We start from the raw sequence: 57,671 nt of genomic DNA, 5'->3' as shown, positions 1-57,671 counted from the left end.
CGCTGACCGGCCACAAATGGTTCAACTCGGCTCCCATGTGCGACGTCTTCCTCGTCCTGGCCCAGGCCCCCCGCGGCCTGTCCTGCTTCCTGCTCCCCCGCGTCCTCCCCGACGGCACCCGCAACGCCATGCGCCTCATGCGCCTGAAGGACAAACTCGGCAACCGCTCCAACGCCTCCGCCGAGGTCGAGTACGAAGGCGCCGTGGCCCACCTGGTCGGCGAGGAAGGCCGCGGCGTCCGCACCATCATCGAGATGGTCAACATGACCCGCCTCGACTGCGTCATCGGCTCCGCCGCCGGCATGCGCCTCGGCGTCACCCGCGCCGTCCACCACGCCACCCACCGGACCGCCTTCGGCCACCCCTTGATCGACCAACCCCTGATGCGCAACGTCCTGGCCGACCTGACCCTTGAATCCGAGGCGGCGACCGCTTTGATGATCCGCCTCGCCGGCGCCACCGACAAAGCCATCCGCGGCGACTCCACAGAAAGCGCACTGCGCCGTATAGCGCTGGCGACCGCCAAATACTGGATCTGCAAACGCGCTCCCGGCCACGCCGCCGAATCCCTCGAATGCCTCGGTGGAAACGGCTACGTCGAGGACTCCCAAATGCCACGGCTTTTCCGCGAGTCCCCCCTGAACGGCATCTGGGAGGGCTCCGGCAACGTCGCCGCCCTGGACCTTCTCCGATCCATCGCCAAGGAACCCGCCAACCTGGACGCGTACTTCACCGAGGTCGAGCAGGCCAAGGGAGCCGACCTCCACCTCGACACCGCCGTCCGCCAGGTCAAGGACTCCTTCACCGACCCCTCGACCCTGGAGTACCGCGCACGCCAGGTGGCCGAACGCCTGGCCCTCGTGCTGCAGGCGTCCCTTCTGGTCAGGTTCAGCCCGCCGGCCGTCGCGGACGCCTTCTGCGCCGCCCGCCTCGGACCGGAACGGAACATGGCCTACGGCGGCCTGCCGTCCGGCGTCGACATCGAATCGATCATCGAGCGCGTTCTCACAGTGAAGTCGACCACCGGTTGATCGGGGAGAAATCGCATCCATGACGTCGGCGGTCACCAGTAGTCCACGCTCACGGCAAGAAGGTGTGCGACAGCGCCGCGATAGGACGTCCGGAAAATACGTGAATGGAGCGCCACGCCGGACGAGGTGATTCCGGTATTCGCGTCACGTTCTCATCCGGCGTGCGGCGACGGTCCGGGACGTGGCGACCGGCTGGCGTGCGCACCGTTCGACGCGCCTCGGTTCGGAGACGTGACCGGGGTACGGCCGTGGCATCGTCGGTCGCGCTACGGGGTTGTTGCATAGAGCGCAACGCCACAAACATGATGTGCAATCGGGTCTTGACATCGTTGCAGATGTTTCTACGATCGTTGCAACTCCAGAAACGACTGGGCCGACTCTCCAGCCGTTTCCCGTCCCCCGGAGGGAAAGCACCATGCCCGTCGTCCACCCCCATCCCACGACCAGATCCCGGAAGAGCAGACGGCTGAGGTCGATCCTGGCCGGCCTCACCGTCGCGGCCGGGCTCACGACCGGAGCTCTGGCCGTTCCGGCGGCGGCGGCTCCCACTCCGCCGTCGACCCTCGGGCCGACCGTGGTCAAGACCGACGCTCCGCCGAGCGGTTACGCGGTGAAGTTCCGTTACGAGGCCCCCGCCGGGGTCAACGCCGTGCACGTCTACGGTGACTGGTTCTTCTCGCGGCCTGAGAACGTGAACTGCAACGACTGTGGTGACGCTCGTCCGCCGTCGCAGTGGCAGCCCGGTGACATCCACGCCACTCCGTGGCACACGATCGCGATGACCAAGGGTGAGGACGGGGTGTGGGAGACCACGGTCCCCCTGCCCGCCGGCACCTACCGCTACGCCTACACCCACGATTGCGCGAGTCCGCTGGCCACGGGCTGCACCCTGTACGACGACCCGGTCAACCGCTGGGAAGTGCCGCCCCCCTACCCCGGCGCGCCGGGTGCGGTGCGCAGCCGCATCTTCGTGCCCGAGAGCAAGAAGTTCCCCACCTACGACACCGACTACCAGTCGCCGGAGGGCAAGCGCGGCACGATCGAGCCGCGCCGGTACACCTCGCCGCTGTCGACCAACCCGGCCGGCGTGCACGACCTGGTCGTCTACACCCCCCACGGCTACGACCCCAACCGGGCCACGCCGTACCCGACCCTGTACCTGAGCCACGGCGGCGGTGACCACTCGACCGCGTGGACGATGCAGGGAGTGGCGCACCACATCCTGGAGAACGCCATCCGGGACGGCGAGGCCCAGCAGATGGTCATCGTGTCGACCGACTTCAACGGCCTGCCCGGCGGCAACCAGGGCTTCGCCAACGAACTGCGCAACAACGTCATCCCGTTCGTCGAGCAGAACTACAACGTCTCCACCCGCTCGCAGGACCGCGCGTTCGCCGGGTTCTCCGCCGGCGGCAGCCGCGCCTTCACCATCATGTACGACAACACCGACCTGTTCGGCTACCACGCCGCCTGGAGCATCGGCGGACCGGCCGCCAACCAGGCCCAGCTCGACCGGTTGAAGACGGTGCCCGGCGGCATCTTCCTCGGCACCGGTCTCCAGGACCGCCTCGGCAACATCGCGCAGAACTCACTCCTGCGGGCCGCGGCCCTCAGGAACGCCGGCGTGAACATCACCGAGTACAACGTCCCGGGTGTCCACACCTGGCACGTCTGGCGTCCGCTGCTCAACTTCTACATCCGCAGCCTGGCCTTCCACACCACCACGACGAGCCTCGCGGTCGAGTCCGAGCCCGCAGGGAACTCCCACAACGTCAAGGTCACCGCGACCGCGACGGTGACCCCCGTGTCCAACAACACCGCCACGCCGAAGGGCAAGGTGGAGTTCTACTCCGGCGACACCCTGCTCGGGTCCGCGCCGCTCAAGAAGGACGGTGTCGCGACCTTCAAGAAGGCCGTGGACGGCGCGCTTCTCGACGGCCCCGTGGTGGCCCACTACAAGGGCGACAAGCTGTACAACGCCTCACAGAGCACACCGGTGAACGCCGGCTGACCCCGTCCCCAGCCGACAAGACCCTTGCCGTGGCGCCTCTCCCCGGAGGGAGGCGCCACGGCAAGGCCGTGCAGGGAGACTCATCATCACCAGCGGTGGTGGTGTCTGTTCAGCCGACGCGTACGCGATGCCTGCTCGATCCATGCCCCGTAGCAGCGACGTCAGCGCCGCACGACAGGGGTTGCTCGCGGTCGCACGGGTCGCCGTCCCGGCTCCTTCTTGCGAATATGTCGCAGGTACGATCATCATGCAACTGAGCCTGCGACGAAGGAGATCTCTATGGGTCAGTACTCATTGCCGGACATGCCCTACGACTACGCGGCCCTGGAGCCTGCGATCACCGGGGAAATCCTGGAGTTGCATCACGCCAAGCACCACGCCGCGTACGTAAAGGGGGCCAACGACAGCTTGGAGCGGCTGGCGGAGGCACGGGACAAGGGGGAGTTCGGGGGGCTGGTGGGGCTGGAGAAGACATTCGCGTTCAATCTGTCGGGGCATGTGCTGCACTCGATCTTCTGGCAGAACCTGTCTCCCGACGGCGGGGACCGGCCTGACGGGGTCCTCGGGGACGCGATCGTCGAGCACTTCGGGTCGTTCGAGGCGTTCCAGAAGCAGCTCACCACGGCGACGGCCACCGTGCAGGGGTCGGGGTGGGGCATCCTGGCCTGGGAGCCGCTGGCGCGGCGGCTGGTGGTGGAGCAGGTGTACGACCATCACGGGAACGTCGGGATGAACACCACGCCACTGCTGGTGTTCGACGCCTGGGAGCACGCCTACTACCTGCAGTACCGCAACGTGCGGCCGGACTACGTCGAGAAGCTGTGGTCGCTGGTCAACTGGACCGACGTGGCCACGCGGTTCGACGCGGCGCGCGGCGCCTGACGACGATGGGCACGATGCCCGGCCGGCCGCCGTGCGGCGGCGCCGCCGAAGGCGCGCTCTTCAGGGACGACACCGCGCGACCCGACCGGGCCGTTGTCCACCTCGTCGAGCGGAGGTCGGTACGGCGACATCTGCTCGACGTGGCGGACGTCGCGCAGGAGGTCTTCACCCAGCCCCCGTGGGGTGAGTCCGTCGCCGCGGCGCGGCAGGTGGCGGCGCGCCTGCTCGCGGACAGCACCCGGCCGGGCTTCGTGCTCGCCGTCGCGGTACGCGGGGATGAGCCGTGCGGATTCGCCTACGGCCTGCGCTGCTCCCGGCTCGCCGCTCTCGCTCGCCGGGCACCGGCGCACGACTTCACGCTGCGCGACCTCGGTGTGCTTCCCGAGGCCCGTGGCCAGGGACTCGGCGCCGCGCTCCACGACGCGGTCCTGTCCGCCGCGGCCCCGGGAACCCGCTGGCTGAGCACCCATCCGGCCGCCGTCGAGGCCCTCGGCCTGTACCGCGCCAAGGGCTGGCGCTGCGCCGCACTGTCCGGCGTGCGTGTGATCATGACACGTCCGGACGGCCGTTGATCCTCTGACGGCCGCCGCGTTATCGTCCTCATTGCGAATAATTCGCAGGTGGTGCGCGGCGCCGGCGCTGCGGGAGACGGCCTCGTAGCGGGCCTCCGGGGTGGTGAAAGCGGCTACGCTCCGCACCTGTCGGACGCCGTCACCGGCGTCACGTTCACCGTCGAACCCGGTGAGACCGTCGCCTTGGCCCAGCCATTCCGGCGCCGGCAAGTCCACCTGCGCGGCCCTGCTCACCCGCATGTGGGACGTCACCGGCGGCGCAATCCGGGTCGGCGGCCACGACATCCGCGACTTCCCCCAGCACTCGACGGGGGTCACGTCGCGGAAGCCGGCACCCACACTGCCCTCCTGACCGTTGGCGGCCCCTACTCCGGCTCCTGGCAGACCGGCCCACCACCCCCTGAACGCGTCCACGCCTTCTCCGGTCGGCACCGATTCCCTTCTCCGCCGGCGAGATCTCCGGGGAACACCGGTGCTTGTCCGGCGACCGTCTCCATGGAAGCGGCCACCGGATGCTTCCATGCCGGATGTTTTTCCGTATCGACGTGATCCACGGATTCCATGGAGCGGATCTGCTCAATAGCCACTGTTCCTCCACCTTCGCGCCACGGACCGAGTGCAGCTCTTTATGCTTCATAGATCACCGATGTACGAGTATCGGTGCGTACACAATGCGTCGGCGGAGCGAGGGTGAAATGGACGATGACATCCCTGACGAAGAGCAAAACGACCGGTCGGTCGCCGATTTGGCTGAGCTGCTGTGGGGGATTCGACCCGAACTGGCGAGCGAAAGATTCGATGAGCCAGGCTGGTCCTACTATAAGCAGGTTGTTAGGGAATGTCCGCAATGTCTGAACATTCTTCATACAATGCGCAAACCTCACGACAATCGGGCAATCGATTATCATGTGGCGGTCATTTGTCCTGGATGTCGGGAAACGTTCACTTTTGCTGACCTGGATGTCGAGACCTTCGAGGATCTCCTCGTCAGAGCGGTGCCGTGGACGTCGGCCACCACCGAGGATGACGACGTGTCCGGCGACACGAGCGTGTCCGGTGTGGCGCAGGCGATGTGGCGCAGGCGTCCCAGGTTGGCGGCGGTGCGGTTCGCGCTGCAGGGGTGGCGGTATGTCAGGCAGACCGATCTGGCCTGTCCGCGCTGCGAGAAGTGGCTGCACGGACTGGCCCGGGTTTGCCGTGTCCAAGGCCGGCGGCGGGTGCAGTGCGCCGCAGTGTGTCCCAATTGCCGGTCCACCTTCACCATGCGGCAGCTCAGGGTATCGCGCCGGCGTCTCATAGGTGATCACGGCACCGACGTGGGTCATGACGAGACAGATGTGGCCGGCGCTCCGGCGCGTGAGGTGAAATTGGGGCAACTGCTGGGGCTGATGTCGTATGTGTCCCCAGATCGGGATCCGGTCGCCGGACGCGACGCCGCGAGCGGGCCCGGTGAGGGGCCGCAGGTGGAGTCCCGGCCGTTGTACTGGTGCAAGACCACGAACCCCTTCTGGACCATACCCGAGGTTCCTTACGGGACGGATGTGCGTGTCCTGATGCCTGAGGCACCGGACTTCGACCGGCTGTGGACCCTGCTGACCGGGTCGGGGATCTCGTGCCGGCGGGTGGGGTACTGGGTGGAGGACGAGATCATCTCCACGGTGGGCCCGGACGGACGGACGGGACCGTTGTGGGCCACCACGACGCTGACCGTCCCCGGCGCGCGGAGAGCCACATGGCGCGCACGGACGCCGGGACACACCGCCCGCGACGCTCGTGACGCGTTCCAGATGGTCTGGGACGCTCACGGCGAGGCCGTCCAGGAACATCGGCCCGTGCACGTCCCCGCCGCCGGACTCGTGCCGGAACTCTGGCTGGACTACCTTCCGTTCGACACGCTCAACCCGGCTCAGGTGCAAGCCGTGCCGGCAGTGCTGAACTCGGACGGCCACCTCGTCATCACCGCCCCGACCGGCGCGGGTAAGACGGTCGTCGGGATGCTCGCCGTACTGCGCACCATCTTGGGAGAGGGGCGCAAGGCGGCGTGGCTGGTCCCGCAGCGTTCTCTCACCGACGAGCTCGACCGCGAACTGGAGAGCTGGCGAGGGAAGGGGCTGCGCGTCGAACGATTATCGGGTGAGCACATCATCGACCTCGAGAAGATCCGCGCCGCGGACCTGTGGGTGGCCACCACAGAGAAGTTCGAATCCATCTGCCGTACCAGCTCGCTCCAGGCCGCCCTCGGCGAGGTCGGCTGCCTCGTCGTCGACGAGGTACATCTGCTCGGCTCCCCCGGCCGGGGGCCGCTGCTGGAAGCGCTGCTGGCCCGGGTCCGCGGCGCGGACTCCCGGGTCCGCATCGTCGGACTGTCGGCCACGGTGTCCAACGCCGAGGAGATCGCCGGGTGGCTGGCCGGTCGGCTCATCACCACGACCTGGCGGCCCACGCGGCTGACGTGGCAGCTCCCCTGTGTCCCCGCCTATCGCGATCACCTCAACCGCCGCGACCGGCGCAAGGACGACGAGGTGCGCACCCGCGCCGCCGTCGCGCTGACCCTGCGCGTCACCGACGCCGGTGGGAGCGTGCTGGTGTTCTGCGGATCCAAGCACAACGTGCGCACCACGGCCCTCGCGCTCGCCGCCGCCCGCGGCGTCCACACCAGAGACATCAAGGCCGACAGCGACGACATCGACAGCATCCACAAGGTCTGCGCCAAGGCCAGCATCGGCCTGCACTACAAGGGCTGGGAGTTCAGGCGCGAGGCCGAGACCCGCTTCCGTGCGCATGACTTCGACATCCTGGTGGCCACCACCACCGTTGCCGCGGGTGTCAACCTTCCCGCGCGCGCCGTCGTCGTCCGCGACACCCAGGTCGGCCTGGACAAGCTCGACGTCGCCACCGCGTTGCAGATGTTCGGCAGGGCCGGCCGGGTTGGCGCCGGCGAACTCGAAGGCTGGGCCTACCTGATCGCCGACGAGACCGAACACGCGGGCTGGCAGCGTGCCCTGGTCGACGGATACACGGTCGGCTCCCGCATCCACGCGACCCTCCCCGACCACGTGCTCGCCGAGGTCGTGCAGGGAAACATCACCAGCGTCGAGCAGGCCGAACACTGGTGGCGGCGCACCCTGTGCCAGTACCAGGGGGACGACGACACCGAACCGGTCGTCGAGGCCGTCGACTTCCTGACCGATCACGGGTACCTCACCCAGACCGCGCGTCCGGACGGCAGCGTTCAGGTGACGGTCACCGATCTCGGTCTGGTGACAGCACGGCTGATGGTCGGCACCGAAGTAGGCGCCGACATCCGTGACGTGCTGAACGAACTCGCCGTGCCGTCCGATCCCGGAACCGCCGAGGACATCCTGATACGGGTGGTCGCCACCCTCGTCCCCGAGCTCGCCTTCGCCCCGGTCGCCGACAATCTGCGTTCCGCCGTGTCCACCGTCGTCGAGGCCGGCGGCCGGCGGGACCGCATGCCCCGCACCATCACCCCCAGGCTCGGCATCGCCGACTCAGTGCGGCCGGGGGATCTCGCGCAAGCGGCGCTTATGCTGGCGGCGCACTCACCACACTCGTTCACCCACGGCCACCGCATGGTCGGAGGCCTGCCGTCCAGCACGATCTTCCCCATCCTGGACCAGGCGCCACGTTACTTCGCCTGGCTCGCCGCGCAGGGACACCTCGCGGCCATCCACCCGTGGATCGCGATCGTCGCGGCCGACATCGAACGCCGAGTGCGCTGGCGACGGCTCGGACCCCGGCGCGGCGCCGGCCGTCTGCTGTGGATGTGCGAGGAGATGGCCACACCGGCGGAAACCGAGGAATACGTACCGGTGCTCTGGCGGTCGGCCACCGGAGCCGGCGTCACCGATCCCGACTGGCCGGGGTCGCGGCCACCGCGGTACTGCCGCCTCGGCCCCGAAGAGTACGCCGGCCTGCTCCGCGCGCGGACGACCGGGTGCGAACTAACGCGAAAGGCCGGTGAGGTGCGCGCCGATGCCGTCGCCGGCGTGCTGGTGACCTGGACCGGACGTGCCACGGCGAGCACCGTAGTGAACGGCGGGGCGTCGGTACCCTTCCCGTCGCTCTCCCCCGGCGAGCCGGACGACCCCGGCGCGGGTGCGGCGATCTTCACCAAACGCGGCGACTACAAGGCCCTCGGCTGGCTGGATCGGTATCACGGCATGGCTCACTGGTCCTCAGAGGACTCGTGAACACCGGGCCGCGCCGCCCCTCTCTGTCCGGCGTCAACTCGAGCCAGGGTGCCGAGGGCCAGCAGTTCGGTCTCGGTGTCCTGGGCTCGGCGCGCGGCGGTGACGACCTCGGCGAGGCGGGTTGCGGCCCCCGGCATGCCGTCGTCGGCGTCGAGTGCGGCGAGGACGTAGTCGGCGAAGGTGACGGCGTCGCCGCCGCCGGCGCCGGCGTACCAGTGGCGCGCCGATCGCACGATCGACCGTGCTCGTGACCGGTCACCCGCGAGGCGCAGGAAGTGGCCGAGACGTACGCCTGCCGCGGCGGCGGTGCGGAGGTCGCCGGTGTCGCGTGCGGTGTCGACGGCTCGTTCGAGGGTGGCGATCGCGGCGGGGCGGTCGCCGCTCTGGTGCTGTGCGCGGGCCAGGTTGGTGAGGTGGTGGGCCTCGGCGGCGGCGAAGCCGAGTGCGTGTGTCGCTTCGGCGGCGCGGCGCAGGTGGCCGGTTGCGTCGGCGAAGCGATGCTCGGCCTGCGCGAGCGCACCGAGCATGGCTTCGATGTGGTTGAGTGCCCACTGGTCGCCGAGGGGGGCGAGCAGGCTGAGCGCCTCGTCACAGGCGGCCTTGCCCCGGTCCGTCGCGCCGAGTGCGATCTCGGCCCAGGCGGTCAGCAGCCGGCACGTCCCCTCCTCCCATGCCAGGCCGAGGCGGCGGAACCGTGGCCGGCATTCGGCGAGCAGCGTCAGCGCGTCCCGCGCGCGGCCCTGCTGGCTGCGGACGAACGACAGGTACAGCAGGTCCACGCCGCGCAGGTCGTCGCCGGCGAGGCGTGTCGCCTCCTCGATGTCGGCGGTGGCCTGGTCGAGGTCGCCACCGGAGGCTTCGAGGAAACCCGCGAGCAGCAGCGCGCCGGCGCGGTCGCGTGCCGGCACCGCGGTACCGGCCGAGACGGGTACGGCGCCTGCCGGGGTCGCGGTACCGGCTGGAAGGGGTGCGGTGGGGGCCGTGGCCGCGGTGAGTGCGGCGCGTACGCGGAGCGCGGCGTCGGGGCCGGCGCCGAGGATGGCCCAGGTCCAGGCGAAGCCGGTGGCGATGCGGAGGCCGAGCAGTGGGTCGTGCGTGGCGGCCCAGGTCAGTGCGGCGTCGATGTCGGCCCGCTCGGTGCGGGCCAGTTCAAGGTGCTCGGCCTGGCCGGCGCCGCGTGCTCCTTGTGCGGCGCGGTCGGCAGCGGCGGCGTACCACGCGGCGTGCGCGCCGAGAGCGGTGGCCGCTTCCCCCGCCTCCGTCAGTTTCTCCTGGCAGAAGGCGCGGACACTGTCGAGCAGGCGGTACCGGACCGTGCCGGCGGTGCCGACGTCCACGCCGACGAGGGAACGTTCGGCGAGACGTGCGACGACGTCCACCGCCGACGCGGCGGGGACGCCGAGCGCGGCGAGCACGTGTTCCGCGGCGGCGAGCGGCGCGCCGCCGGAGAAACACGCGAGGGCCCACAGGCCTTTCTGGTCGTCGGGGAACAGCAGGTCGTAGCTCCATGCGATGGCGGCACGCAGGGTGCGCCTGCGCGGCGGCCGGTGGCCGGCCGGGTCGTTGAGCAGGGTGAAGCGGTCGTCCAGGCGCCGCGCGATCTCCTGTACGGAGAGCACCTTGACGCGTGCCGCGGCCAGTTCGATGGCCAGTGGCAGGCCGTCGAGGGAACGGCACACCGCCTCGACGACCGGGCCGGTGGCGGCGTCCAGGCGGAACGACGCGCGGCGCCGCGCCGCGCGGCGGGTGAACAGCGCCACGGAGTCCTCGACGGTCAGGGGTTCCAGGGGGTACACCGCTTCGCCGTCCATGCCGAGCGGGACCTGGCTGGTCGCGAGCACCCGCACGCCGGGATCGGCGTTCACCATGCGCTCGACCGTGTCAGGCAGGGTCTCGACGAGGTGCTCGCAGTTGTCGAGCACCACGAGCACGCCTGACCCGCGGTGCCGGTCGAGGACCATCGCCTCGGTGGCGGCGCTCAACCCGAACGCCTCCCCGATGCCGGGCCACAACGACGCACCCACAGGGGTGTTCTCCAGGCGGACCAGCCACGCGCCACCGTCGGTCCGGGCTTCGCGCGCGACCTCGATCGCCAGCCGGGTCTTCCCGACCCCGGCGGGACCGGTGACGGTCACCAGCCGCCGTTCCTCCACCAGCCGGCGCACCGCCACGAGATCGGCTTCCCGTCCCACCAGCGACGCAGACAACGCGGGGAGGTTTCCCCGTACGGTCATCGCCTGTCCTGCCGGGACGGCCGGCGTCTCGCGCGCGGGGGTGTCGAGACCGCGGTCGTGCCGCAGGATCCGCTGTTCCAGGTCGCGCAGCTCGGTGCCGGGGTCGAGCCCAAGCTCGTCCGCCAGCCGCCTCCGTACCCTGCGGCACGCCTCCAGCGCGTCGGCCTGCCTGCCGGCCCGGTACAGAGCGGTGACGAGCAGCGTCCACAGCCCTTCGCGCAGCGGATGGACCGCGACCAGGCCCTCCAGGTCGCCGATCAGCTCGGCGGCGGCGCCGAGGCCGAGACGAGCGGCCAGGCGTTCCTCGGTCAGGCGCAACCGGGTCTCTTCGAGGCGCGTCCGGTACGGGACGAGCCATGCGCCGTCGCCGGCGTCGGCCAGCAGGTCGCCGCGGAACATCGCCAGAGCCGTGCCGCAGGCGCGTTCGGCGGCGGCGGCGTCCCCGGCGCGGCGCAGCGACGTGGCGGTCTCGGCGAGCCGGAGCACTTCGAGCGCGTCCACGCAGCGCGGCTCGACGGCGAGGGTGTACCCGGCGCCGCCTCCGACGACCAGCCCGGGATCGCCGAGGACCCGCCGCAACCTCGACACCTTGGACTGCAACGTGTTCCGGGAGACACCGCCGGCCTGCTCCGGCCACAGATCCTCGATCAGCCGCTCACCGCGCACGAGGACCCCGGCGTCGAGGGCCAGCCGCACCAGCACCTCGGTCGTCTTCCCTGCCGGCACGACCAGACGGGTGCCGTCCCGGCGCACGTCGATCGCACCGAGCACGGCCACAGTCAACACCTCTAGAGCATAGGGCCGCGGTATGCCCCCGGCCGAGGGCCAGGTGCCGGCCGCTTTCCAGGCACGCACCTGACGAGGGACCGGTGTCAGCCGGTCTCGCGGCACGCCTCAGCCGAGGCCAAGTGTCAGCCGGTTTTCTCGGCACACGCCGGCCGAGGCCAGGTGTCAGGCGATCTCGCGGCACGTGTCAGCCGAGGGACAGCGGCGCGTCAGCGGGGTTCTCCAGGCTGCGGTCATGACCAAGGACGACAGCGACACACTGATCCGCCGGCTCATCGCCGGTGACCCGGCCGGTGTCCTCGACCGGGCCCGGTCCAGCGACGAGCCGGATCTTCTCGTCGCCGCGGCGCTCGCCGATCCGGCGGCGCGGGACATGCTGACCCGCGCGGCGCGGCTGGCGGCCGGTACGCGTGAGCGTCAGCTCGTCGCCATCGCCGCCGCGCGCCTCGCCGGGGACCGCGACCGTGTGGAGGTCCTCTGCCGCGAGCACCTCGCCGACCACCCCGGCGACCTCCTCGTCGCCTGGATCGCCGCCACCCCCCACCCCGGCATCACGCCACAGCCCCCAGGAGCGACCATGACCCGCAAGACGACCGCGATTCTGCTCATCTGCGCCGCGATCCTCACCAACGTGGCGTTCACCGCGCTCGGCACCGTGTTCACCTACCCGGACGTCCTCAAGGACCCGCCGGGTGACGTGCTCGCCGCGTTCCGCGCCTCGCAGACCGCCGTCACCGCGTGGTTCACGGTCCTCGCGCTGTCGGCTGCCCTCTTCGCCCCCATCGCCATCGGGGTGGGCCGTCTCTCCAGGAGTGTCCCGATGCGCCTGGCCGTGCCGGCGGGGGTCGCCGCCGCGGTGGTCCAGGTGGCGGGCCTGCTCCGCTGGCCGCTGCTGGTCCCCGGGTACGCGGCGGCCGCGGCCGACCCGTCGACCGCCGCCGCGGCGCGCGCCTCGTTCACCACCGCGCACTTCATCCTCGGCACCGTGGTCGGCGAGACCTTCGGCTACCTGCTCACATCCGCCTGGACCCTTCTCATCCTGGTCGCCCTGTACCGGACGTTCGCCGGCCGGTGGTTCACCGTCCTCGGGTCGGTGTCGGCGCTGCTGATCCTCACCGGTGTCCTCTCCCCCGTGGGTCTCCCCGTCGTCGATCTGGCCAACTTCATCGGCTATGTCCTGTGGAGCCTGTGGCTCATCGCCTTCGCGGTCCTGCTCCTGCGCCGCGCGGTGGCCGTACCTCGATGAACCGTTCACCGCGGCCCCGGCCGGGGGCCGCGGTGAACCGCTTTCCGCCGCAGATGGGACGTCCTCGTGCCGGAGCGGGGTCCGGGGCCGGGACTGCGTACTTGACGGGTGTCGCGCGGGTCGTATTTGCTTCGCCGCGTCACCGACCCGGACCGTCCCGATGGGGAGGAACTCCTCGCGAAGAAGGCACTGTTAGCGCTAACAAGACGGTCGGCCGGAACGTGGGTCTCCTCCATGAAAGGACACGGCATGAAACGAAGGCTGAAGGCGCTGGTGGCGGCGGCCGTCATACCGCTGCTCGCCGCGACCGTCCTCGCCACGGGGCCGGCCACGGCCGCGGCGCTGACCAGGGTGACCGGGTTCGGCAACAACCCCACGAACCTGAACATGTACATCTACGTGCCCGACCGGGTCGCGGCCCGGCCCGCGTTGCTGGTGCTGGTGCACTACTGCAGCGGCTCGGCGAGCGCGATCTTCAACGGCAACGGCCGGGACTTCGTCACCGCGGCCGACCGGTACGGCTACATCATCGTGCTGCCGGAGGCCACCCGCAGCGAGAAGTGCTTCGACGTGTCCACCCCGGCCGCGCTGCGCCGTGACGGCGGCAGCGACTCCACCGGCATCATGTCGATGGTCTCCTACGCGCGGCAGCGCTACAACGTCGACCCCGGCCGCATCGTGGTCAGCGGGTTCTCCTCCGGCGCGATGATGACCAACGTGCTGGCCGCGCAGTACCCCGACGTGTTCTCCGCGGCGTCGGCCTACTCCGGCGTCCCGGCCGGCTGCTTCGCCACCACCAACGGATCACTGTGGAACAGCCAGTGCTCCGGCGGCCAGCTCATCAAGACCGCGCAGCAGTGGGGCGACCAGGCCCGCGCCATGTACCCCGGCTACACCGGCCGCTACCCCCGCATCCAGCTGTGGCACGGCACCACCGACACCACACTCCACTACAACAACTACGGCGAAGAGATCAAGCAGTGGACCAACCTCCACGGCCTGAGCCAGACCCCCGCCTTCACCGACCGGCCCCAGTCCAACTGGACCCGCACCCGCTACGGCGCCACCAGCACCCAGGCCACCATCGAAGGCATCAGCATCAGCGGCGTCGGCCACCAACTCCCCATGACCGGCCAACTCGCCTACGCCATCGCCTTCCTCGGCCTCGACGGCACGACATCGCCGAGCCCCACTCCGACGCCGACCCCCACCCCGACCCCCACTCCCACACCGACGCCGACCCCCACACCGACGCCGACTCCCACTCCGACGCCGACTCCCACGCCTACCGTCACCCCGACTCCGGTGCCCGGCGGCTGCTCGGCGACCGTCGAGACGACGAACTCCTGGCCCGGCGGTTTCCAGTCGACCGTCACCGTCCGCGCGGGTAGCGCCGCGATCAGCGGCTGGACCGTCACCTGGACCTGGCCCGGTTCCCAGTCGATCTCGTCGCTGTGGAACGGTGTGCGCTCCGGCTCCGGCGCCGCCGTCACCGTGCGGAACGAGGCGTACAACGGCAGCCTCGCCGCCGGCGGCACCACGACGTTCGGCTTCACCGCCAACGGCACCGCCGCCACACCGGTGGCGGCCTGCACCGCCTCCTGACGCGAAGGACCGCGCGCTCGGCGCGCCGATGAGCGGCACCCTCGTCACACGGCGAGGGTGCCGCTTTCGTCGTACGAGATGCCGAGTGTGGCGGCTCCTCCTCTGCGAACCGGTCCCTTGCGGCCGTACTGACGCTGTCTTACCCGTCTTGAGCAGCCCGGGGGCCGGCGGCCGAGTGTGGCGGCTCCTCCTGCGCGACCCGGTCCCTTGAGGCCGCACTGTGGACATCGACCCCGAACCCAAGGAACATACGTTCAGGAAGAGAACGGTTGTTCGCCAGGCGCACAGACGCCGGCCCCTTGCCACGGGAGGTGACCTCATGGACCCGGCGTTCCTCTATGCGGCGGCGCGCACGCCGTTCGGCAGGTACGGCGGCGCGCTGGCCGGTGTCCGTCCCGACGACCTGGCGGTCACGGCGTTGCGCGGTGTCCTCGCCAAGGTGCCGGCCCTGGATCCGGCGCGGATCGACGAGGTGGTCTGGGGTGACGCCAACGGCGCGGGTGAGGACAACCGCAACGTCGGACGCATGGCGGTGCTGCTCGCGGGCCTGCCGGTGACCGTGCCGGCCACCACCGTGAACCGGCTGTGCGGGTCCGGCCTGGACGCCGCCATGATCGGGTCGCGGGCCGTGGAGAGCGGCGACGCCGGCGTCGTGGTGGCCGGGGGTGTGGAGTCGATGAGCCGAGCGCCGTGGGTGCTGCCGAAACCCGGACGGGCCTTCCCTGCAGGCGACATGACGGCGGTGTCCAGCACGCTCGGCTGGCGACTGGTGAACCCGAGGATGCCGCAGGAGTGGACGGTCTCGCTCGGCGAGGCCAACGAGCAGCTCGCCGAGAGGTTCTCGGTACCGAGAGAACGGCAGGACGTCTTCGCCGCGCGGTCGCACGGCCTGGCCGCCGCCGCGTGGGACGCCGGGTTCTACGACGACCTGGTCGTGCCGGTCGAGGACGTGGACCTGCCGCGTGACGAGGGGATCCGTCCAGCCACGACGCCGCAGGTGCTCGCCGGTCTGAAACCGGCGTTCCGGCCGGACGGCACCATAACCGCTGGGAACGCCTCACCGTTGAGCGACGGCGCGTCGGCCGTCGTGCTCGGCTCGGCGGCAGCGGCGGACGAGCTCGGCGCCACTCCCCTGGCGCGGATCGCCGGCCGCGGCGCCTCGGCACTGGAGCCGCAGATGTTCGGGTACGCGCCGGTCGAGGCCGCCGAGAAAGCGTTGCGCAGGGCCGGGATCGGCTGGGACGACGTCGGCGCGGTGGAGCTCAACGAGGCTTTCGCCGCGCAGTCCCTGGTGTGCCTGGACGCCTGGAAGATCGACCCGGAGATCGTCAACACCAGAGGTGGCGCCATCGCCGTCGGCCATCCGCTCGGCGCCTCCGGCGGCCGGATCCTCGGCACCCTCGCGCACGTGCTGCGTGAGCGGCGGCAACGGTGGGGGGTGGCGGCCATCTGCATCGGGGTCGGCCAGGGCCTCGCGGTCGTACTGGAGAACGTGAACGCATGACAGCCGTGCACACCGACCCGTCGCAGGCCGTCACGGGACCAGCGCATGACCACCGTGCACACCGACCCGTCACAGTCCCTCACGGGGCCGGCACATGACCACCGTTCACACCGACCCGTCGGAGGCCGTGGCCGGCATCACGGACGGCTCCACCGTGCTGATCGGCGGCTTCGGCATGGCCGGCATGCCGGTGCGCCTGGTGGAGGCGCTGATCGATCAGGGGGCCACGGACCTGACGGTGGTCAGCAACAACGCGGGGAACGGCGACACCGGGCTCGCGGCGCTGCTCGCGGCCGGCCGGGTCCGCAAGATGATCTGTTCGTTCCCGAGGCAGAGCGACTCGTGGGTGTTCGACGGCCTGTACCGCGCGGGGAGGATCGAGCTGGAGGTCGTGCCGCAGGGCACCCTCGCCGAGCGCATGCGCGCGGCCGGCGCCGGCATCGGCGCGTTCTACAGCCCCACCGGCGCGGGGACCCTGCTGGCGGAAGGCAAGGAGACCCGCGTCATCGACGGCCGCGAGTACGTGCTGGAGTACCCCATCAACGGCGACGTGGCCCTCGTCGGCGCGCACATCGCGGACCGCATGGGGAACCTCGTCTACCGGAGGACGGCGCGCAACTTCGGCCCCGTCATGTCCACCGCGGCCACCTTGACGATCGCGCAGGTCAACCGGGTCGTCGAACCCGGAGGGCTGGACCCGGAAGCTGTGGTCACCCCGTGCGTCTACGTGGACAGGATCCTGGACCTCACCGCCGGGGAGGCCGCATCATGACCGTGAAGCACCTCGTCGAGAAGGCCGCCTCATGACCCTGGAGCACCTCGGCCGTGGACCGCTTCGCCGCGACGAGCTGGCCGCCGTCGTGGCCGGGGACATCGCGCCGGGTTCTGTCGTCAACCTCGGCATCGGCCTGCCGACGGCGGTCGCCGATCACCTGCCGCCGGAGTCGGGGGTCGTCCTGCACACCGAGAACGGCATGCTCGGCATGGGGCCGGCCGCCGAGGGTGACGACATCGACCCCGACCTGGTGAACGCCGGCAAGATCCCGGTCACCGAGCTGCCGGGTGCGTCGTACTTCCACCAGGCCGACTCGTTCGCGATGATCCGCGGCGGCCACATCGACGTGTGCGTGCTCGGCGCCTTCCAGGTCTCCGGCGGCGGCGACCTCGCCAACTGGCACACCGGCGCCGCGGACGCGATCCCCGCCGTCGGCGGCGCGATGGACCTGGCGACCGGCGCGCGGAACGTGTTCGTCATGATGACGCTGTTCACCAAGGACGGCGCGCCGAAGCTGGTCCCCGAGTGCACCTACCCGCTCACCGGCCGCGCCTGCGCCGGTCGCGTCTACACCGACCACGCGGTGTTCCACATCACCCCCGGCGGCGTCACGGTGACCGAGACGTTCGGCACGCCGGTCCGTGAGCTGGCCGCGCGGCTGGAGGTCCCGCTGCTCACCGGCGGCGGCTAGGCGTCACCCGAAAGCGAGGAAGACCGTCTCCTCGTGCACGCCGTCGTCCTGCAGCCGCACGTCGAACCGGTGCACGCGCTCACGTTCCGGCACCGTGAGCAGCGTGGCCCTGCGCGCCTCAGGCAGCGAGCTCAGCAGGGGTTCGGTGGCCGGGTCGGTCAGGTGCGGCAGGTACGCGCGGGTGTACAGGTGGTGGAGCAGGCCGCGCGCGTGGACGCACACCGAGATGTACGGCACGCCGCCCGGCGGGAGGGTGCGCAGCACATAGTGGCCGGCCGCGTCGGTGGCGACCCGGCCGAACCCGGTGAAGTCCAGCCCGGTGCGGCCGGCGACGGCCCCGGTCACCTGGTCGCGGCGCAGCGAGCCGGGGGCCCCAGCGCGGGAGCCGTCCGGCGCGGGCTGCCAGAACTCCAGCAGCGCGTCGGGGACCGGGGCCCCGGCGCCGTCGAAGACCCGGCCGTGCAGGGTGATCGTCTCCGCGTCCCCGGCAGGCGCGACGTCGCCGCCGCCGGTGAACGGCAGCGCGTACCCGAAGAACGGGCCGATGGTCTGCGCGGGGGTCGGAGCGGAGGCCGGCTCGTGAATCGGCACGGAGGCCGGCTCGTGAATCGGCACGGAGGCCGGCTCGTGAATCGGCGCGGGGGCCGGCTCGTGAATCGGCGCGGGGGCCGGCTCAGAGTTCTGCGCGGGGGCCGGACCGGGAATCGGCGCGCCGGTCGGCGGGGTCATCGGCCCTCCTCCGTCCAGGTGGCGGCGGGGCCGTCGAGGACGATGTCCCACCGGTAGCCGAGGGCCCACTCCGGGACCGACAGTGTGTGGTCGTAGGCGGCGACCAGCCGGGTCCGTGCCGCGTCGTCGGTGACCGACTGCAGGATGGGGTCGTACTCGAACAGCGGGTCACCGGGGAAGTACATCTGGGTGACGAGCCGCTGGGTGAAGGCCGTGCCGAACAGGGAGAAGTGGATGTGCGCGGGCCGCCAGGCGTTGTCGTGGTTGCGCCAGGGGTAGGCACCCGGCTTGATCGTGGTGAACGCGTACCGGCCCTGGTCGTCGGTGAGGCAGCGGCCGGCGCCGGTGAAGTTCGGGTCGAGCGGCGCGGGGTGCTGGTCCCTCTGGTGCGCGTACCGGCCGGCGGAGTCGGCCTGCCAGATCTCGACGAGCTGGCCGCGCACCGGCCGGCCGTCGCGGCCGGTGACCCGGCCGGTCACCCGGATCCGCTCACCGAGCGGCTCCCCCACGTGCTGCCGGGTCAGGTCGGCGTCGAGCTCGGTGACGTCGGTGACGCCGAAGACGGGGCCGGTCAGCTCGGCCGCGTCGGGGTCGGCCACGACGACCAGCGGGTGCCTGGGGTGGCGGGTGACGCTGCTGCGGTACGGCGGGTAGTCCCGCTCGGGGTGGTGACGCGGCGCGGCCCCCGCGCCGAGGTGCTCGGCGTAGGCCCGGCGCGCCTGCGCGATCTCGGCGCTGACGGCGTCCTGCGTGAGGACGGGAGGCTCGGCGGCCATGTCGTGCGTCCCCTTTCCAAGCGGCGCACCACTTGAGGCGCGGCCTGTTCGCCAGGTGAACTCATGTTCATATCGCGACCAGCAGTGTTGTGCGCCGCGCGGCCCGGTGTCAACGACGGGATGCCGCTCAGCGGGACGGCGGCCGGGTGGACGCACCTCGGTGACCGGCGGAACAGCGGCGTACGGCTCAGCGCGACGGCCCGTGGACACACCTCGGGTGACCGGCGGCGGTGGCGGCGCACGGCTCAGCGCGGCGGCCGGGTGGAGACGCCTCGGGTGGCCAGCAGCAGCGCGGCGGTGGCGGCGAGCATGCCGGCGGTGATGACCACGGGGAGGACCTGGTAGCCGTACCCCACGGCCACCAGGCCGAAGAACGGCGGACCGACGAGCGCTCCGAGACTGCCGGTCTGCGCGACCAGGCCCGTGCCGACGTCGGCGTCCGACAGGCGGCGCAGCACCAGCGGCAGAGCGGCGAAGACGAGCGCGCCGAGGAAGCCGTTGAACAGCGAGATGACGGCCGCGCCGGTCACCGCGGCCGGCAGTGCGGCGCCTGCCGCGTACATGAGCCACCCGCCGGGGATCACCAGCAGGCCCGAGAGCGCCATCACCTTCAAGGAGACACCCTTGCGGAGCAGCAGGCCGACGGCGAGCCCGCCGGGGACGCCGATCAGGGAGACGGCGGAGGTGAGCGCGCCTGCCGTGGTCGCGGTGCGGCCGTACGACTCGATGAGGAGGGTCGGCAGCAGCACGACGACGGGGAGGGTGGCGAGGACGGCCAGCGCGAAGGACGCGGCGAGGACCGCGGGCCTGACCAGCGCTCCGGCGCGAGGCACGGGACCGGCGGCCGTCTCGTGGCGGGCCGCGCCGCGCGGCAGGCGTACCCAGACGGCCGAGGCCATGACCAGGGTCAGGGCCGCGATGAGGCCGGTCCAGCCGCGCCAGCCGAGCGCGGACCCCGCGGCGCCGCCGGCCAGGGTGCTCACGCCGAGGCCCACCGGGACGAAGGTCGCCCAGATCGACAGAGCGACGCCGCGGTCGCGGTCGGCGGCCATGCGGAGGATCAGAGCGGGAGCGGCGACGGTCACCATCAGGTAGCCGGCGCTCTCCACGAACCGCGCGGCGAGCAGCCAGGCGTACCCGCCGGCCGTCACCGCGGCCCCACCCGCCACCGCCATCAGGACCAGGCCGCCGATGAGGGACCTCTCGGTGCCGAGGCGGCGTACCAGGTAGCCGGCCGGCACCCCCGCCACGGCCCCGAGGCCGACGACGGCCGAGATCACCCAGCCGAGCTGCGCCAGCGTCAGCCCGAGCTGTGCCTGCACCTCGGGACCTACGGGTGCGAACTTGCCGAGGCTCATCGCCGAGACGACCCCGGCGACGTAGACGACGGCGATCGTGGCCCACGGCGAACGACGCGGCTCGTCCCGCACGTGCGGCGGGCCCGACGGGGACCGGGGTTCCATGGGCTCTCCTTCGTGCGGTGTCCGCTTCCGAAGGCGGCACGTGCGCAGGGAAACTAGCATCCCGGGCCGACACTCCGAGCGCCGGGACGACCCGGCGGCAGGTGCGACCGGGAGGCGCGGGAGGTTTCGCATCCTGTTGTGAGCGGTCACATTTTGCTGAAACGTTCACCGGCGCGGCGACGGACGGATAGAGATTCTCCGTGCGATGTCCGGGCCCGCGGGTCGGGGTTTCGACTGGTGGCGCGCCGTCATTCCGCCGGACGGACGATGGCACCATATGCACAGCTCACGAAGCACGCCACCTAAGTAGAGATATGCGATTTCCGCGAACTTGACGCGTTTACCACCCCTTCTCAGACTGATCTCCGGATGGGGGGCTGACATTTCCCCTGACTGCGACCGACAACGCTCACATCAGGAGGGCCTGTGATACGGATCGCCTTGGCGACCGCACTTCTCGGCACGTCGCTGGTGGCCGCGGCACCGGCCTCCGCCGCCGCCGCGCCGGTCATCACCGTGTCGGACGGCGTGCGGTACCAGGAGATGGACGGCTTCGGCATCTCCACGGCCTTCCGCCGCGGCGAACTGCTGCGTTCCCTCTCCACGGCCCAGCAGAACGACATCTTCCGCCTGTGGTTCGACCGCGACAGCGGCGCGGGACTCAGCATCCTGCGTCTCGGCATCGGCGCCGCGCCGGCCGGCAGCCCGTACGACAAGATGATCTCCATCCAGCCGCAGAACCCCGGCGGCCCGGACGCGCCGCCGCGTTATGTGTGGGACGGCGACGACGGGGCCCAGGTGTGGGTCTCCAAGGTCGCGCAGTCGTACGGCGTGAAGCGGTTCTACGCGGACGCCTGGAGCGCACCGGGGTACATGAAGGACAACAACAGCGCGGACAACGGCGGCACGCTCAGGAACGAGTGGCGCGCGGCCTACGCCAGGTACCTGATGCAGTACACGAAGTTCTACGAGCAAGAGGGCATCAAGATCACCGACCTCGGGTTCACCAACGAACCCGACTACACCTCGACCTACGAGTCCATGCGCTTCACCCCCGCGCAGGCCGCCGCGTTCGTCAAGGTCCTCGGCCCGATCGCCGGCGACGTCAAGCTCGCCTGTTGCGACTCCTTCGGCTGGGACCAGGCCAAGTCGTACAGCAGCGCGATCGAGGCCGACGCCGATGCCCGGCGCTACGTGACGACCTACACCGGTCACACCTACGCCAGCCAGATCACCAGCCCGCAACCCGGGAACAAGCGCGCCTGGATGTCGGAGTGGTCGCCGGACGGCACCACCTGGAACGCCAACTGGGACGACACGACCTACGGCGGCTTCGCCGTGGCGCAGGCGATCCACACGGCGCTCACCGCGGGGAACGTCAGCGGCTACATCTACTGGCTCGGGGGCTCGGCGGGAACGACCCGTGCGCTGATCCAGATCGACACGGCGGCGCGGACGTACAGCGTGTCCAAGCGGCTGTGGGCCGTGGCCGGGTACAGCAGGTTCATCCGGCCCGGAGCGGTGCGGCTCGGCGCGTCGTCGAGCAACTCGGCGCTGAAGGCGTCGGCGTTCCTCAACGCCGACGGCTCCAAGGTCGTCGCGGTGCTCAACACCGGCACCTCGGCCGTCACCTGGGACGGCATCCAGGGGAACGCCACCGCCTACGTCACCGACAACACCAACTCGATGACCCGCTCCACGGTGTCGAACGGAACCGTCAGCCTCCGGCCTCGCTCCCTCACGACCGTAGTGATCGGCGGCCCGACCCCCACTCCGACCCCCACCCCGACTCCGACGCCGACTCCGACTCCGACACCGACCCCCACCCCGACGCCGACCCCCACGCCGACCCCCACGCCGACCCCCACGCCGACCCCCACGCCGACCCCCACGCCGACGCCGACCCCCACGCCGACGCCGACCCCGACGCCGACTCCGGTCCCCGGTGGCTGCACGGCGACGATCGAGACGGTCAACTCCTGGGGTGGCGGCTTCCAGTCCAACGTCACGGTGCGCGCCGGCGCCGCCGCGGTCAACGGCTGGACCGTCGACTGGACGTGGCCCGGCTCCCAGTCCGTCACCCAGATCTGGGGAGGCGTGCGCTCCGGCAGCGGATCCGCCGTCACCGTGCGCAACGAGACCTGGAACGGCGCTCTCGCCGCCGGCGGCACCACCACGTTCGGCTTCATCGCCAACGGCACCCCGGCCACACCGGCGCTCACCTGCCGCGCCGCCTGACCCACGGGAACCTCACGGACGAGACGATGCCGGTACCGGGACGTCCCCTCGGTACCGGCACGTCCCCCGGAAGCCTGTGCCAGGCACCCCCGGGGTCAGTGGATACGCCGGCCGTGCGCGTCCGGCACGCCGGACTTGCGGTAGAAGTACGTGTTGATCTGGTCGCGCCACTCCCGCGCACAGCGCAGTTGCTCGTCGAAGAGCGTGCTCACCCGCGCGTGCAGATCCGGATCCACCGCGCCGGCCAGCCCCTCCCACCGTGACCGCGCCGCCACGACCTCCTCGACACCGGCGAAGTGCGTGTCGTAGATGTGCTGGATCACGGTGGTCCCGTCGCGCAGCACGTGGCCGTACGGGACGTGGTGGAAGAACAGCAGCAGCTCGTCGGGACACCGTTCCAGGGACTCGTACACCTCCGACCAGGGTCTCGGGTACTGGCCGGTGAAGCCGGTGCCGGTGGCCCGGGTGCGGTCCACGCCGACGCCGTCGCGGTCGGCGTGGTGGTAGGTGCCCCAGGGGGTGTACTCGTATCCGTCCACGTCGGGGCCGTAGTGGTCGCCGGGACGGACCATGAAACCCACGCCGAGCGGCGAGGTGTACCGCTCGTAGGTGCGCCACGAGCCGTCCATGATCGCGTGCAGCTCGCGGCGCAGCGCCGCGAGGTCGCGGGACGCGGCGAAGGTCAGGCCGATCCACTCGTCGAGGATCGCCGCCGAATCCGTGCGCGGCGTCCAGGCCAGCCGGCCGAACGCGTACAGGTTGGCCTGCGCGAGCGGGTGCCCCGTCCAGTAGTGGTCGTCCCCCACATTGGACACCCCCGCCAGGCCGCCGCTCTCCCCGCTGCTCGCCGGGTCCCCGGTGACGAGCGTGGCCACGTCCGGCCCGCCGGGACCCTCGGGTTCGAAGCGCAGCACCTCACTCCACATGGGAGCGAGATGGCAGACGTGCCGCTGCTGGCCGGTGTACTCCTGCGTCACCTGGAGCTCCAGCGCGAGGCGGGTCTCCGGCATCGCGGCGAACAGCGGCGACACCGGTTCACGCGGCTGGAAGTCGATGGGGCCGTGCTTCACCTGGAGGATCACGTTACGGCTGAAGCGGCCGTCCAGCGGGACGAAGTGGTCGTAGGCGGCGCGGGCCCGGTCGGTCGAGCGGTCGCGCCAGTCCTGCCGGTGGTCGTACACGAAGGCACGCCACCGGACGACCCCGCCGTGCGGCTCAAGCGCGGCGGCGAGCATGTTGGCGCCGTCGGCGTGGCCGCGGCCGTAGGTGAACGGTCCCGGCTGCCCCTCGGAGTCGGCCTTCACCAGGTAGCCGCCGAAGTCGGGGATCGCGGCGTACACCTGCGCGGTGACCCCGGCCCACCACGCGCGCACGTCATTATCGAGCGGGTCGGCGGTGGGGAGCCCGCCGGGGTCGACCGGTGCGGAGAACGCGACGGCCAGGTGCACCCTGACGCCGTACGGCCGCAGCGCGGCGGCGATCGCGGCCACGTCGTCCAGCCGCTCGGTCGGCAGGCGTGCCTCGGTGGCGTGCACGTTCACGTTGTTCACGGTGATCGCGTTGACGCCGCACGCGGCGAGCAGCCTCCCGTAGGCCCGGACGCGTGCGAGGTCCCCACGCGCCGCGCCGTCGCGCCAGAAGATCGAGCCACCCGCGTAGCCACGCTCGACCTGGCCCATCACCGGGTGCACGTCGACATTGTCCCAGTGGTCGAGCACCCGCAGGCGCGCCGCCGGCCGGTGCGCCTGCGGCCCGAAGGCACCGGTGAAAGCCCGCTCCCCGAGCCGTACGACGTGGAAGAAGCCGTACAGCAGACCGGCCGGGTCATCGGCGAGCACCACCGTGACCCCGTCGCGGCGGCCGGCCACGAAACCCTCGGCACCGATCGGCCCGCACTCGGCCACGACCGCCTCGGCGGTGTCCGGCAGAGGGCCGGAGCCGGCGACCGCGAGCACGAGGTCGTACGGCGGCCCCGAGGCCCCGCCGCCGTACCGGTCCTCGGCCCGCGCCACCTCCTCGCGTACGGTCCCGGCGAGCGGGCCGTCGCCGAGCACGAGCGTGCGGCGCGCGCCGACCGGGCCGAACGCCTCCGGCGGCAGCCACGCGGGGTGGAACTCCTCGGCCCGGCTCACGCGGCGGTGAACCTGTCCCGGATCTCGGCGATCATCGTGCGGCCGTTGGACAGCAGCACCGCCGCGAACACCGGGACGAGCAGCGCCGTGGCCGCCTCGGTCGCGACCAGCGTCAGCGCCACCGCCGCGACCAGCAGGCCGGCGTTGCCGATCGCCGCGCCGGGAGAACGCGTGAGGAAGTACGCCGCGAGCCGGGACACGTCCCGCGCGCGGAAGTCGAACAACGACATGATCACCACGGCGTTGGCCATCCACAGCACCGCCGCCGTCACGACGAGCACCGACAGAACGGCCCACCACCCGGGGACCCCGGCGGCGGCGAAGTTCGCGAAGGTGGTGCCGAGGACCGCCATCCAGGCCAGCCACGGGACCCACAGCTTGAGCACGCCGCGCGCGTTGACGCGGTAGCCGCGCCAGAACGCCGCCGCGGGCCGCAGGTCGGTGAGGTCGCGGCCGCGGTGCCGCACCGCGTACAGCACGGCGGAGAACGCCGGACCGGCCGGCAGCAGGCACAGCGCGGCGAGCGGCAGGTTCCCCGCGTGCCGTTCCAGCAGGACGAGGCCGGCGAGACCCGGCGACGCCGCCACCAGGAACAGCGACTCGGTCACGAGCAGGGTGTAGACGAAGGCGGAGGCCCGGGACAGCGGGCCCCGGCCGAACGCGGGGACGGCGGTCGTGTCCACGGCCTCGGACGCGGTGGTCATGCGGGCTCCCTGGGAGGGCTCGGCGATGTGGTGCTCAACGGGCCGTTCCGGCCGCGCCTGGCCCGAGGCGCGGCCGGAACGAGACGGTCAGCCGTGTTCCTTCTTGTACCGCTCGTACGCGCCGTTCACCAGGTTCACGTAGGAACCCATGTTCTTACCTTCCAGTTCGGCGACATAGGCGTCCCATTCGGCGAAGTCGCGCTTGCCGAGGATGAACTTCAGGGTGTTCTGGGTGACGTGGTCCTTCAGCGGCGACTCCCACAGCGTGGACTGCTCGCGCTCTTCGTCGGTGAGGGGGTGCGGCGGCTCGACCGGCATGGCCTTCCTGGCGTTCATGATCTTCTGGAAGGCGATCTCCTCGTCGGAGAAGGTCGATTCGAGCAGTTCGGTGCTGCCGCCGTACGCGAAGACGCCGTTGTGGAAGCCGAAGTCCTTCTGCAGGTGCTTGGAGCCCTTGGGGTTGAGGCCGACGAAGTCGACGTCCGGCGCCGGCTTGATCTTGCCGGCGGAGTCCTTGGTGTAGGTGGTGCCTTCGATGCCCCACTTGGCGAACAACTGGCCCTCGTCGGAGTACCAGAGCCAGTCGATGAACTGCATCATGGCGACGAAGTTCTGGCTGTCCAGTGCCTTCTTGGAGATCATGACGCCGTTCTCCAGGCGGGTGATGTGCGGCGCCGCCTTGATCGGGCCCATCGGGCCGATCGGCTGCGGGATCTTGACGAGCCTGGCCTTGGGGTTCGCCTTGAGCAGCGGCGGCCGGTACTCGTTGACCAGCGTCTGCGCGTTACTGCTGATCACGAACGACTTGCCGGACACCAGCTTCTGTATCGCCTGCTCATCGGTCTGGGTGAAGGTCTCCGGGTCGAGCAGCTTCTCCTGCACGAGCTTGGCGAGGTACTGGAGCATCTGCTTGTACTGCTCGCTGGCGCCGGTGAAGAGGAACTTCTGCGCGGCGGCGTCCCAGATGATGCCGTTGCGGTAGCCCCAGCCGCCGGGTGCGCCGTAGGCGGTGCCGAGGACGCTCATCAGGCTGCCGCCGACCGTGGGGACGCTCCACCGGTCCGACAGGGGGTAGGCGTCGGGGTACTCCGCCTTCATCGCCTTCAGCATGGTGTACACGTCGTCCCAGGTCTGCGGGACCTGGAGGCCGAGCTTCTCCATGATGTCCTCGCGCACGGCCAGCGAGTACTCCACCCAGTAGTCCTCGTGGACGCCAGGGAGCAGGTAGAACCGGCCGTCGGCCTGGCGGAGCGTGTCCAGGTCCTTCTGCAGGTTCCACTTGGCGATCTTGTCCTTGAAGTTCGGCATCAGGTCGATGTAGTCGCTGACCGGGAGGATGGCGCCGGACGCGACGAACGGGGTCTCCTGCGCCGGGTAGGTCTTCGGGATGATGAGCGGCGCGTCGCCGGCGCCGATGAGCAGGCTCCGCTTGTTCTCGTAGTCGCTCAGCGGCACCACGCTCGGCTGCAACGTCACGTTGGTCCGCTTGGTGAGCTCCGACCAGAACAGCCAGTCGTTCTTGATGGGGTAGAACGGGTGGTTGTTGTACAGCACGGTGAACGTCAGCGGCACGGCGGCCTTGAACTGTGTGCCGGGGCCGTAGCCCTGCAACGAGCCGTCCCTCTTGCCGGAGAAGTCGTCGGCCCCCTTCTTCGGCTGCTCGGCACCGCTGCAGCCGGCGAGCGCGAGGAACGCACCCATGGCGACGATCGCCTGACGCCGGTTCATCTCGTACATGGATGTCCTTTCTCGGACAGTCGGGGGGTGCAGCGCCTGGGCTTGTGGATCGTCATCCCTTGACCGCGCCGAGCATGACTCCGCGGACGAAGTACCGCTGGACGAAGGGGTAGATCGCGAGGATGGGGATGACCGTGAGGACGATCGTCACCGCCTTGATGTTGGCGGCCACCGTCATGTCGCCGGCGTCGGCGCCGACGGACGTCGCCGTGGTGGCGCCGGCGATGAGGTTGCGCAGGTAGACGGTCACCGGGAACAGGTCGTTCTGGCTCATGTAGAGGAACGCGGCGAACCACGAGTTCCAGAAGGCGACGGCGTAGAAGAGCGTCATCGTGGCGATCACCGCCTTCGACAGCGGCAGCACGATGCGCAGCAGGATGCCGTAGGTGCTCATGCCGTCGATCGCCGCGGCCTCCTCCAGCTCGACCGGCAGGTTCTCGAAGAACGTCTTCATGATCAGCAGGTTGAAGACGTTGACGGCGTTCGGCAGGACGATGGCCCAGATGGAGTCCTTCAGGCCGAGGCTCGTGACGAGGACGTAGTTGGGGATCAGCCCGCCGGAGAAGAACATCGTGAAGACGGCGACGCCGATGAGGACCTTGCGGCCCTTCAGGTGCTTCTTGGACAGCACGTAGGCGTAGCAGGTGGTCATGACCATCGCGATCACGGTGGCGACGACCGTGTAGACCACGGTGTTGCGGTAGTTCGTCCAGAACGTCACGTCGGAGATGACGAACTCGTACGTCCTGAGCGTGAACCCGCGGGGGACGAGGTTGACCTCGCCGGACCGGATGGCGTTCTCGTCGCTCAGTGAGCGCGCGAGGATGTTGACGAACGGGTACAGCGTGACGATCACGACGAGGCCGAGCACGACGGCGTTGACGGCCCGGAAGACGCGCCGGCCGGGGTCCACGGTCACCACAGGCTCGTCCCGACGGAACGGCGCGAGATCAGGTTGGCCGTGAACACCAGGATCAGGCCGACGACCGCCTCGAACAGGCCGATCGCGGCGGCGTAGCTGAAGCTGTTGGACAGCAGGCCGATGCGGTACAGGTACGTGGTGATCACGTCGGCCGTGGGGTACGTCAGGGGGTTGTACAGCAGCAGGATCTTCTCGAACCCGACCGCCATGAACGCGCCGATGTTCAGGATGAGCAAGGTGACCGCCGTGGGCCGTATCCCCGGCAGGGTCACGTGCCAGGTCTGGCGCCACCGGCCGGCGCCGTCGATCCTGGCCGCCTCGTAGAGCTGGTCGTCGATCGTGGTGAGCGCCGCGAGATAGAGGATCGTCCCCCAGCCGACGGTCTGCCACACCTCGGAGGAGACGTAGATCGCGCGGAACCACCCGGGTTCCTGCAGGAACGCGATCGGGTCGTCCCCGGCGGCCCGAAGGATCTGGTTGACCGGCCCGTCCACCGAGAGCAGCTCGAAGACCAGGCCCGCCACGACCACCATCGACAGGAAGTGCGGCAGGTAGGACACCGACTGGACGAACCGCTTGAGCGGCCGGTGCCGCACCTCGTTGATCATCAGCGCGAGCACGATCGGCAGGGGGAAGCAGAACAGCAGTGTGAGAGCGCCGAGGATCAGCGTGTTGGTGAACACGTGCCAGAACGTCGGGTCGCTCCAGAACATGCGCACGTAGCGCAGGCCGGCCCACTCCTCGCCGAGCACGCTGCCGCCTGGCACGAACTTCCGGAACGCGATGACGTTGCCGATCATCGGCAGGTAGCGGAAGACCAGGAAGAAGAGCAGCGGCAGGACCGCGAGGGAGTACAGCCGCCAGTCGCGGCGGATCGCCTGGCGCCAGGTGCGGTCCGGGGGACGGCTCCGGCGCGCGGGACGTGGCTCGGGCTCGCGCCGATCCCGGGTGTCCGGTGCCGGGCCGGCCGTCCCGGTTGCGGTCATCCTCGCGCCTTCCGTGTCATCGGCCGTCGTGGGTCCCCTCGCGTGGCGAGGCACGAAGACATCCCATGAATCAGTGGAACGATCACACAACGAGTCGTCAGAAAGTTTCGGGAAATCTTGTCAACTTCGCGGACTATAGACGCCGGTCCAAACTAAGTCAAGAGTTAAGTAACCCTGTCACAGACGGCCTCTTTCTGCGCTGGTCCGGTGGCTGTTCTCGTCGACCATTTCGAGTGCCTACTGAAACTTTCCGGTGGCGTGTCGACCACGATTCGCTGGTTCGCGAGAGCCACCCGATGTCTGCGACCGATGATCTATCCGGCTCACCGGTGGAGACCGGCCGGCGAGCGGTTCCCGGGGTGGCGGGGACGGCGTGAGACGTCACGTCACCGATCCGCTACGAGGCGGAAACCCCGTGGAAACAGCGCGGCGCTGTCATGAAGGGGACTCATCCCCCAGCGGATGAGGCGCATCTAGGGTTCCGTCCTCGGCGGCGCGAGGGGCTGGTCCGAGAGGTGCAGGCGGCCTCCCCCCCTGAGGGGAGAGCCGTTCCACGGCGGGACAAAAACCCGGGAGACAGTCATGTCGGCTGCCTCCTGTGTGAGGCATTTTCCGAGAGGGAGTGCCGTGGGTCACCTTCACGATCACTATGGACCCGAGGCCCGGTACGCCGTGGAGCGTGAGGCGGAGCTGCCGCTCACCATGCACCGGCGCGAGATCGAACGCGGCCTGGAGATGGGGCTGCCGGGGGCCGACTCCATCGTCGACAAGACCATCCCGACCTTCTCCAGAGGCGAGCTGCCGCACTTCGCCGGCATCAACACGTTCCTCAAGGCGCCGTACGTCGAGGACGTGCGGCGGTGCGGCGAGTACGACGTGGCGGTGCTCGGCGCGCCGTTCGACGGCGGCACGACCTACCGGTCGGGGACGCGGTTCGGGCCGCAGGGCATCCGCAAGATCTCGGCGCTGTACGGGCCGTACAGCTTCGAGCTCGGGGTGGACCTGCGCGAGTCGATCACCATCGCCGACCTCGGCGACGTGTTCACCATCCCGGCCAACATCGAGAAGACGTTCGACCAGATCAGCAAGGCCGTCTCGCACGTGTACGCCAGCGGCGCGTTCCCTGTGGTGCTCGGTGGGGATCATTCCATCGGCTATCCGACGGTGCGCGGGGTCGCCGAGCACGTTCAAGGCAACGTCGGCATCATCCACTTCGACCGGCACGTGGACACCCAGGAGACCGACCTCGACGAGCGCATGCACACCACGCCGTGGTTCCACGCGACCGACATCCCGAACGTGCCGCCGAAGAACCTCGTGCAGATCGGCATCGGCGGCTGGCAGGCCCCCCGGCCCGGCGTCAAGGTGGGCCGCGAGCGCGGCACCACGATCATGACGGTCACCGACTGCGTCGAGATGGGGATCGAGGCCGCCGCCGAGCGCGCGCTGGAGGTCGCCTGGGACGGCGCGGAGGCGGTGTGGCTGTCGTTCGACGTGGACTGCCTGGACGCGGCGTTCGTCCCCGGCACCGGCTGGCCCGAACCCGGCGGGTTCCTGCCGCGTGAGGTGCTGAAGTTCATCCAGCTCATCGCGGACGCGCGTCCCCTCGCCGGCATCGAGGTCGTCGAGTGCGCGCCGCCGTACGACAACGCCGAGATCACCGCACTCATCGCCACCCGGGTCATCTGCGACACCCTCGGGTGCCTGGTCCGGTCCGGCCACCTGCCGAAGCGCTCCGCGCAGCCCCCGCACGACACTCCCGAAAGGGGAGCGAAGTGATGTTCCGTCGCCTCATCCTCCCGGCCGCCGTCCTGCTCGCCCTCACCACGGGCTGCGCCGGCGCCGGCCAGGAACCCGCCGAGCCGTCCGGCGGCGCCACCCCGAAGATCACGCTGGGTTTCAGCGCCTGGCCCGGCTGGTTCCCCTGGCAGGTCGCGCAGGAACAGGGACTGTTCGCCAAGAACGGCGTGCAGGTGGAGCTGAAGTACTTCGACTCCTACACCGACAGCCTGAACGCGCTGGCCACCGGCAACATCGACGCCAACAGCCAGACGCTCAACGACACCCTCGCCTCGGTGGCCGGCGGCGCCGAGGAGACCGTCGTGCTGGTCAACGACAACTCCACCGGCAACGACCAGATCATCGCCAAGGAAGGCGTGACGTCGGTCGCCGGCCTCAAAGGCATGACGGTGGCGGCCGAGCAGGGAACCGTGGACCACTATCTGCTGCTGCTCGCTCTGGAGAAGGCCGGGCTCACCGAGGCCGACGTGACGTTCCAGCCGCTGCCGACCGACGCCGCCGCCGCGGCCTTCGTCGCGGGACGCGTGGACGCGGTCGGGGTGTTCGCGCCGTTCACCACGACCGCGCTGAAGCGGCCCGGCAGCGCGCCGATCGCGACGTCCGCCGACTTCCCCGGCGCGATCCCCGACCACCTGGTGGTGAACAAGAAGCTGCTGGACCGGGACGCCAAGGGGGTGCAGGCCCTGGTGAAGACGTGGTTCGACACGGTGGCGTGGATCTCGGCCAACCGTGAGAAGGCGCTTGAGATCATGGCGAAGCGGGCCGGGGTGAGCGTCGCGGACTACGAGACCTACGACAAGGGCACGACGATCTTCACGCTGGAGCAGAACCGCACGGCGTTCTCCGATGAGCTGCCGGCCCGCGCCAAGCAGATCTCCGACTTCCTGGTCGCGAGCAAGCTCGTGGACGCCGCGCCGCCGCTGGACGGGCTGCTGGAACCGAAGTTCGTCATGGCGGTACAGCCGTGAGCGCGGGGGCCGTGGTGGACGCGCCGCCGGTCGCGCCGCCGCGTACGCGGCGCGTGCGCCTCCTGCACGGCGAGGTGTCCGCGCCGCTCGCCTGGACGCTGCGCGCCGCGTCGATGGCCGTCCCGCTGGCCGCCTGGACGGCGCTGAGCGCGAGCGGCGCGGTGGACCCCGACTTCCTGCCGTCCCCCGCCGCGGTGTGGGAGGCCGGCGCCGGAATGGCGGCGAGCGGCGAGCTGTGGTCCGACCTCGGCGCGAGCCTCGGCCGCATCGGGCTCGGGTTCGTGCTGGCGGTGCTCGTCTCGGTGCCGCTCGGCTTCACGATGGGTGCGCTGCCGGCGGCGCAGGCCCTGCTCGAGCCGGTGATCGGGCTGCTGCGGTACCTGCCGGCCTCGGCCTTCATCCCGTTGCTGATCATCTGGCTCGGCATCGGCGAGGCGTCCAAGGTGGCGCTGCTCGTGCTCGGCGTGGTGTTCTTCAACACCTTGATGACGGCGGACGCGGTGCGGCGGGTCCCCCGGCGCCTGCTTGAGGTGTCGGCGACGCTCGGCGCGCGGCCCGCGCGGGTCGCCGCGAGGGTCGTGTTCCCGTACGCGCTCCCCGGCATGATCGACGCGATGCGGGTGAACGCCGCGGCGGCGTGGAACTTCGTGGTGGTGGCCGAGCTGATCGCGGCCACCTCCGGGCTCGGGTACCGCATCACGCGGGCCCAGCGGTTCCTGCAGACCGACAAGATCTTCGCGATCCTCGTGGTGATCGGGCTGATCGGCCTCACCATCGACGTGACGCTGCGCCTGCTGCGCGCACGCGTGGGACGGTGGTCGGTGTGACGCTGCGACTGGACGCGGTCGGCAAGGAGTTCACGCCGGGACGGCCCGTGCTCGCCGATCTGGACCTGACCGTGGCCGCCGGCGAGTTCGTGTGCGTGGTCGGCGCCAGCGGCTCGGGCAAGTCGACGCTGCTCTCCCTGGTCGCCGGCCTGACCAGGCCCACCACCGGCCGGGTGCTGCTGGACGGCGCCGAGGTCACCGGGCCCGGGCCCGAGCGGGGCCTGGTGTTCCAGACCGACACGCTGTACCCGTGGCGCAGCGTCGCGCGCAACGTCGCGTTCGGCCTGGAGGCCCTCGGCGTGCCGCGCGGGGAACGCGACGCGCGGGTGGCGCGGCTGCTTTCGGAGGTCGGGCTGACCGGCAAGGCGGCGGCGCTGCCCGGCATGCTGTCCGGCGGCCAGCGGCAGCGGGTCGCGATCGCGCGCGCTCTGGCCTGCTCGCCGCGCGTGCTGCTGCTCGACGAGCCGTTCGGCGCGCTCGACGTGCAGACCAAGGAGGACATGCAGGTCTTCGTGCGCCAGGTGTGGCGGGACGAGCCCACCACCGTGATCATGGTGACGCACGACGTGGAGGAGGCCGTGTTCCTCGGCGGCCGGGTGCTGGTGCTGTCCTGCGACCCCGGCAGGATCGCCAAGGACCTGACCGTGGACCTTCCCGCGGAACGCACGCTGGAGCTGAAGCGCTCGGCGGCCTTCGCCGGGCTGCGGGCCGAGGTGGAGGATCTTGTCCGTGCCGAGCACCGAGCGCACCAGGCGCGCGTGTAGGTTCGGCATGTAACGGATCCAGCTTCGGAAGGATGGTCGCGATGGCGACTACTCGTACCGCCACCACGCAGTGGAACGGCGCGCTGCTCGACGGCTCAGGCGTGGTCTCGCTCGACAGCTCGGGGGTCGGCGCGTTCGACGTGTCCTGGCCCTCGCGCGCCGAGCAGGCGAACGGCAAGACCAGCCCCGAGGAGCTCATCGCGGCGGCGCACTCCTCCTGCTTCTCCATGGCCCTGTCCCACGGCCTCGCGCAGGCCGGCACCCCGCCGCAGTCGGTGGAGACCAGGGCCGACGTGACGTTCCAGCCGGGTGAGGGCATCACCGGCATCGTGCTGTCGGTGCGCGCGGACGTCCCCGGCATCTCGGCCGACGACTTCCAGAAGGCCGCCGAGACCGCCAAGGCCAACTGCCCGGTCAGCAAGGCCCTCGCCGGCACCACGATCTCGCTGAACGCCGAACTGGCCTGACGCCGATCGGAGCACGAACCCCGCGGCCCTCGTGCGGCACAGCCGCCGGGGGCCGGTTCGTGTCTGGTTCCTGCTGGTTCAGGTGGTTCGACGTGACGTGATCAGCGGACCACTGGCGGCGAAAGATCTGGTAAATCGGGCCACCGGCCCTACCATCGACAGTAGCGCCAGGACACGGACGTCCCGGTCCACGGCAATGGAGCCTCACGTGGGACCGGTGGAGAAGCGGCCGGGTACCAGGTTATGAAAGGGACACAAGCCACGGGATCGGGCACCGCGGACCGTTCCACGACCACGATGAGGCTACATGCGTGAGGTATGGCCAGGAGAGCCGTATCCCCTCGGCGCGAGCTGGGACGGCAGGGGGACGAGCTTCGCGCTCTTCTCCGAGGTCGCCGAGCGGGTCGAGCTCTGCCTGTTCGACGACAAGGGTCACGAGACCCGCGTCGCGCTGCCGGAGGTCGACGGCTTCGTCTGGCACGGCTACCTGCCCGGCGTCGGCCCCGGCCAGCGGTACGGCTACCGCGTGCACGGGCCGTACGACCCGGCGCGCGGCCACCGCTGCGACCCCGGCAAGCTGCTGCTCGACCCCTACGCCAAGGCCGTGGAGGGCGAGGTCCGGTGGGACCGGTCGCTGTTCTCCTACCAGATCACCGACCCCGCCAAGCGCAACACCGACGACAGCGCGCCGTTCATGCCGAAGAACGTCGTGGTCAACCCGTTCTTCGACTGGGCCGACGACCGGCCGCCGCGCACGCCGTACCACCAGACCGTGATCTACGAGGCCCACGTGCGCGGGCTCACCATGCGCCACCCCGACGTCCCCGAGCACCAGCGCGGCACCTACGCGGGCCTCGCGCACCCCGCGGTGGTCGACCACCTGCAGGCCCTCGGCGTGACCGCCGTCGAGCTGATGCCGGTGCACCAGTTCGTGCCGGAGCACGCCATGGTCGCGCGGGGCCTCACCAACTACTGGGGCTACAACACCATCGCCTTCCTGGCGCCGCACAACACCTACTCCAGCTCGGGACAGCGCGGCGAGCAGGTGACCGAGTTCAAGGCCATGGTGAAGGCCCTGCACGAGGCCGGCATCGAGGTGATCCTCGACGTGGTGTACAACCACACCGCCGAGGGTGACCACATGGGGCCGACGCTGGCGTACCGCGGCATCGACAACGCCGCGTACTACCGGCTGCTCGACGCCGACCGGCACCTGCTGCTCGACTACACCGGCTGCGGCAACTCGCTCAACGTCCGTTCCCCCCACGCGCTCCAGCTCATCATGGACTCGCTGCGGTACTGGGTGCTGGAGATGCACGTCGACGGCTTCCGGTTCGACCTCGCCGCCGCGCTGGCACGTGAGCTGCACGACGTGGACCGGCTGTCGGCGTTCTTCGACCTGATCCAGCAGGACCCGGTGATCTCGCAGGTCAAGCTCATCGCCGAGCCGTGGGACGTCGGGCCCGGCGGCTACCAGGTCGGCAACTTCCCGCCGCTGTGGACCGAGTGGAACGGCAAGTACCGCGACAGCGTGCGCGACTTCTGGCGCGGCAGCTCGTCGGTGCTGCCGGAGTTCGCCTCCCGCCTCACCGGCTCCTCCGACCTGTACGCCACCAGCGGCCGCCGGCCGGTCGCGTCCATCAACTTCCCGACCTGCCACGACGGGTTCACGCTCACCGACCTGGTGTCCTACGACCACAAGCACAACACGGCCAACGGCGAGGACAACCGCGACGGCACCGACGACAACCGTTCGTGGAACTGCGGCGCCGAGGGCCCGGTGGAGGACCCGGCGATCGTGGCGCTGCGCCGCCGGCAGCGCCGCAACTTCCTGACCACGCTGTTCGTGTCGCAGGGGGTGCCGATGCTGCTGCACGGCGACGAGATCGGCCGCACGCAAGGCGGCAACAACAACGCGTACTGCCAGGACAACGACGTGTCGTACGTCGACTGGTCGATGCTGCGCACCGAGGCCGACCTGCTGTCGTTCGTGCGGGGTCTCGCGCGGTTCCGCAAGGCGCATCCGGTGTTCCGGCGGCGCAGGTTCTTCCAGGGCCGGGTGCACGAGGGGGACGTGCGCGACATCGTGTGGCTCACGCCGTCCGGTAAGGAGATGACCTCCAGCGACTGGCACAGCGGGTTCGGCAAGGCGATGGGGGTGTTCCTGAACGGCGAGGCGATCGTCGAGCCCGGCCCGCGCGGCGAGCGCATCGTGGACGACTCGTTCCTGCTGCTGGTCAACGCGCACCACGAGCCGATCACGTTCACCCTGCCAGGCGCCGCGTTCGCACCGGGCTGGCGGCAGGTGCTCGACACCGCCGAGGACGAGGCGTGGCCCGCCGTCGCGCCGGAGGGGGTCGCCGGGCCCGGCACCGCGGTCCAGATCGCGAGCCGCTCCATGCGGGTGCTGAGCTCCACCGCACGGCTCTGACGGCGCGCGGCCCGCGTCCGGAACGCGCGGCCCAGGCAGCGCGCGGCCCGCGTCCGGTCACGCGGCCCGGAAGGCGTGTCCGCTGTTCCCCGGCTCTGCGCCGAGCGGCTACCCCGGCTGGGGCTCGGGGTGCGTCTGTGCCAAGGTAGATGGCGTGCGACGCATCCATCCCGGGCCGGCCGGCGATGTCGACCTGGCCGCCGCCTACGCCTATCCGGGTGAGCGGTGGCTGCGGCTCAACATGGTCGCGAGCGCCGACGGCGGCATCGCGGTCGAGGGCCTGTCCGGAGGGCTGTCCGGCGAAGGCGACCGGCGGGTGTTCGGGGTGCTGCGCGGCCTCGCCGACGTGGTGCTCGCCGGTGCGGCCACCGTGCGGGCCGAGGGGTACGGCCCCGCGCGGCCCCGCGCCTCGTGGGGGCCGCTGCGCGCGGGACGGCCGCCGGCGCCGCCGATCGCGGTGATCAGCGGCCGGCTGGCTCTGGACCTCGCCTCTCCCCTGTTCACCGAGGCCGCCGTCCCCACCATCGTGATCACCACCGAGTCCGCGCCTGAGGCCCTCAGGCGGCGGGCCGCCGAGGTGGCCGACGTCGTCGTGGCCGGCTGCGACCGGGTGGACCCGGCGCGCGCGCTGGCCGCGTTGCGTGAGCGTGGCCTCGGCCGGGTGCTGTGCGAAGGCGGGCCGCGGATCAACGCGCAGCTCGCGGCGGCGGGTCTCGTGGACGAGCTGTGCCTCACGGTCAGCCCGAGGCTGATCGGCGGCCAGGCGGCCCGCGTGCTCGACGGACCGCCGTCGCTCACCCCGCTGACCCTGGCCCACGTCCTCGAACAGGACGGTTTCCTGTTCTGCAAGTACACCCGGGAGCCCCGATGAGCCGTCCCGCACCGCAGCCCGAGCAGCCGCCGGAGATGAACCTCCCGGTCCGGCCGCCGGTGGCCCCCATGCTCGCCAAAGCGATCAAGGCGCTGCCGCCGCAGGACGGGAACCTGCTGTACGAGCCCAAATGGGATGGTTTCCGGTGCATCGTGTTCCGCGACGGCGACGAGGTGTACCTCGGCAGCCGCAACGAGCGGCCGTTCACCCGGTACTTCCCCGAGCTGGTCGAGGCGGTGCGGCGCGAGCTTCCCGAGCGCTGCGTCGTGGACGGCGAGATCGTGGTCCGCAAGGGCCAGGCGCTGGACTTCGACACGTTGCAGCAGCGCATCCACCCGGCCAAGTCCCGGGTGCTGCTGCTGTCGGAGCAGACACCCGCCTCGTTCATCGGCTTCGACCTGCTCGCCGTCGGCGACCTCGACCTGATGGAGACGCCGTTCGGTGAGCGCAGGGCCCGTCTGGTGGACGCCATGGCGGGGGCCGGTGACCGGGTGCGGCTGACCCCGGTCACCGACGTGGACGAACGGGCCCGTGAGTGGTTCGAGATGTTCGAAGGCGCCGGGCTGGACGGCATCATCGTCAAACCCACCGACAAGCCGTACGAGCCGGACAAGCGCACGATGTTCAAGGTCAAGCACGAGCGCACCGCCGACGTCGTGGTCTGCGGCTACCGCGAGCACAAGTCGGGTCCCGTCGTCGGCTCCCTGCTGCTCGGCCTCTACGACGACGCCGGCGTGCTCCACCACGTCGGCGTCTCGGCGTCCTTCCCCATGAAGCGCCGCGCCGAGCTGGTCGAGGAGCTCAAGCCGTACCTCCTCGACGACCTGTCCGCGCACCCCTGGGCCGGCTGGATGACCCAGACCGAAGGCACGACGCAACGCATGCCAGGCGCCATCTCCCGCTGGAACGCCACCAAGGACCTGTCGTTCATCCCCCTGCGTCCCGAGCTGGTCATCGAGGTCGCCTACGACCACATGGAAGGCAACCGCTTCCGCCACACGGCCCAGTTCCGCCACTACCGCCTGGACCGCACCCCGGAGTCCTGCACCTACGCGCAGCTCGAAAGCCCCATGGACTACAACCTGGACGACATCCTGGCCCGCTGACCGTCACGCGGCGCGGGACGTGAGCCCGAGCGCCGCGGCGAGGGGGTGCAGGGGGACGCCGTGGTGGCGCAGCAGGGAGATCGAGCGGTTGCGGCCGTCGGCGAGCAGGCCGCGCAGCAGGTCCTCGCCGGTGACGACCGTGCCGCCGTGGTGCGCGGCGACCTCGACGACCTTGCGGGCCCTCGCGGTGAGGACGAGTTCCCCGACGGGGCCGTAGAGGGTGACCCGCAGCGGCCGGACGGTGGAGCGGCGCAGGTGCCAGTGCGCCGGGTCGTCCACCGGGAACAGTCCGGCCATGCGCCGCCGCACCCGGCCGGTGTCGATGCCGAGCGCGGCGAGCGACTCCCCCTCCCCCGGTGGGACGACCGACACGCGGACCGCCTCGGCGTCCAGGGAGAACTCACCGAGCGGCCCTTCGAACGGCCGGGTCTCGGCGAGCGCGAGCAGCACCGCGTCCTCGTCCAGGACGGTGCGGCCCGCCTCCAGGCTGAGCAGGCCCGCGCGGGCCATGGCGCGGTGCGCCGACGCGGTGTACCGCCGGAACATGGTCACTGTGCGCTCCTCGAAGTCTCGATCCACCCCTGATCCACGCGGCGCGCGTGCTTGCGGTGCGCCGACTGCCGCCGCACCCCGAGCGCCGCGGCGATCTCCTCCCAGGACCACCCCTGGGCTCGCGCCGCACTGACATGCACCGCCTCAAGCTCTTCGAGCAGCCGCCGCAACGCGGCGACCGCGGCGAGCCCGGCCGCCGGATCCTGTCCGTCGGCGGCGTCGGCGAGTTCCGATGCCGTTCTCATACGTGTCAGCATAAGCTGACACCTGTTCCGTGTCAGCACAAACTGACATCTTGCGAAGAGACACCGCGCTCCATCCCCTGAACGCCGACCCAAGGACTCCCGCGGCCCACCGATCCACAGGCGCCGCGTCGGCCCTCACTCCATCTGCCGGCCCTCACCCAACCCTCCACGATCTCCACCGACCCGCCGGCCCCGCAGGCAAAGGCCGGAGAGTTGTCCGGAGACCGGCCGACCGCACACACGCTCCTATGTGCTGGTTCCGGGACGGTGTGCCACGGTCGCCGTCTCCAGACGCATCCCCTCCGACAATTATTTTTGTCTTGACAGACATGATTGTCGGCAGCTACCGTTGAGGCATGTTCGAAGTGGGAGTCATCGAAGAGGCCGCGGCCGCGGAGGTCGCGCTCGACCCGATCCGGTCGCGGCTGCTCGGGCTGCTGGCCGAGCCCCACTCCGCGACCAGCCTGGCGGCGATCGTCGGGCTTCCCAGGCAGAAGGTGAACTACCACCTCAAGACCCTGGAGGCCCACGGGCTCGTCGAGCTGGTGGAGGAGCGGCGCAAGGGCAATGTCAACGAGCGGGTGATGCGGGCCACCGCGGCCTCGTACGTGATCTCGCCGGTCGCGCTGGCCACGGTGCAGCCCGACCCCGAGCGCTCACCCGACCGGCTGTCGGCGCGGTGGCTGCTCGCCGTCGCGGCCCGCATGGTCAAAGAGGTCGGCCAGCTCATCACCGGCGGCGCGCGGGCCGGCAAGCCGGTCGCGACGTTCGCGCTCGACGGCACGGTGCGGTTCGCCTCGGCGGCCGACCGCGCGGCCTTCGCGCGGGACCTGACCGCGGCGGTCACCGCGCTGGTGAGCCGCTACCACGACGAGAACACCCCCGGCGGCCGCGACCACCGCGTCGTCGTCGCCCTCTATCCGAGCGTTTCCCCGCAGGCGCAGAGCACCGCGGCCGATGTTTCCCCGCAGGCGCGGACCGCCGCCACCGATGACGAGGAGTCCTGAAGATGTCGCACGAATTCCAGCTCACCCATGACATCGAGCTCGAGGCCACCCCCGAGCAGGTCTGGGACGCCATCGCCACCGGCCCCGGCATCGACTCGTGGTTCATGGGCCGCAACGAGGTCGAGCCCGGCGTCGGCGGTGCCGGCCGCATGGAGATGCCGGGCTTCACCGCCACCTCGACGGTCACCGCCTGGGAGCCCGGCCGCCGTTTCGCCTACAAGGGCACCCCGGCCGAGGACGGCACGTTCATGGCGTTCGAGTACCTCATCGAGGCCCGCGAGGGTTCGGCCACCGCGCTGCGGCTGGTGCACAGCGGCATCCTCGGTGACGACTGGGAGGAGCAGTACGACGCGCTGAAGAAGGGCAACCCGCTCTACCTGCGCACTCTCGCGCTGTACCTCAGGCACTTCCCCGGCCGCACCGCCGTTCCGGTGGCCGCGTTCGGCCCCCCTCAGCCCGACCAGGACACCGCGTGGACCGCCGTCACCGCCGCGCTCGGCCTCAGCAAGGACCCCCAGGAGGGTGACCCGGTGACGTTCACCATCGACGGCCGCACGGTCACCGGCGTGGTCGACACTGCGGTGGACCAGGGCTTCCTCGGCATCCGCACCGATGACGCGCTGCTGCGCTTCGTCGGCGGCGGCGGCATGCTCATGACCGGCCACCACGTCTTCGCCGACGTCGACCAGGCCACCGCCGAGAGCACCTGGACCACCTGGCTCGCCGGCGCCATGGCCTGACCTGGCCACCGTCGCGGTCGCGCCGTCCCCACCGGAAGGGACGGCGCGTCGCCGTGTGACCGGCATGATCGACGTGACCGTGTGACTCGCGGACCGTGTGACCGGCGGACCGTGTGACCGGCGGACCGTGTGACCGGCGGACCGTGTGACCGGCGGACCGTGTGACCGGCGGACCGTGTGACCGGCGGACCGTGGACCGGCGGACCAGACCGGCGCGAACCCCGTGGCTAGTGGTGACCGGGGAGCAGGGTGGCGAGGGACGGCAGGCGGGTGCGGTAGTTGTCCAGCAGGTGGCGGGCCGTGGTCACCGAGTCGACCAACGGATGGGTGGCGAAGGCGTGGATCGCGAGGTCGGCCGAGCCGGTCACGGCGGCCTCGATGGTGAGCTGCTCGGCGGCCTTGACCTGCTGGACCAGGCCGAGGAAACGGCCGGGGAGCGGCCGGGTGGACAGGGGACGCACGCCGCCGGCGTCGACCAGGCAGGGGACCTCGACCACGGCGTCGGGAGGCAGGCCGGGGACGGCGGTGCCGTTGCGCACGTTGAGGATCATTGTGGCGGGGGTGCCACCATGGCCGAGCGCGGTCATGAGGGCCAGGGCCACGCCTTCGTACCCGTCGGCCTCCAGGTCGGCGTGGTCGCGCTCACCCGCGTGCGCCGACTCGCGGGTCTCGGCCATGTAGGACGCGTCGCGCTCCTTGCGGGTGCGGCGCCACTCGGCGAGCGCCTGCGAGGGGTCGCGGCGCACGCTCGCGTAGAAACGCTCCTGCTGGCGCAGCAGGGCCTCGCCGCGGGTCTCGGGTGCGGCGCCGATGGTGGCGACGGCCTCGCGGGTGAAGTCGTAGTAGTACAGGTACTCGTTCGGCAGCGCGCCGAGGGAACGCACCCAGCCGGGGCCGAACAGGCGGGCCTCCTCGACGCCTTTGAGCGCGGCGTCGTCGGCCAGCAGGTCGGGCAGCACGTCACGGCCGTCGTAGGTCAGGCCGCGTAACCACCCGAGGTGGTTGAGGCCGACGTAGTCGGGGGCCACGCGGGTGGGGTCGAGGCCGAGCGCGTGCGCGGCGCGGCGGATCAACCCGACCGGCGAGTCACAGATGCCGATCACGCGGTCGCCGAGGACACGGCGCATCGCCTCGGTGATCAGGCCGGCGGGGTTGGTGAAGTTGATCACCCAGGCGCGCGGGGCCACCGTGGCGATGCGCACCGCCATGCGCAGCGCCACCGGGACGGTGCGCAGGCCGTAGGCGATGCCGCCGGGGCCGACGGTCTCCTGGCCGAGCACCCCGAGGTCGAGCGCGACCCGCTCGTCGGCGGTACGGCCGCGCAGCCCGCCGACCCGGATCGCGGAGAACACGAACGACGCGTTGCGCAGCGCGTCGTCGAGGTCGGTGGTGACCCGCACCCTCGGCGGCGCGCGATGGCCGGCCGCGAGCTGCTCAAGGACGTGACCCACCGCCGCCAGCCGCTCGGCGGACACGTCGTACAGCACCACCTCGTCCACCGGCGCGGACGTGCCGCGCAGCAGAGCGCCGTACACCAGCGGCACGCGGAACCCGCCACCGCCGAGAATGGTCAGCCGCATGGCCGCCTCCCTCCCGCGTTCACACCGTCACCACCGAGCCGTGCACCGTCACCACCGAGCCGTGCACCGTCACCACCGAGACGTACGCCGCCACCACCGAGACGTACGCCGCCGAGAACGGCCGGCCGCACCACCGCCGCGCTCCCCCCGTCCGTGATCACGCCGTCACCACCGAGACCCCCGCGCCGGTGAGGACGGACAGGGTCGCGGGGTCGGCCCCCTCGTTGGTGACGAGCATGTCGATGTCCTCGGCGCCGCAGACGCGCAGCGCGCCGGTGCCGGGGAACTTGTTGCGGTCGACCAGAAGCACCACCTGGCGGGCCGCGGTGATCATGGCGCGCTTCAGGGGGACCTCGGCGACCGTGGTGTCGGTCACCTGGCCGTCGGGCCGCACGCCTCCCGCGCCGAGGAACAGGCGGTCGGCGCACACCTGGCGCAGCGCCTCCTCGGTGAGCATGCCGACCAGCGAGTGGTAGGCGCGGCGCAGCCGGCCACCGAGCAGGAGCACCTCGACGACGGGGTCGTCGCGCAGCACGTCGAGCACGGCGAGGCTGGAGGTGACCACGGTGACGCGGCGCCGCGCCAGGTGGCGCGCGAGGCGGACCGTCGTGGTGCCGATGTCGAGCAGCAGCACCTCGCCGTCCTCCACCATGGCCGCAGCGGCGGCCGCCACGGACTCCTTGGCCTGCTCGTCCACACCGAGCACCTCGGCGAACGGCCGCTCGACGTCGGCGTCGGGGCTGGCGAGCGCGCCGCCGCGCACGCGGGTGAGCGTGCCGTCCCTGCCGAGGAGCTCGAGATCGCGCCGGATCGTGGAGGGGCTGACCCCCAACTGGACGGCCAGGTCGCGCACGCTGGTCGCACCCGCGCGGCGCACCCGGCGGGTGATCTCGGCATGCCGGAGGTGCTGGAGCACGAAAGGATCGTAGCAGTCACATGCGCGCACAACCGAGCAGAATCGCGCACTCACGGTTGGTGACCTCTTGATATGGACGACCGGAACGTGCAAGAGTGCGCACATCGCTACCGTCGAGCGGAGGACCCGTCGTCAGTGTCTCTCCAGGGCTACGACCCGCTGGCCGATCAGCGCGGACCGGACGCGCCGGAGTTCGACGTGTTCACCGCCGGCACCGTCTTCCTGGACATCATCTTCACCGGCCTCCAGGCGATGCCGGCGGCCGGCACCGAGGTGTGGGCCGACGGCATGGGCTCGTGTCCCGGCGGCATCGCCAACCTCGCCATCGCCTCCAGCCGTCTCGGCCTGCGCACCTCGATGGCCGCGGCGTTCGGCGACGACGACTACGCCGACTTCAACTGGCGCATCCTGCGTGACCAGGAGTCGGTGAACCTGTCCAGGTCCCGCCGATTCAAGCACTGGCACTCCCCGGTGACGGTCTCCATGGCGGTGGACCGCGACCGCAGCATGGTCACCCACGGCCACCCGGCCCCCATGACGGCCACCGAGATGATCGGCCGGCCGCCGCGCTGCCGTGCCGTGATCGCGCCGCTGTCGGCCGAGGAGCCGCTCGGCGACCGCGACTCTCCTACGTGGGCCGATCTCGCCGCCGAGGAGGGCGCGCTGGTGTTCGCCGACGTCGGGTGGGACCCGTCGGAGGCGTGGTCGGCCTCGGTGCTCGACCAGCTCGCCGTCTGCCACGCGTTCATGCCGAACGGTGTGGAGGCGATGGCGTACACCGGCACCGACACCCCGCGTGAGGCGCTGTACGAACTGGCCGACCGGGTGCCGCTCGCCGTGGTGACCGACGGGGCCAACGGCGCCATGGCCATCGACTCCACCACCGGCGAGGAGGCGTACGTCCCCGCGCTGCGGGTCACCGCACTCGACCCCACCGGCGCCGGTGACGTGTTCGGCGCGGGCCTGGTGCTCGGCACGCTGTCGGGATGGCCGCTGGCCGACCGGCTGGCGTTCGCCGGGGTGTGCTCGGCACTGGCCGTGCAGCAGTTCGGCGGCTCGCTCGCCGCGCCGGGGTGGGGGGACATCGCCGACTGGTGGCACGGCGTGCGGGCCGCGGCCGGCCACAGCGGCGCCTACATCGAATCGGTGGCCCGCCGGTATGCGTTCCTCGACCGCCTGGTCCCCACCGTGCCGGTCGGCGCGGTGCGCAGGGCCGCGGCCACCATGTCGCTGCAGGCCGACGTCGGCGCCGGAGCCGTGGGACTCATGGGACGCGACGACGCCAAGTGACCGGCCGCGTGACCGAGCGCGTGCCTGTGCACGTGCCTGTGCACGTGCCTGTGCGTCCGTGCTCGTGACCGTGCTCGTGACCGTGCGCGCGGCGTCGTTGCCCTCGGCGGGGCCGGATGGCAGGCTCGGACGGTAACGGATGAATAACGGCCACGGGAGACGGTTCCGCGCGGGAGCCGCGCACCTGGAAGGGACAGGCGGCGATGACCACTCCGACACTCGGGGAGATCGGGGTGTGGCGCAACGGAGCCACACTCACCGCCGACCTCGCCGCATCGGTGGAACGGCTCGGGTACGGCGCGCTCTGGATCGGTGGGTCACCCGCAGGCGAGCTGGAGATCCCCGAGCAGGTTCTGGAGGCCACCTCCAAGATCACTGTGGCGACCGGCATCGTGAACATCTGGACGGCAGGCGCACGGCAGGTCGCCACGTCCTTCCACCGCGTCGAACGGTCGGTCCCCGGCCGTTTCCTGCTCGGCGTCGGCGCCGGCCACCCGGAGGCCACCAAGGAGTTCGCCGCGCCGTACACGGCGCTGCGGCGCTACCTCGACACCCTCGACGAGTGCGGCGTGCCGCGCGAACGCCGGGTGCTCGCCGCGCTCGGGCCCAAGGTGCTGCGGCTCGCCGGTGAACGCACCGCAGGCGCGCACCCGTACCTGACGACCCCCGAGCACACCCGGCAGGCGCGCAAGATCCTCGGCCCCGGGCCGCTGCTCGCTCCCGAGCAGAAGGTCGTGCTGTCGGAGGACCCCGTGGCGGCACGCGAACTCGCACGGCGCGCGCTGCGGCCCTACCTCGGGCTGCGCAACTACGCGGCCAACCTGCGCAGGCTCGGCTTCACCGACGACGACCTCTCCGCGCCTGGCAGCGACCGCCTCGTGGACGCGCTGGTGCTGCACGGCCCGCCGGCGCTGGTGCGGCGCGGGGTGCGGGCCCACCTGGAGGCCGGCGCCGACCACGTGGCCCTGCAGGTCCTGCACGCACCCAACGCCGACCCCGTCACCGACTACGCGACACTGGCGGACGTCGTCCTCGGCTAGACCGCCGCATCCAGCCCGCCGGGTCCAGCCCGCCGGGTCTAGTCCGCCGGGTCGCCGGTGCGCGCCTTGCTCGGCTGCACCCGCCGCGGCTCGCCTGGCATCTTCGGATAGTTGGGGGGGTACGGCATGTCGCCTCGGCCGTCGTCGGAGTACAGGCCGAGCAGGGACTCGATGGAGTAGGCCTCGTCGTCGATCTCGCGGTGCAGGTCGCCGAGCTCGGCGAAACGCGCCGGCACGGTGCGGATGTCGAAGGCCGCGGGGTCCACGGCGGGAAGCTCGTCCCAGGTGACCGGGGTGGAGACCGGGGCCTCCGGCCGGGCCCGCACGGAGTAGGCGCTCGCCACGGTGCGGTCGCGCGCGTTCTGGTTGTAGTCGATGAAGACCTTCTCGCCGCGTTCTTCCTTCCACCACGCCGTGGTGGCTATCTCGGGGACGCGGCGCTCCACCTCGCGCGCGAACGCGATGGCGGCGTACCGCACCTCGGTGAAGGTCCAGCGGCGCTCGATGCGCACGTTCACATGGATGCCGCGGTTGCCTGACGTCTTCGGGAAGCCGCGCATGCCGAGCTCGCCGAGCAGGTCGCGCACGGCGTACGCCACCTCGCGGGCCTGGTCGAAGCCGGTGCCGGGCTGCGGGTCGATGTCGATGCGCAGCTCGTCGGGATGCTCGACGTCGTCTGCGCGGGTGGGCCACGGGTGGAAGTCGATGGTGCCGAGGTTGGCGCAGTAGGCGATGGCCGCCACCTCGGTCACCCGCAGCGCGTCGGCGCTGCGGCCGCTCGGGAAGCGGATCGTGACCGTCTCCAGCCAGTCGGGGTGCTTCGGCGGCATGCGCTTCTGGTAGATGGCGTCGGTGAGCACGCCGTCCGGGTGGCGCTTGAGGTAGGTCGGCCGGTCACGCAGGGCCCGCAGCGCGCCTTCGCCGACGGCGACGTAGTACTCGACGAGCTCGCGCTTGGTGGCCCCGATGGCCGGGAAATAGATCTTGTCCGGATTGGTGACCTTGACGGTCCTTCCCCCGGCGTCCAGCTCGATGTACGGCGACGGCATGCCAACGACGGTACCCTTCGGCACCGACACGAACACGGCCGGGCCGCATAGGCTGGGGGTATGGAGAAGGTCGTCAAGAGCGATGCCGAGTGGCGTGTGGAGCTCTCCCCCGAGGAGTTCCACGTGCTGCGCGAGGCGGGTACCGAGCGCGCGTTCACCGGGGAGTACGTCGACACCAAGACGGCCGGCGTGTACTGCTGCCGGGCCTGCGGCGCCGAGTTGTTCAGGTCCGACACCAAGTTCGAGTCGCACTGCGGCTGGCCGTCGTTCTTCGAGCCGTCGCAGTCCGACGCCGTGACCCTGATCGAGGACCGTTCCCACGGCATGGTCCGCGTCGAGGTCCGCTGCGCGCGCTGCGACTCCCACCTCGGCCACGTCTTCCACGGCGAGGGCTACCCGACCCCCACCGACGACCGGTACTGCATCAACTCGATCTCGCTGCGGCTCGATCCCGCCTGAGTCCCGCCGGCACGCATGCGTCTCCCCGGACGGGGTAGAAAGAACGGCGAGCGCCGCACCCGCCGTCCGTACCCTTGACCGTCCTTGTACGGGGGACGCGTGCATTTACGCCACAGGTGGAAGACCATCGAGGCCATCGGCCGGGTGGTGACTCAACGTTGCGAGGTGTGCGGCAAGATCCGCGTACGCGTGCGCCGCCCCGACCCGCCGCCCGGCACCCCGACCCACCGCGAGTCGGCCGGGCCGCTCCACTCCCCCACCGGCCGTGCGTCCGTGGGTCCGGGGACCGACCCCCGCGCCAGGGACGCGGGACCGCATCGTTTCGGACCGCCTTCCTGAGCCGCCGCGGCGGCCTCCGTCACTTGCCGGGGGCCGGGGAGGTGAAGCGGCAGGAGCGGTCGGAGCCGCCGAGGATGTTGGCGAGGACCGGGTTGCCGTTGTCGCCGAACTCGGCCTGCACGAAGACCACCGGGTTACTGTCGCCGACCTCCTGCACGAGGTACTCCATGCCGCGTTTGCACAGGTCGATCGCGGCCTTGGAGTTGCGCTTGGACGCCGGCAGGTCGGTGTAGATGCGCAGGTACTTGCCGACGGTGCGGATGTCGGTGATGCGTTTCACCGACTTGTCGGCCGTCCAGCGGCTCTTGAAGTAGTCCACGGCGCCGGCGTCGGTGTGCTTCGACGGGCCGGACGCGGTGTCGCCGGGGTCCTTTTTCTTCTTCTTGGCCTTGCCGCCGCCGGCGTCGGCGGCGGTCACCTCGGGTCCGTCGCCGTCAGGCGCGGCGGCGGTGGGGACCGCCGCGGGAAGAGACGGCGGCGCCGCGGCGGACGCCGGCGGGCCACCCGCGGGCCGCATCATCATGATCACTGCCAGTGCGGCCACCGTCAGCGCGGCCACCCCGGTGAAAACCTGTAGGACCGTCGCCGGCCACGACCGGCGCCGCCTGTGCCGTCCCCCGTGCCTGGAACGGGCCACGTCCGTGCCCCTGCTCAACCCGCGCTCACCTCGACCTGGGAATTTCACCGAGTATCGCAAACCCTGCGGCGCGACGGAGGTTATTCCAAGAAAGAGGGGAAGAGGCGGCTTTAGTGATGCATGTGAAATATCGCAATTTATGCCCGGTTTCGAGGTGTCAGGCCTACGGGAGTGCGGCGACCAGCTCGGCCAGCGGCTTGCGCGTGCCGGCGTAGAACGGGATCTCCACGCGGGTGTGGCGCCGGGCCTCCGAGGCGCGCAGGTGCCGCATGAGGTCCACGATGCGGTGCATCTCGTCGGCCTCGAACGCGAGGATCCACTCGAAATCGTTCAACGCGAACGACGCCACGGTGTTGGCCCGCACGTCGGGGTAGTCACGGGCCAGCCTGCCGTGCTCGGCCAGCATCGCGCGCCGCTCGGCGTCGTCCAGCAGGTACCACTCCAGGGAACGGACGAACGGGTACACGCTGACGTACCCGCGGGCCTCCTCGTCGGCGAGGAACGCCGGGATGTGGGACTTGTTGAACTCGGCCGGCCGGTGCAGCGCCATGACCGACCACACCGGCTCGCAGGCCCGGCCGAGGGCCGTACGCCGGAACCTGCCGTAGACCTCCTGCAGATCGTCCGGGGTCGGCGCGTGCCACCAGAACATGTAGTCGGCGTCCGCGCGGAACCCCGCCACCTCGTACACCCCCCGCGTGACGACGTCCTTGCTCTCGGCCTGGGCCAGCACGCTCTCGACCTCGTGGCTCACGGTCTCACGGTCCGCCGGCAGCGCCTCGCGCACCCGGAACACCGACCACATGGTGTACCGGATCACCTGATTGAGGTCACGCGCCTTGGGCCGCTCCCGCCGCACCGCCGCACCCTGCTCCGCCGTGCTCACCGCCGCCTCCTCACTCACCGCTCCTCCTCCACTCACCGGACCGCTCACCGCTTCACCTTCGTCCACCGGACCGCTCACGGCTGCACCTTCACCGACCGGACCGCTCACCGCTCCGCCTCCACTCACCGGACCGCGTCCGCGCGTTCCGTCCTGTCCCATCCAACCGCGCCGGCCGGTCGCTCCGGCCGCCGGGGTCAGCGGCTGGCCGCGTGATCCTCGTGGCGTCCGCCGGGCTCCTCGTCACCGAGGTCGCGCAGGTACGCGAGCACGGCCGCGGCGGCGGTGCGGGCCGTGGCGACGCAGGCCGGGATGCCGAGGCCGTCGTAGGCGGCGCCGCAGACGGCGAGGCCGGGCTGTACGGCCACGGCGGCGCGCACGCGGGCCACGCGGTCGAGGTGACCCACCTCGTACTGCGGCAGCGCGCCACCCCAGCGGGTCACGCGGGTGCCGAGCGGCAGGCCGCGCACGCCGGTGATCTCGGCCGTCTCGGCCATGGCGAGCGCCACCAGCTCGTCGTCGTCCCGCTGGAGCAGGAACTCCTCGCCGAGGCGGCCGATCGAGCAGCGCAGCACGAACACCCCGGGGTCGGCGTCGGCCAGGTGGGGCCACTTGGCCGTGCTGAACGTGACCGCCTTGACCGCGCGGCCCTCGACCGGCGGCACCAGGTAGCCGCTGCCGGAGGGGACCTGCGGGAACGCGTCCATGGGATAGGCCAGCGTGACGATCGCCATGCTCGCGTACTCGACGCGGGACAGCTCGGCCGCGGCCTTCGGCACCTCGGCCGCGAGCAGCCGGGCCGCCGCGGGGGCCGGCACCGCCACGACCACGGCGTCCGCCTCGATGACCTCGGGGTCACGGGTGGGGCCCGTCACCAGGCGCCAGCCGCCGGGGGTGCGGGCCAGCTCACGCACCATCACGCCGGTGCGCACCTCGGCGCCGGACGACGACGCGACCGCCTCGGGCAGGCGGCCCATGCCGCCGCGCAGGGTCGTGAACACCGGCCCGGCGTCCTGCGGCGTGCCGGCCGCGATGGCGCGCGCGGCGCGCACCAGCGACCGCTCGGTGCGGGCCGCGGTCGCGATGTGAGGCAGCGTGGCGTCCAGGGAGAGCTGGTCGGCGCGGCCCGCGTACACCCCGCCGAGCAGCGGCTCCACCAGCCGCTCGACGACCTCGCTCCCCACCCTGGCCCTGATGTAGGCCGCCACGGAGACGTCGGAGGTGATGAGGGTGGCGGGAAGCACGAGGTCGAGCGGCACTCTGGCGAGGCCCGCCGGGGACAGCACGCCGGAGCGGCCGAGCGCGCCGAGGTCGGACGGCACCCCCATGACCTGGCCCTTCGGCATCGGCCGCAGCGAACCCCTGCTCAGCACGGACGCGGGGACCCGCGCGGGATGCACGAGGTCGCCGCCGAGACCGGTGAGGCGGGCCAGCTCCTTGCCCTCGGGCCGGCGAGCGATCATGGCTTCCGCGCCTTCGTCCACAGGCAGGCCCGCGACCTCGGACACGCGCAGCTTGCCGCCGACCGCGGCCGAACCTTCGAGCACCGTGACCCGGACGTCACCGCCGGTGTGGTCGCCGTGGCCGATGTGCCACGCCGCGGCCAGCCCGGCGATGCCTCCGCCGACGACCACGACATGACGCCGAGTCCCTTCCATGTCCCCGACGTTACCCGGCCGGGTCCGCGCTCCGCGCCGCGCACGGGGTCGCTGTGGACGGCGCCGGGGATACCGTGACGCCATTGTGACGCGACCCGTCAAACCGGCGACCGGCCGGTGACGTCAAGAAGGCATGAGCAGATCACGAGGCCGCGTCCTGGTCGCGGCCTTATCAGCCGTCGTTCTCACGACTCTCGCCGGCTGCGGCGGTGGCGCGTCGGAGGCTCCCGCGTCCTCCGCCGGCGGCGGCGCGGCCGACGCCGCGCCGGCCCCCGCCGCCGAGCTGTACACCGGCGACGCCGATCAGGGCCGCGCCGCGGCGGGACGGGACGCGCGTGGCGTCACCCCCGCCAAGAAGGACGAGCCGAAGCTCGCCCCCGACGACCGCGCGATCATCTACACCGGCGAGCTGACGGTCCGCGCCAAGGACGTCGCCGGCGCCGCCGAGACGGCCAAGCAGATCGTCACCGGCGCGGGGGGACGCCTGGACCGTGAGGAGTCCTCGTCGTTCGGCAAGGAGGCCGGCGCCACGCTGGTCTTCAAGGTCCCGCCTCCGGCGTATCCCGGTGTGCTCGGCCGCCTCGGCAAGGAGCTCGGCAGACGCGAGTCGCTGACCCAGAGCACCGAGGACGTCACCGAGCAGGTCGCCGACGTCGAGAGCCGCCTCGCGTCCGCCAAGGCCGCGCTGGAGCAGCTCAGGACGCTGCTCGGCCGCGCCAAGACCATCGGCGAGGTCCTCCAGGTGGAGCGGCAGATCAGCGACAGGGAGGCCGACCTGGAGTCGCTGCAGGCCCGCCAGAAGGTGCTGGCCGCGCAGACGAGCGCCGCGACCTTGACGCTGCGCCTGGTCGGCCCGGCCGCCGTCATCGCCAAGCCCCGCGACCCCGAACCGGCCGGCTTCCTCGGCGGCCTCAAGGCCGGCTGGCGGGCCCTGGTGGCCACCACCAAGGTCACTCTGACCGTGCTCGGCGTCATCCTTCCCTGGCTGATCCCCCTGGCCGTGCTGTGGCTGCTCTACCGCGCGATCCGCCGCGTCCGTCCCGCGCGCACCCCCGCGCTCGCGGCCTCCGCGCCGGCAGAGACCGTCGTCCCGGAAAAGCGAGAGGAATAGGACGGCCGGATCAGCCGTCGATCATGTGACGCTCAGGTGGAGTCGGGTGCCGCGGACGCGAGACCACCTGTGGTCGTCCATCGTGGCGTACCGCCGGGCCGGTTCCCGCGGCGAGCTCAGGCGGTGGTCTCCTGGACGAGGCGGGTCAGGCGGGTGAGGATCTCGGGGTCGGTGGCGGGGAGGACGCCGTGGCCGAGGTTGAAGACGTGGCCCTCGGCGGCGCGTCCCTCGGCCAGCACGGCGCGTGCGCGGCGTTCCACCACGTCCCAGGGTGCCAGCAGGATCGCGGGGTCGAGGTTGCCCTGCAGCGCCTTGCCGGGCCCCACCCGGCGGGCCGCCTCGCTCAGCGGGACCCGCCAGTCGACCCCGACGACGTCGGCCCCGGCCTCGGCCATCAGCGGCAGCAACTCCCCCGTGCCGACACCGAAGTGGACGCGCGGCACACCGAGGTCGGCGAGCCCCTCGAAGATCCGGCTGGTGTGGGGGAAGACGAACTCGCGGTAGTCGGCCGGCGCCACGGCCCCCACCCAGGAGTCGAAGAGCTGCAGCGCCGAGGCCCCGGCCTCGGCCTGCAGCCGCAGGTAGGCCAGGGTGATCGTGGTGAGCCGGTCCATGAGGTCGTGCCACAGCTCCGGCTCGCCGTACATCATGGCCTTGGTGTGGTCGTGGTTCTTGGACGGCCCGCCCTCGATGAGGTAGGACGCCAGCGTGAACGGCGCTCCGGCGAACCCGATCAGCGGAGTGGCGCCGAGCTCCTTGACCAGGGCCTGCACGGCCTCGGTGACGTACGGCACGTCCCCCGGCTCCAGGGGACGCAGGGCCCCGAGCGCGGCGGCGTCACGGATCGGCGCGGCCACGACGGGACCGACCCCCGGCACGATGTCGAGGTCCACCCCGATGGCCTTCAGCGGCACGACGATGTCGCTGAAGAAGATCGCCGCGTCCACGCCGTACCGCCGCACCGGCTGCATCGTGACCTCGACGATCAGGTCGGGTGTGGCGCACGCCGTGAGCATCGGCACACCGGACCGCACGGCGCGGTACTCCGGCAGCGAGCGGCCCGCCTGCCGCATGTACCAGACAGGGGTGTGCGGCACGGGCTGCCTGCGGCAGGCACGGATGAACGGCGAGTCGGCGGTTTCACGATGCACCGTCCAAGGGTCCCACGCGGACCCCCCGGTCCGCGCACCACTCCGGCCGCGGATCTTCGCCGCCGGCCGCCTGCGTCGCCGGCGCCGGCGCCTCGGGCCCGCGCTACGAACGGCCGTGGCCCCTGAGGAACCTCGCCATCCCCCACCGCGACGCCTCGGGCTTCTCACGAACGGCCTTGGACCCCTGAAGAACCCTCACATCGCCGGCCCCGGCGCCTCGGGCTTCCTTCGAGCGGGCCACGGTGAAGCAACGGTGAACGCGTCACCCGGCCCTGGCACCGATACGGGTCGCCGTCCCCCTCAGGCCCCCTACCGGCCCCTTCAGCGGCGCGGCGGCACCCCTCCGTGCCGACGCCGGGGTGGTCATCGGCCGGGGTTGCGGTAAAAGATATTTGCTCCAGGTCTTGTCCGTTAATGACAATAGACACAGGGCTGCATACACTTTGTCGGGTTTGGTGGTGCCGGGGTCTTGGCGGCGGAGAGTCCGCCGGGGCTACGAAACTTCTGGCGGAGGTACAGTACGACTCACACAAGGTCCGCAAACAGGGTGCACATGCGTCAAATGTTCGCCAAATCACCGTGCGGCCCCGAATCGGTGACCACTTTCGGGACACGCCGAGCGCGTTGCGGGGAAATGTCGCCGTGACGTGCCAACGTCGGACCAGCCCTGAAGTTCGCGGATCAGGCGCGCGGAGGGAGCGCCGGGCGACGCGCCGCGCCGTCCACGCGAGCGCTCGACGTGAGGGGACGACCCGATGAAAGGCCGGCGATGACCGCGACATGGAGTTCCTCCGAGCACCGCACGCTGACCGTGCGCCGTGCGCTCCGTTCCGCCGGACGGCAGACCTGGCGGTTCCACGGTTCCGCCGGCGACGAGGCGCGGGCGGGGCGTGACGGCGCCTCGGTGATGGCAGGTTGATCACCTGTCATGCATCCAGCGCGCACCCCGCCGCTTCCGGCACCTCCCCCTCCGGCCTACGCTGCCATCATGACCATCGGTGACGCGCCACCGGCCCCGGCCGCCTTCAGGCGCGCGCTGGCGAGCCTGCGTCCCGCCGAGGTCAGGCCCGAGATCGAGCTGGAGGACATCCCCGCGCCGCGGCGCCTCGCCCCCTACTCGGGTGCCGTCGGCGCGTCGGTGGTGCGCGGGGACGACGAGCTGGCCGTCGGCCGGCTGATCATGTTGTTCGACCCCGACGGCCAGCGCGGCTGGGACGGCCCGTTCCGGCTGGTCGCGTACGTGCGCGCCGACATGGAACCCGAGATCACCTCCGACCCCATGCTCGGCCCCGTCGCGTGGAGCTGGCTGACCGAGGCGCTCGACGCGCACCACGCGCGGTACGCCGCGGCCGGCGGCACGGTCACCCGGGCCGTGTCCGAGGGGTTCGGCAACAAGGCCGAGGACCCGGTCACCACCGAGCTCGAACTGCGTGCGTCGTGGTCCCCCCTGGAGGAGGACCTGTCCGCGCACGTCGCCGCCTGGTGCGACCTGATGTGCCTGGCGGCCGGCATACCGCCCCTGCCACCCGACGTCGCGAGCCTTCCGCCTCGGCCCGCGCGTCGCGAAGATCCGGAGCCCTTCAGGACGTGACCGACGAAACCATCCCCGCATCAGAGGCCGTACCGCTGCTTGAGCCGCGTGACGGCATCCCTCCTGTCGTCGAGGACCCCGCCGCGCTCGACGTGGTCGTCCGCGCGTTCGCCGGCGGCGACGGCCCGGTCGCCGTCGACGCCGAACGCGCCTCCGGCTACCGCTACAGCGGCCGGGCCTACCTCGTGCAGCTGCGCCGGGCCGGCGCCGGCACCGCGCTCGTCGACCCGATCGCCTGCCCCGACCTGTCGGGGCTGAACGCCGCGGTGGCCGGCGCCGAGGTGGTGCTGCACGCCGCCACGCAGGACCTCGCGTGTCTCGCCGAGGTCGGATTCGTGCCGCGGCGGCTGTTCGACACCGAACTCGCGGGCCGGTTGCTCGGCTACGAACGCGTGGGGCTCGGCACCATGGTCGAGAATGTGCTCGGGCTGCGCCTGGAGAAGGGTCACTCGGCGGCCGACTGGTCGCACCGTCCCCTTCCCGAGGACTGGCTGCGGTACGCCGCGCTGGACGTCGAGGTGCTGATCGAGCTGCGTGACGCGCTGCACGCCGAGCTGGAGTCCAGCGGCAAGCTGGAGTGGGCCAGCGAGGAGTTCGCCGCGATCCTCGCCGCCGCGCCGTCCCCGCCGCGCACCGACCCGTGGCGCCGTACGTCCGGCATCCACCGGGTGCGCACCCTGCGCGGTCTCGCGGTGGTGCGTGAGCTGTGGACGCTGCGCGACGAGCTGGCCCGCCGCGCCGACCTCGCGCCTGGCCGGGTGCTGCCGGACTCGGCGATCGTGACGGCCGCGCTGGAGCAGCCGCGCACCACCAAGGCTCTCACCGACATCGCGCCGTTCACCGGCCGCAGCGCACGCCGTCACCTGCGTGAGTGGCTCGGCGCCATCGGCAGGGCCCGCGTGCTCCCCGAGACGCAGCTCCCCCACCCGAGCGCTCCCGGCGACGGCCCGCCTCCCGCCAACCGCTGGGCCGACCGCGACCCCGCCGCCGCCAAACGCCTGGCCGCCGCGCGCACCGCCGTCGCGGCCCTCGCCGACTCCCACCACATGCCGACGGAGAACCTCCTGCAGCCGGACGCCATCCGCCGCCTCACCTGGGAACCCCCCGCCGACCTCGGCGACGACGCCGTGGCGGCGCGCCTGCGCGAGCTCGGCGCGCGCGAGTGGCAGATCGCGCTGACGGCGCACGTGCTGTCCAAGGCCCTGATCCGGCTGGAGACCAAGAGCGACACAGAGCTCTGACCAGGTCAGGTGGCGAGCCCGGTGGGCTCGGGGTGCGGCACCGCGGCGACGCTGGCGCGCAGGATCACCTCGCCGGGGACGTGCTCGGTGCGCGCGACGTCGCCGCTCGTCAGGGCCAGGTCCAGCGCCATGGCCCCCATCGTGGCGAGCGGGAGGCGCACGGTCGTCAGCGGCGGCACGGTGTCGCGCAACAGCTTGATGTCGTCGAAGCCCGCCAGCGACAGATCGCCGGGGACGCGGACGCCGCGCTCGCGGAACGCGGCGAGCGCGCCTACCGCCATGACGTCGTTGACCGCGTACACGCAGGTCACGTCGGCCCGGAGGTCCAGCAGCCCGAGAGCGGCCTCATAGCCGCCGTCGCGGTCGAAGCCGCCTTTGAGCACCAGCGGCGGCGGCAGACCGAGCTCGGCGAGCGCGCCGCTGAAGCCCTCGCAGCGGTCGACGGCGGTGCGCAGACCCGGCGGACCGGACAGTACGGCGAAGCGGCGGTGGCCGAAGCCGGCGAGCGTGTGGGCCAGGCGAGCGGCGCCTTCGCGGTTCATCGGGGCCACGGTGTCCACCCCGCCGAGGCTCTGGCCGATGAGCGCCACCCGGCCACCGCCGGCGCGGTAGGCGTCCAGCTCGTCGCAGAGCCGCCGCACCATGCGCTCGTCGGAGACACGTGAACCGGCGATGACCACGATCCTGGCGCGTTGCGCGCGCATCGTGGCGATCTGCGCGATCTCCCGCTCGGGGTCGCGGTAGGTGGTGGTGATGGTCACCACCATGTCGAGCAGGTCGGCCGAGCGGATGACGCCGTCGGCGATCGCGGCGAAGTAGTGGTCGGTGAGGTCCTGCACGACGAGGCCGACGATGTTGCTGGCGCCTCTGGCCAGGGTCTGCGCGGTCGCGTCGACGCGGTACCCGAGCCGCGCGGCGGCGGACTCCACCCGTGCGCGCATGGCCGCGCCGACCTGGCGGGTGCTGCCGTTCAGCACCCGCGACGCCGTCGCCAGGGACACACCCGCCTCCCTGGCGACGTCCTCCAGCGTGACCATGACCTGCCTCTCCGCGTCCTTCTCCCCATTGTGCTGCCGGGCCGGACACGGCGTGACCCGGGTCAGCCCGTGGCGTCCCGCGTGGTCTCGCGTGCCGCGACCCGGCTGTGCCGCGCGCCGTAGGCGAAGTAGACGACGACGCCGATCAGCATCCACACGAAGAACCGCAGCCATGTCTCGACGGGGAGGTTCACCATGAGGTACAGGCACGCCACCGCCGCCAGGGCCGGCACGACCGGCACGAGCGGTGTGCGGAACGACCGCGGCAGGTCGGGCCGGGTCCGCCGCAGGATCACCACGCTGATGGACACCAGCACGAACGCGAACAGCGTGCCGATGTTCACCAGCTCGGCGAGCGCCGACAGCGGGATCAGCCCCGCGAGCAGCGCGGTCACCCCACCGATGATCAGCGTGATGCGGTACGGCGTGCCGTAGTGGGGGTGCACGGTGGCCAGCGACCGCGGCAGCAGGTTGTCCCTGCTCATCGCGAAGAACACCCGGCTCTGACCCAGCATGAGGATCATGACGACGGTGGTCAGGCCGGCCAGCGCGCCGATGCTGATGATCGTGGCGAGCCAGGGTTGCCCCACCTCGCGGAACGCCGTGGCGAGCGGCGCCTCGGTGCTCAGCCGGTCGTAGGGCCGCATGCCGACGACGACGAGCGACACCGCGA

The 57,671-nt window shown here is 71.3% G+C and carries 49 protein-coding genes and 1 riboswitch (2 of these 50 running past the window's edge); of the genes, 29 read left to right on the top strand and 20 right to left on the bottom strand.

The annotated features are described in order from the left end of the window. The 6 genes from BJ992_RS11430 to BJ992_RS11405 all read left to right on the top strand — a co-directional run. On the top strand, window positions 1-1,031 hold the 3' portion of the coding sequence (locus BJ992_RS11430) for an isovaleryl-CoA dehydrogenase (RefSeq protein WP_184980242.1). It extends 607 nt beyond the left edge of the window; the window shows 1,031 of its 1,638 coding nt (coding positions 608-1,638); its start codon lies beyond the left edge, outside the window; it ends in the stop codon at window positions 1,029-1,031. A 415-nt stretch (window positions 1,032-1,446) separates the two neighbouring features. Then, complete coding sequence (locus BJ992_RS11425) at window positions 1,447-3,042, top strand: alpha/beta hydrolase-fold protein (protein ID WP_184980241.1); 1,596 nt, start codon at window positions 1,447-1,449, stop codon at window positions 3,040-3,042. Between the two features lie 279 nt (window positions 3,043-3,321). Then, entirely contained in the window at window positions 3,322-3,924 is a 603-nt protein-coding gene (locus BJ992_RS11420) for a superoxide dismutase (RefSeq protein ID WP_184980239.1), read from the top strand. 5 nt (window positions 3,925-3,929) lie between these two features. Next, entirely contained in the window at window positions 3,930-4,496 is a 567-nt protein-coding gene (locus BJ992_RS11415; protein ID WP_184980237.1) for a GNAT family N-acetyltransferase, read from the top strand. A 169-nt stretch (window positions 4,497-4,665) separates the two neighbouring features. Next, entirely contained in the window at window positions 4,666-4,848 is a 183-nt protein-coding gene (locus BJ992_RS11410; RefSeq protein WP_184980235.1) for a hypothetical protein, read from the top strand. 964 nt (window positions 4,849-5,812) lie between these two features. Then, complete coding sequence (locus BJ992_RS11405; RefSeq protein ID WP_221474768.1) at window positions 5,813-8,710, top strand: DEAD/DEAH box helicase; 2,898 nt, start codon at window positions 5,813-5,815, stop codon at window positions 8,708-8,710. Here the strand turns inward: BJ992_RS11405 and BJ992_RS11400 are convergent. Continuing rightward, window positions 8,686-11,730: a BTAD domain-containing putative transcriptional regulator gene (locus BJ992_RS11400; RefSeq protein WP_184980233.1), complete on the bottom strand. Its 3,045-nt coding sequence runs from the start codon at window positions 11,728-11,730 to the stop codon at window positions 8,686-8,688. The two genes, BJ992_RS11405 and BJ992_RS11400, sit on opposite strands and share 25 nt — an antisense overlap. A 235-nt stretch (window positions 11,731-11,965) precedes the next feature. On the opposite strand from BJ992_RS11400, the gene BJ992_RS11395 reads away from it, so the two are divergent. The 5 genes from BJ992_RS11395 to BJ992_RS11375 all read left to right on the top strand — a co-directional run bounded on the left by BJ992_RS11395 (window position 11,966) and on the right by BJ992_RS11375 (window position 17,551). After that, the gene (locus tag BJ992_RS11395) at window positions 11,966-12,976 is read left to right on the top strand and encodes a DUF4386 family protein (RefSeq protein WP_221474767.1); all 1,011 of its coding nucleotides are present in this window, start codon (window positions 11,966-11,968) and stop codon (window positions 12,974-12,976) included. A 249-nt stretch (window positions 12,977-13,225) separates the two neighbouring features. Then, window positions 13,226-14,581, top strand: a complete 1,356-nt coding sequence (locus tag BJ992_RS11390; RefSeq protein WP_184980231.1) for an extracellular catalytic domain type 1 short-chain-length polyhydroxyalkanoate depolymerase — start codon at window positions 13,226-13,228, stop codon at window positions 14,579-14,581. Window positions 14,582-14,900: 319 nt separating this feature from the next. After that, window positions 14,901-16,085 carry a thiolase family protein gene (locus tag BJ992_RS11385; protein ID WP_184980229.1) on the top strand — a complete coding sequence of 395 codons (1,185 nt, stop codon included), beginning with the start codon at window positions 14,901-14,903 and terminating at the stop codon, window positions 16,083-16,085. A 94-nt stretch (window positions 16,086-16,179) separates the two neighbouring features. Further along, window positions 16,180-16,857 (top strand): 3-oxoacid CoA-transferase subunit A, encoded by a 678-nt coding sequence (locus tag BJ992_RS11380; protein ID WP_184980227.1) that lies wholly within the window; start codon window positions 16,180-16,182, stop codon window positions 16,855-16,857. Between the two features lie 31 nt (window positions 16,858-16,888). Next, window positions 16,889-17,551, top strand: coding sequence for a 3-oxoacid CoA-transferase subunit B (locus BJ992_RS11375; RefSeq protein WP_184980225.1), 663 nt, complete (start codon window positions 16,889-16,891; stop codon window positions 17,549-17,551). A gap of 3 nt (window positions 17,552-17,554) precedes the next feature. Here the strand turns inward: BJ992_RS11375 and pcaG are convergent, their stop codons facing one another. The 3 genes from pcaG to BJ992_RS11360 all read right to left on the bottom strand — a co-directional run bounded on the left by pcaG (window position 17,555) and on the right by BJ992_RS11360 (window position 20,519). Then, complete coding sequence (pcaG, locus tag BJ992_RS11370) at window positions 17,555-18,280, bottom strand: protocatechuate 3,4-dioxygenase subunit alpha (RefSeq protein WP_184980223.1); 726 nt, start codon at window positions 18,278-18,280, stop codon at window positions 17,555-17,557. Continuing rightward, window positions 18,277-19,056, bottom strand: coding sequence for a protocatechuate 3,4-dioxygenase subunit beta (pcaH, locus tag BJ992_RS11365; protein ID WP_184980221.1), 780 nt, complete (start codon window positions 19,054-19,056; stop codon window positions 18,277-18,279). The genes pcaG and pcaH overlap by 4 nt, the downstream gene beginning before the upstream one ends. 245 nt (window positions 19,057-19,301) lie before the next feature. Then, window positions 19,302-20,519: an MFS transporter gene (locus BJ992_RS11360; RefSeq protein ID WP_184980219.1), complete on the bottom strand. Its 1,218-nt coding sequence runs from the start codon at window positions 20,517-20,519 to the stop codon at window positions 19,302-19,304. A gap of 426 nt (window positions 20,520-20,945) precedes the next feature. On the opposite strand from BJ992_RS11360, the gene BJ992_RS11355 reads away from it, so the two are divergent. Continuing rightward, window positions 20,946-22,757 (top strand): cellulose binding domain-containing protein, encoded by a 1,812-nt coding sequence (locus tag BJ992_RS11355; RefSeq protein WP_184980217.1) that lies wholly within the window; start codon window positions 20,946-20,948, stop codon window positions 22,755-22,757. Between the two features lie 95 nt (window positions 22,758-22,852). On the opposite strand, the gene BJ992_RS11350 is transcribed toward BJ992_RS11355, so the two are convergent. The 5 genes from BJ992_RS11350 to BJ992_RS11330 all read right to left on the bottom strand — a co-directional run bounded on the left by BJ992_RS11350 (window position 22,853) and on the right by BJ992_RS11330 (window position 29,238). Continuing rightward, the gene (locus BJ992_RS11350; protein WP_184980215.1) at window positions 22,853-24,889 is read right to left on the bottom strand and encodes an alpha-glucuronidase; all 2,037 of its coding nucleotides are present in this window, start codon (window positions 24,887-24,889) and stop codon (window positions 22,853-22,855) included. Then, window positions 24,886-25,593, bottom strand: coding sequence for a YesL family protein (locus tag BJ992_RS11345; protein ID WP_184980213.1), 708 nt, complete (start codon window positions 25,591-25,593; stop codon window positions 24,886-24,888). The genes BJ992_RS11350 and BJ992_RS11345 overlap by 4 nt, the downstream gene beginning before the upstream one ends. 87 nt (window positions 25,594-25,680) lie before the next feature. Then, entirely contained in the window at window positions 25,681-27,330 is a 1,650-nt protein-coding gene (locus BJ992_RS11340) for an ABC transporter substrate-binding protein (RefSeq protein WP_184980211.1), read from the bottom strand. A gap of 52 nt (window positions 27,331-27,382) precedes the next feature. Beyond that, window positions 27,383-28,249 (bottom strand): ABC transporter permease subunit, encoded by an 867-nt coding sequence (locus BJ992_RS11335; protein WP_184980209.1) that lies wholly within the window; start codon window positions 28,247-28,249, stop codon window positions 27,383-27,385. Further along, window positions 28,246-29,238, bottom strand: a complete 993-nt coding sequence (locus BJ992_RS11330) for an ABC transporter permease (protein WP_184980207.1) — start codon at window positions 29,236-29,238, stop codon at window positions 28,246-28,248. The genes BJ992_RS11335 and BJ992_RS11330 overlap by 4 nt, the downstream gene beginning before the upstream one ends. A gap of 462 nt (window positions 29,239-29,700) precedes the next feature. Beyond that, window positions 29,701-29,816, top strand: a riboswitch (guanidine-I (ykkC/yxkD leader). Between the two features lie 49 nt (window positions 29,817-29,865). Here BJ992_RS11330 and BJ992_RS11325 point away from each other — a divergent pair. The 8 genes from BJ992_RS11325 (at window position 29,866) to BJ992_RS11290 (ending at window position 38,472) form a co-directional block, all read left to right on the top strand. Further along, on the top strand, window positions 29,866-31,017 hold the full coding sequence (locus BJ992_RS11325; RefSeq protein ID WP_184980205.1) for an arginase family protein: 1,152 nt from the start codon (window positions 29,866-29,868) through the stop codon (window positions 31,015-31,017). Further along, the gene (locus BJ992_RS11320; RefSeq protein WP_184980203.1) at window positions 31,017-32,006 is read left to right on the top strand and encodes an ABC transporter substrate-binding protein; all 990 of its coding nucleotides are present in this window, start codon (window positions 31,017-31,019) and stop codon (window positions 32,004-32,006) included. The genes BJ992_RS11325 and BJ992_RS11320 overlap by 1 nt, the downstream gene beginning before the upstream one ends. Next, window positions 32,003-32,833: an ABC transporter permease subunit gene (locus BJ992_RS32775; protein ID WP_221474766.1), complete on the top strand. Its 831-nt coding sequence runs from the start codon at window positions 32,003-32,005 to the stop codon at window positions 32,831-32,833. The genes BJ992_RS11320 and BJ992_RS32775 overlap by 4 nt, the downstream gene beginning before the upstream one ends. Then, window positions 32,830-33,597, top strand: coding sequence for an ATP-binding cassette domain-containing protein (locus BJ992_RS11310; RefSeq protein ID WP_184980201.1), 768 nt, complete (start codon window positions 32,830-32,832; stop codon window positions 33,595-33,597). Before BJ992_RS32775 ends, BJ992_RS11310 begins: the two co-directional genes overlap by 4 nt. 41 nt (window positions 33,598-33,638) lie before the next feature. Continuing rightward, the gene (locus BJ992_RS11305; protein WP_184980199.1) at window positions 33,639-34,064 is read left to right on the top strand and encodes an OsmC family protein; all 426 of its coding nucleotides are present in this window, start codon (window positions 33,639-33,641) and stop codon (window positions 34,062-34,064) included. Between the two features lie 307 nt (window positions 34,065-34,371). After that, window positions 34,372-36,495, top strand: coding sequence for a glycogen debranching protein GlgX (glgX, locus tag BJ992_RS11300; RefSeq protein ID WP_184980197.1), 2,124 nt, complete (start codon window positions 34,372-34,374; stop codon window positions 36,493-36,495). Between the two features lie 154 nt (window positions 36,496-36,649). Then, window positions 36,650-37,366: a dihydrofolate reductase family protein gene (locus tag BJ992_RS11295; protein ID WP_184980195.1), complete on the top strand. Its 717-nt coding sequence runs from the start codon at window positions 36,650-36,652 to the stop codon at window positions 37,364-37,366. Then, window positions 37,363-38,472, top strand: coding sequence for an ATP-dependent DNA ligase (locus tag BJ992_RS11290; RefSeq protein ID WP_246496604.1), 1,110 nt, complete (start codon window positions 37,363-37,365; stop codon window positions 38,470-38,472). The genes BJ992_RS11295 and BJ992_RS11290 overlap by 4 nt, the downstream gene beginning before the upstream one ends. Before the next feature lie 3 nt (window positions 38,473-38,475). On the opposite strand, the gene BJ992_RS11285 is transcribed toward BJ992_RS11290, so the two are convergent. Both BJ992_RS11285 and BJ992_RS11280 read right to left on the bottom strand, forming a co-directional pair. Then, entirely contained in the window at window positions 38,476-39,024 is a 549-nt protein-coding gene (locus tag BJ992_RS11285; protein WP_184980193.1) for a hypothetical protein, read from the bottom strand. Continuing rightward, window positions 39,021-39,269 (bottom strand): helix-turn-helix domain-containing protein, encoded by a 249-nt coding sequence (locus BJ992_RS11280; RefSeq protein ID WP_184980191.1) that lies wholly within the window; start codon window positions 39,267-39,269, stop codon window positions 39,021-39,023. Before BJ992_RS11280 ends, BJ992_RS11285 begins: the two co-directional genes overlap by 4 nt. A gap of 356 nt (window positions 39,270-39,625) precedes the next feature. Between BJ992_RS11280 and BJ992_RS11275 the strand changes: the two genes are divergently transcribed. Continuing rightward, entirely contained in the window at window positions 39,626-40,276 is a 651-nt protein-coding gene (locus BJ992_RS11275) for an ArsR/SmtB family transcription factor (protein ID WP_184980189.1), read from the top strand. 2 nt (window positions 40,277-40,278) lie between these two features. Then, window positions 40,279-41,016 carry an SRPBCC family protein gene (locus BJ992_RS11270; protein WP_184980187.1) on the top strand — a complete coding sequence of 246 codons (738 nt, stop codon included), beginning with the start codon at window positions 40,279-40,281 and terminating at the stop codon, window positions 41,014-41,016. Between the two features lie 227 nt (window positions 41,017-41,243). Here BJ992_RS11270 and BJ992_RS11265 read toward each other — a convergent pair whose 3' ends face one another. Both BJ992_RS11265 and BJ992_RS11260 read right to left on the bottom strand, forming a co-directional pair. Then, window positions 41,244-42,596 carry a 6-phospho-beta-glucosidase gene (locus tag BJ992_RS11265; RefSeq protein ID WP_184980185.1) on the bottom strand — a complete coding sequence of 451 codons (1,353 nt, stop codon included), beginning with the start codon at window positions 42,594-42,596 and terminating at the stop codon, window positions 41,244-41,246. Window positions 42,597-42,753: 157 nt separating this feature from the next. After that, on the bottom strand, window positions 42,754-43,512 hold the full coding sequence (locus tag BJ992_RS11260) for a DeoR/GlpR family DNA-binding transcription regulator (protein ID WP_343072612.1): 759 nt from the start codon (window positions 43,510-43,512) through the stop codon (window positions 42,754-42,756). A gap of 135 nt (window positions 43,513-43,647) precedes the next feature. On the opposite strand from BJ992_RS11260, the gene BJ992_RS11255 reads away from it, so the two are divergent. Both BJ992_RS11255 and BJ992_RS11250 read left to right on the top strand, forming a co-directional pair. After that, complete coding sequence (locus BJ992_RS11255; RefSeq protein ID WP_343072611.1) at window positions 43,648-44,802, top strand: PfkB family carbohydrate kinase; 1,155 nt, start codon at window positions 43,648-43,650, stop codon at window positions 44,800-44,802. Between the two features lie 203 nt (window positions 44,803-45,005). Then, window positions 45,006-45,842 (top strand): LLM class F420-dependent oxidoreductase, encoded by an 837-nt coding sequence (locus BJ992_RS11250; protein ID WP_184980179.1) that lies wholly within the window; start codon window positions 45,006-45,008, stop codon window positions 45,840-45,842. A gap of 38 nt (window positions 45,843-45,880) precedes the next feature. Here the strand turns inward: BJ992_RS11250 and ligD are convergent, their stop codons facing one another. Continuing rightward, entirely contained in the window at window positions 45,881-46,891 is a 1,011-nt protein-coding gene (ligD, locus tag BJ992_RS11245) for a non-homologous end-joining DNA ligase (RefSeq protein WP_184980177.1), read from the bottom strand. A 60-nt stretch (window positions 46,892-46,951) separates the two neighbouring features. Here ligD and msrB point away from each other — a divergent pair, with 60 nt between their 5' ends. Then, a complete protein-coding gene (msrB, locus tag BJ992_RS11240; protein WP_184980175.1) occupies window positions 46,952-47,350 on the top strand; it encodes a peptide-methionine (R)-S-oxide reductase MsrB in 399 nt (132 codons plus the stop codon). Between the two features lie 358 nt (window positions 47,351-47,708). Here the strand turns inward: msrB and BJ992_RS11235 are convergent, their stop codons facing one another. From BJ992_RS11235 to hemG, 3 genes are all read right to left on the bottom strand, one after another. Then, entirely contained in the window at window positions 47,709-48,344 is a 636-nt protein-coding gene (locus BJ992_RS11235) for a hypothetical protein (protein ID WP_184980173.1), read from the bottom strand. 145 nt (window positions 48,345-48,489) lie between these two features. Next, window positions 48,490-49,230, bottom strand: a complete 741-nt coding sequence (gene hemQ / locus BJ992_RS11230; RefSeq protein WP_425503654.1) for a hydrogen peroxide-dependent heme synthase — start codon at window positions 49,228-49,230, stop codon at window positions 48,490-48,492. Between the two features lie 176 nt (window positions 49,231-49,406). Further along, the gene (hemG, locus tag BJ992_RS11225; RefSeq protein ID WP_184980171.1) at window positions 49,407-50,867 is read right to left on the bottom strand and encodes a protoporphyrinogen oxidase; all 1,461 of its coding nucleotides are present in this window, start codon (window positions 50,865-50,867) and stop codon (window positions 49,407-49,409) included. A 133-nt stretch (window positions 50,868-51,000) separates the two neighbouring features. On the opposite strand from hemG, the gene BJ992_RS11220 reads away from it, so the two are divergent. Then, on the top strand, window positions 51,001-51,978 hold the full coding sequence (locus BJ992_RS11220) for a DUF4349 domain-containing protein (protein ID WP_184980169.1): 978 nt from the start codon (window positions 51,001-51,003) through the stop codon (window positions 51,976-51,978). A 116-nt stretch (window positions 51,979-52,094) separates the two neighbouring features. Here BJ992_RS11220 and hemE read toward each other — a convergent pair whose 3' ends face one another. Beyond that, a complete protein-coding gene (gene hemE / locus BJ992_RS11215) occupies window positions 52,095-53,129 on the bottom strand; it encodes a uroporphyrinogen decarboxylase (protein ID WP_184980168.1) in 1,035 nt (344 codons plus the stop codon). Between the two features lie 769 nt (window positions 53,130-53,898). On the opposite strand from hemE, the gene BJ992_RS11210 reads away from it, so the two are divergent. The 3 genes from BJ992_RS11210 to BJ992_RS11200 all read left to right on the top strand — a co-directional run bounded on the left by BJ992_RS11210 (window position 53,899) and on the right by BJ992_RS11200 (window position 55,961). Next, window positions 53,899-54,048 carry a hypothetical protein gene (locus tag BJ992_RS11210; RefSeq protein WP_184980166.1) on the top strand — a complete coding sequence of 50 codons (150 nt, stop codon included), beginning with the start codon at window positions 53,899-53,901 and terminating at the stop codon, window positions 54,046-54,048. Between the two features lie 69 nt (window positions 54,049-54,117). Next, window positions 54,118-54,720 carry a DUF3000 domain-containing protein gene (locus BJ992_RS11205; protein WP_184980164.1) on the top strand — a complete coding sequence of 201 codons (603 nt, stop codon included), beginning with the start codon at window positions 54,118-54,120 and terminating at the stop codon, window positions 54,718-54,720. Then, window positions 54,717-55,961, top strand: coding sequence for an HRDC domain-containing protein (locus tag BJ992_RS11200; RefSeq protein ID WP_184980162.1), 1,245 nt, complete (start codon window positions 54,717-54,719; stop codon window positions 55,959-55,961). The genes BJ992_RS11205 and BJ992_RS11200 overlap by 4 nt, the downstream gene beginning before the upstream one ends. A 5-nt stretch (window positions 55,962-55,966) precedes the next feature. Here the strand turns inward: BJ992_RS11200 and BJ992_RS11195 are convergent, their stop codons facing one another. Further along, window positions 55,967-56,998 (bottom strand): LacI family DNA-binding transcriptional regulator, encoded by a 1,032-nt coding sequence (locus BJ992_RS11195; protein ID WP_184980160.1) that lies wholly within the window; start codon window positions 56,996-56,998, stop codon window positions 55,967-55,969. A 62-nt stretch (window positions 56,999-57,060) separates the two neighbouring features. Then, window positions 57,061-57,671, bottom strand: partial view of an amino acid permease gene (locus BJ992_RS11190; protein WP_221474765.1) — the end only. It continues 868 nt past the right edge of the window; the window shows 611 of its 1,479 coding nt (coding positions 869-1,479); its start codon lies off the right edge, out of view — the gene reads right to left on this strand; the stop codon is at window positions 57,061-57,063.

The organism is Sphaerisporangium rubeum (assembly GCF_014207705.1).
Taxonomy (GTDB): Bacteria; Actinomycetota; Actinomycetes; order Streptosporangiales; family Streptosporangiaceae; genus Sphaerisporangium; species Sphaerisporangium rubeum.
Note: the sequence above shows the minus strand (reverse complement) of the source record. Positions and strands in the feature narration are given on the sequence as shown.

Excerpts from the sequence above, each read along its gene's own strand:
- BJ992_RS11270 (WP_184980187.1), top strand. The coding sequence starts at position 40,279 with ATGTCGCACGAATTCCAGCTCACCCATGACATCGAGCTCGAGGCCACC.
- BJ992_RS11305 (WP_184980199.1), top strand. The coding sequence starts at position 33,639 with ATGGCGACTACTCGTACCGCCACCACGCAGTGGAACGGCGCGCTGCTC.
- BJ992_RS11220 (WP_184980169.1), top strand. The coding sequence starts at position 51,001 with ATGAGCAGATCACGAGGCCGCGTCCTGGTCGCGGCCTTATCAGCCGTC.
- BJ992_RS11415 (WP_184980237.1), top strand. The coding sequence starts at position 3,930 with ATGGGCACGATGCCCGGCCGGCCGCCGTGCGGCGGCGCCGCCGAAGGC.
- BJ992_RS11210 (WP_184980166.1), top strand. The coding sequence starts at position 53,899 with ATGACCGCGACATGGAGTTCCTCCGAGCACCGCACGCTGACCGTGCGC.
- BJ992_RS11205 (WP_184980164.1), top strand. The coding sequence starts at position 54,118 with ATGACCATCGGTGACGCGCCACCGGCCCCGGCCGCCTTCAGGCGCGCG.
- pcaH (WP_184980221.1), bottom strand. The coding sequence starts at position 19,056 with ATGGCCGCCGAGCCTCCCGTCCTCACGCAGGACGCCGTCAGCGCCGAG.
- BJ992_RS11290 (WP_246496604.1), top strand. The coding sequence starts at position 37,363 with ATGAGCCGTCCCGCACCGCAGCCCGAGCAGCCGCCGGAGATGAACCTC.
- msrB (WP_184980175.1), top strand. The coding sequence starts at position 46,952 with ATGGAGAAGGTCGTCAAGAGCGATGCCGAGTGGCGTGTGGAGCTCTCC.
- BJ992_RS11395 (WP_221474767.1), top strand. The coding sequence starts at position 11,966 with ATGACCAAGGACGACAGCGACACACTGATCCGCCGGCTCATCGCCGGT.
- BJ992_RS11390 (WP_184980231.1), top strand. The coding sequence starts at position 13,226 with ATGAAACGAAGGCTGAAGGCGCTGGTGGCGGCGGCCGTCATACCGCTG.
- pcaG (WP_184980223.1), bottom strand. The coding sequence starts at position 18,280 with ATGACCCCGCCGACCGGCGCGCCGATTCCCGGTCCGGCCCCCGCGCAG.
- BJ992_RS11385 (WP_184980229.1), top strand. The coding sequence starts at position 14,901 with ATGGACCCGGCGTTCCTCTATGCGGCGGCGCGCACGCCGTTCGGCAGG.
- BJ992_RS11420 (WP_184980239.1), top strand. The coding sequence starts at position 3,322 with ATGGGTCAGTACTCATTGCCGGACATGCCCTACGACTACGCGGCCCTG.
- ligD (WP_184980177.1), bottom strand. The coding sequence starts at position 46,891 with ATGCCGTCGCCGTACATCGAGCTGGACGCCGGGGGAAGGACCGTCAAG.
- BJ992_RS11195 (WP_184980160.1), bottom strand. The coding sequence starts at position 56,998 with ATGGTCACGCTGGAGGACGTCGCCAGGGAGGCGGGTGTGTCCCTGGCG.
- hemG (WP_184980171.1), bottom strand. The coding sequence starts at position 50,867 with ATGGAAGGGACTCGGCGTCATGTCGTGGTCGTCGGCGGAGGCATCGCC.
- BJ992_RS11250 (WP_184980179.1), top strand. The coding sequence starts at position 45,006 with ATGACCACTCCGACACTCGGGGAGATCGGGGTGTGGCGCAACGGAGCC.
- BJ992_RS11360 (WP_184980219.1), bottom strand. The coding sequence starts at position 20,519 with ATGGAACCCCGGTCCCCGTCGGGCCCGCCGCACGTGCGGGACGAGCCG.
- BJ992_RS11280 (WP_184980191.1), bottom strand. The coding sequence starts at position 39,269 with ATGAGAACGGCATCGGAACTCGCCGACGCCGCCGACGGACAGGATCCG.
- BJ992_RS11275 (WP_184980189.1), top strand. The coding sequence starts at position 39,626 with ATGTTCGAAGTGGGAGTCATCGAAGAGGCCGCGGCCGCGGAGGTCGCG.
- BJ992_RS11425 (WP_184980241.1), top strand. The coding sequence starts at position 1,447 with ATGCCCGTCGTCCACCCCCATCCCACGACCAGATCCCGGAAGAGCAGA.
- glgX (WP_184980197.1), top strand. The coding sequence starts at position 34,372 with ATGCGTGAGGTATGGCCAGGAGAGCCGTATCCCCTCGGCGCGAGCTGG.
- BJ992_RS11265 (WP_184980185.1), bottom strand. The coding sequence starts at position 42,596 with ATGCGGCTGACCATTCTCGGCGGTGGCGGGTTCCGCGTGCCGCTGGTG.
- BJ992_RS11320 (WP_184980203.1), top strand. The coding sequence starts at position 31,017 with ATGTTCCGTCGCCTCATCCTCCCGGCCGCCGTCCTGCTCGCCCTCACC.
- BJ992_RS11340 (WP_184980211.1), bottom strand. The coding sequence starts at position 27,330 with ATGTACGAGATGAACCGGCGTCAGGCGATCGTCGCCATGGGTGCGTTC.
- BJ992_RS11345 (WP_184980213.1), bottom strand. The coding sequence starts at position 25,593 with ATGACCACCGCGTCCGAGGCCGTGGACACGACCGCCGTCCCCGCGTTC.
- BJ992_RS11330 (WP_184980207.1), bottom strand. The coding sequence starts at position 29,238 with ATGACCGCAACCGGGACGGCCGGCCCGGCACCGGACACCCGGGATCGG.
- BJ992_RS11375 (WP_184980225.1), top strand. The coding sequence starts at position 16,889 with ATGACCCTGGAGCACCTCGGCCGTGGACCGCTTCGCCGCGACGAGCTG.
- BJ992_RS11380 (WP_184980227.1), top strand. The coding sequence starts at position 16,180 with ATGACCACCGTTCACACCGACCCGTCGGAGGCCGTGGCCGGCATCACG.